The 55,475-nt window shown below is 73.0% G+C and carries 54 protein-coding genes and 1 riboswitch (2 of these 55 only partly in view); of the genes, 28 read left to right on the top strand and 26 right to left on the bottom strand.

Features of this window, described 5'->3' with window-relative positions:
* The 4 genes in view from AB0J46_RS29395 to AB0J46_RS29380 are tightly spaced (at most 50 nt apart) and all read right to left on the bottom strand, a layout consistent with a single transcriptional unit that may run on beyond the window.
* Positions 1–701 carry the start of a hypothetical protein gene (locus tag AB0J46_RS29395; protein ID WP_364337393.1) on the bottom strand. Its footprint begins 736 nt before the window's first position, so the window shows 701 of its 1,437 coding nt (coding positions 1–701); it begins with the start codon at positions 699–701; its stop codon lies off the left edge, out of view.
* A complete protein-coding gene (locus AB0J46_RS29390; RefSeq protein ID WP_358286457.1) occupies positions 689–1,819 on the bottom strand; it encodes a hypothetical protein in 1,131 nt (376 codons plus the stop codon). The genes AB0J46_RS29395 and AB0J46_RS29390 overlap by 13 nt, the downstream gene beginning before the upstream one ends.
* On the bottom strand, positions 1,816–2,586 hold the full coding sequence (locus tag AB0J46_RS29385; RefSeq protein ID WP_364337391.1) for a hypothetical protein: 771 nt from the start codon (positions 2,584–2,586) through the stop codon (positions 1,816–1,818). The genes AB0J46_RS29390 and AB0J46_RS29385 overlap by 4 nt, the downstream gene beginning before the upstream one ends.
* Before the next feature lie 50 nt (positions 2,587–2,636).
* Complete coding sequence (locus AB0J46_RS29380; RefSeq protein ID WP_364337389.1) at positions 2,637–3,317, bottom strand: class I SAM-dependent methyltransferase; 681 nt, start codon at positions 3,315–3,317, stop codon at positions 2,637–2,639.
* Positions 3,318–3,372: 55 nt separating this feature from the next.
* On the opposite strand from AB0J46_RS29380, the gene AB0J46_RS29375 reads away from it, so the two are divergent.
* A complete protein-coding gene (locus AB0J46_RS29375; protein WP_357975498.1) occupies positions 3,373–3,792 on the top strand; it encodes a hypothetical protein in 420 nt (139 codons plus the stop codon).
* Positions 3,789–4,364, top strand: a complete 576-nt coding sequence (locus AB0J46_RS29370) for a TetR/AcrR family transcriptional regulator (RefSeq protein ID WP_357975501.1) — start codon at positions 3,789–3,791, stop codon at positions 4,362–4,364. The genes AB0J46_RS29375 and AB0J46_RS29370 overlap by 4 nt, the downstream gene beginning before the upstream one ends.
* Before the next feature lie 26 nt (positions 4,365–4,390).
* Here AB0J46_RS29370 and AB0J46_RS29365 read toward each other — a convergent pair whose 3' ends face one another.
* From AB0J46_RS29365 to AB0J46_RS29345, 5 genes are all read right to left on the bottom strand, one after another.
* On the bottom strand, positions 4,391–5,368 hold the full coding sequence (locus tag AB0J46_RS29365) for a phosphotransferase family protein (RefSeq protein ID WP_364337388.1): 978 nt from the start codon (positions 5,366–5,368) through the stop codon (positions 4,391–4,393).
* Entirely contained in the window at positions 5,365–6,555 is a 1,191-nt protein-coding gene (locus tag AB0J46_RS29360) for an acyl-CoA dehydrogenase family protein (protein WP_364337386.1), read from the bottom strand. The genes AB0J46_RS29365 and AB0J46_RS29360 overlap by 4 nt, the downstream gene beginning before the upstream one ends.
* Positions 6,552–7,160, bottom strand: a complete 609-nt coding sequence (locus AB0J46_RS29355) for a hypothetical protein (RefSeq protein ID WP_364337384.1) — start codon at positions 7,158–7,160, stop codon at positions 6,552–6,554. Before AB0J46_RS29355 ends, AB0J46_RS29360 begins: the two co-directional genes overlap by 4 nt.
* 2 nt (positions 7,161–7,162) lie before the next feature.
* Complete coding sequence (locus tag AB0J46_RS29350; protein WP_364337382.1) at positions 7,163–7,996, bottom strand: hypothetical protein; 834 nt, start codon at positions 7,994–7,996, stop codon at positions 7,163–7,165.
* Positions 7,997–8,163: 167 nt separating this feature from the next.
* Positions 8,164–8,349, bottom strand: a complete 186-nt coding sequence (locus AB0J46_RS29345; RefSeq protein ID WP_352350903.1) for a hypothetical protein — start codon at positions 8,347–8,349, stop codon at positions 8,164–8,166.
* A 340-nt stretch (positions 8,350–8,689) separates the two neighbouring features.
* Here AB0J46_RS29345 and AB0J46_RS29340 point away from each other — a divergent pair, with 340 nt between their 5' ends.
* On the top strand, positions 8,690–9,034 hold the full coding sequence (locus AB0J46_RS29340; RefSeq protein ID WP_364337380.1) for a DUF6285 domain-containing protein: 345 nt from the start codon (positions 8,690–8,692) through the stop codon (positions 9,032–9,034).
* 3 nt (positions 9,035–9,037) lie between these two features.
* Here the strand turns inward: AB0J46_RS29340 and mctP are convergent, their stop codons facing one another.
* From mctP to AB0J46_RS29320, 4 genes are all read right to left on the bottom strand, one after another.
* A complete protein-coding gene (mctP, locus tag AB0J46_RS29335; RefSeq protein WP_364337378.1) occupies positions 9,038–10,633 on the bottom strand; it encodes a monocarboxylate uptake permease MctP in 1,596 nt (531 codons plus the stop codon).
* Positions 10,630–10,842 carry a DUF3311 domain-containing protein gene (locus AB0J46_RS29330; RefSeq protein ID WP_352329975.1) on the bottom strand — a complete coding sequence of 71 codons (213 nt, stop codon included), beginning with the start codon at positions 10,840–10,842 and terminating at the stop codon, positions 10,630–10,632. Before AB0J46_RS29330 ends, mctP begins: the two co-directional genes overlap by 4 nt.
* Before the next feature lie 229 nt (positions 10,843–11,071).
* Positions 11,072–11,701, bottom strand: a complete 630-nt coding sequence (locus AB0J46_RS29325) for a carboxymuconolactone decarboxylase family protein (protein WP_364337376.1) — start codon at positions 11,699–11,701, stop codon at positions 11,072–11,074.
* Positions 11,701–12,249, bottom strand: coding sequence for a VOC family protein (locus tag AB0J46_RS29320; protein WP_364337375.1), 549 nt, complete (start codon positions 12,247–12,249; stop codon positions 11,701–11,703). The genes AB0J46_RS29325 and AB0J46_RS29320 overlap by 1 nt, the downstream gene beginning before the upstream one ends.
* 78 nt (positions 12,250–12,327) lie before the next feature.
* Here AB0J46_RS29320 and AB0J46_RS29315 point away from each other — a divergent pair, with 78 nt between their 5' ends.
* Positions 12,328–13,218 carry an SDR family oxidoreductase gene (locus tag AB0J46_RS29315; RefSeq protein ID WP_364337373.1) on the top strand — a complete coding sequence of 297 codons (891 nt, stop codon included), beginning with the start codon at positions 12,328–12,330 and terminating at the stop codon, positions 13,216–13,218.
* Positions 13,219–13,252: 34 nt separating this feature from the next.
* On the opposite strand, the gene AB0J46_RS29310 is transcribed toward AB0J46_RS29315, so the two are convergent.
* A complete protein-coding gene (locus AB0J46_RS29310) occupies positions 13,253–14,197 on the bottom strand; it encodes a WYL domain-containing protein (RefSeq protein ID WP_352350891.1) in 945 nt (314 codons plus the stop codon).
* Positions 14,179–15,780, bottom strand: a complete 1,602-nt coding sequence (locus AB0J46_RS29305) for a CocE/NonD family hydrolase (protein WP_364337371.1) — start codon at positions 15,778–15,780, stop codon at positions 14,179–14,181. The genes AB0J46_RS29310 and AB0J46_RS29305 overlap by 19 nt, the downstream gene beginning before the upstream one ends.
* Before the next feature lie 89 nt (positions 15,781–15,869).
* Here AB0J46_RS29305 and AB0J46_RS29300 point away from each other — a divergent pair, with 89 nt between their 5' ends.
* Positions 15,870–16,655 carry an SGNH/GDSL hydrolase family protein gene (locus tag AB0J46_RS29300; protein WP_364337369.1) on the top strand — a complete coding sequence of 262 codons (786 nt, stop codon included), beginning with the start codon at positions 15,870–15,872 and terminating at the stop codon, positions 16,653–16,655.
* 100 nt (positions 16,656–16,755) lie between these two features.
* Here AB0J46_RS29300 and AB0J46_RS29295 read toward each other — a convergent pair whose 3' ends face one another.
* Both AB0J46_RS29295 and AB0J46_RS29290 read right to left on the bottom strand, forming a co-directional pair.
* A complete protein-coding gene (locus tag AB0J46_RS29295; protein ID WP_364337367.1) occupies positions 16,756–20,253 on the bottom strand; it encodes a S8 family serine peptidase in 3,498 nt (1,165 codons plus the stop codon).
* 138 nt (positions 20,254–20,391) lie between these two features.
* Complete coding sequence (locus tag AB0J46_RS29290; RefSeq protein ID WP_364337365.1) at positions 20,392–21,831, bottom strand: glycosyltransferase family 39 protein; 1,440 nt, start codon at positions 21,829–21,831, stop codon at positions 20,392–20,394.
* 239 nt (positions 21,832–22,070) lie between these two features.
* On the opposite strand from AB0J46_RS29290, the gene AB0J46_RS29285 reads away from it, so the two are divergent.
* From AB0J46_RS29285 to thyX, 4 genes are all read left to right on the top strand, one after another.
* Complete coding sequence (locus AB0J46_RS29285; RefSeq protein ID WP_364337363.1) at positions 22,071–24,197, top strand: anthranilate synthase component I; 2,127 nt, start codon at positions 22,071–22,073, stop codon at positions 24,195–24,197.
* Positions 24,198–24,289: 92 nt separating this feature from the next.
* Positions 24,290–25,435 carry an amidohydrolase family protein gene (locus AB0J46_RS29280; RefSeq protein ID WP_364337361.1) on the top strand — a complete coding sequence of 382 codons (1,146 nt, stop codon included), beginning with the start codon at positions 24,290–24,292 and terminating at the stop codon, positions 25,433–25,435.
* A gap of 254 nt (positions 25,436–25,689) precedes the next feature.
* The gene (locus AB0J46_RS29275) at positions 25,690–28,329 is read left to right on the top strand and encodes a M4 family metallopeptidase (protein WP_364337359.1); all 2,640 of its coding nucleotides are present in this window, start codon (positions 25,690–25,692) and stop codon (positions 28,327–28,329) included.
* A 133-nt stretch (positions 28,330–28,462) separates the two neighbouring features.
* On the top strand, positions 28,463–29,245 hold the full coding sequence (thyX, locus tag AB0J46_RS29270; RefSeq protein WP_352350875.1) for an FAD-dependent thymidylate synthase: 783 nt from the start codon (positions 28,463–28,465) through the stop codon (positions 29,243–29,245).
* A gap of 4 nt (positions 29,246–29,249) precedes the next feature.
* Here thyX and AB0J46_RS29265 read toward each other — a convergent pair whose 3' ends face one another.
* Positions 29,250–29,570, bottom strand: coding sequence for a hypothetical protein (locus tag AB0J46_RS29265; protein ID WP_352330107.1), 321 nt, complete (start codon positions 29,568–29,570; stop codon positions 29,250–29,252).
* A 3-nt stretch (positions 29,571–29,573) separates the two neighbouring features.
* The gene (locus AB0J46_RS29260) at positions 29,574–30,653 is read right to left on the bottom strand and encodes an exo-alpha-sialidase (RefSeq protein WP_364337357.1); all 1,080 of its coding nucleotides are present in this window, start codon (positions 30,651–30,653) and stop codon (positions 29,574–29,576) included.
* 174 nt (positions 30,654–30,827) lie between these two features.
* Here AB0J46_RS29260 and AB0J46_RS29255 point away from each other — a divergent pair, with 174 nt between their 5' ends.
* Positions 30,828–31,637 carry a helix-turn-helix transcriptional regulator gene (locus AB0J46_RS29255; protein ID WP_352350871.1) on the top strand — a complete coding sequence of 270 codons (810 nt, stop codon included), beginning with the start codon at positions 30,828–30,830 and terminating at the stop codon, positions 31,635–31,637.
* Between the two features lie 22 nt (positions 31,638–31,659).
* Here the strand turns inward: AB0J46_RS29255 and AB0J46_RS29250 are convergent, their stop codons facing one another.
* A complete protein-coding gene (locus AB0J46_RS29250) occupies positions 31,660–32,778 on the bottom strand; it encodes a globin domain-containing protein (protein WP_364337355.1) in 1,119 nt (372 codons plus the stop codon).
* Positions 32,779–33,127: 349 nt separating this feature from the next.
* On the opposite strand from AB0J46_RS29250, the gene AB0J46_RS29245 reads away from it, so the two are divergent.
* The 4 genes from AB0J46_RS29245 to AB0J46_RS29230 are packed head-to-tail and all read left to right on the top strand — an operon-like array spanning position 33,128 to position 36,110.
* Positions 33,128–33,814 (top strand): gamma-glutamyl-gamma-aminobutyrate hydrolase family protein, encoded by a 687-nt coding sequence (locus AB0J46_RS29245; protein ID WP_358286502.1) that lies wholly within the window; start codon positions 33,128–33,130, stop codon positions 33,812–33,814.
* Positions 33,815–33,823: 9 nt separating this feature from the next.
* Entirely contained in the window at positions 33,824–34,738 is a 915-nt protein-coding gene (locus AB0J46_RS29240; protein ID WP_364337353.1) for an alpha/beta hydrolase, read from the top strand.
* Positions 34,735–35,514 carry an enoyl-CoA hydratase/isomerase family protein gene (locus AB0J46_RS29235; RefSeq protein WP_352350863.1) on the top strand — a complete coding sequence of 260 codons (780 nt, stop codon included), beginning with the start codon at positions 34,735–34,737 and terminating at the stop codon, positions 35,512–35,514. The genes AB0J46_RS29240 and AB0J46_RS29235 overlap by 4 nt, the downstream gene beginning before the upstream one ends.
* Before the next feature lie 44 nt (positions 35,515–35,558).
* A complete protein-coding gene (locus tag AB0J46_RS29230) occupies positions 35,559–36,110 on the top strand; it encodes a hemerythrin domain-containing protein (RefSeq protein WP_364337351.1) in 552 nt (183 codons plus the stop codon).
* 6 nt (positions 36,111–36,116) lie between these two features.
* Here the strand turns inward: AB0J46_RS29230 and AB0J46_RS29225 are convergent, their stop codons facing one another.
* On the bottom strand, positions 36,117–37,298 hold the full coding sequence (locus tag AB0J46_RS29225; RefSeq protein ID WP_358286510.1) for an acyl-CoA dehydrogenase family protein: 1,182 nt from the start codon (positions 37,296–37,298) through the stop codon (positions 36,117–36,119).
* Between the two features lie 26 nt (positions 37,299–37,324).
* The gene (locus tag AB0J46_RS29220) at positions 37,325–37,915 is read right to left on the bottom strand and encodes an SAM-dependent methyltransferase (protein WP_358286512.1); all 591 of its coding nucleotides are present in this window, start codon (positions 37,913–37,915) and stop codon (positions 37,325–37,327) included.
* Between the two features lie 128 nt (positions 37,916–38,043).
* Between AB0J46_RS29220 and AB0J46_RS29215 the strand changes: the two genes are divergently transcribed.
* The 5 genes from AB0J46_RS29215 (at position 38,044) to AB0J46_RS29195 (ending at position 42,156) form a co-directional block, all read left to right on the top strand.
* Positions 38,044–39,636 carry a histidine kinase gene (locus tag AB0J46_RS29215; protein ID WP_364337348.1) on the top strand — a complete coding sequence of 531 codons (1,593 nt, stop codon included), beginning with the start codon at positions 38,044–38,046 and terminating at the stop codon, positions 39,634–39,636.
* The gene (locus AB0J46_RS29210) at positions 39,633–40,331 is read left to right on the top strand and encodes a response regulator transcription factor (RefSeq protein WP_352350853.1); all 699 of its coding nucleotides are present in this window, start codon (positions 39,633–39,635) and stop codon (positions 40,329–40,331) included. Before AB0J46_RS29215 ends, AB0J46_RS29210 begins: the two co-directional genes overlap by 4 nt.
* A 62-nt stretch (positions 40,332–40,393) precedes the next feature.
* Positions 40,394–40,813 carry a hypothetical protein gene (locus AB0J46_RS29205; RefSeq protein ID WP_364337346.1) on the top strand — a complete coding sequence of 140 codons (420 nt, stop codon included), beginning with the start codon at positions 40,394–40,396 and terminating at the stop codon, positions 40,811–40,813.
* Between the two features lie 10 nt (positions 40,814–40,823).
* Positions 40,824–41,414, top strand: a complete 591-nt coding sequence (locus AB0J46_RS29200) for a phosphoribosylanthranilate isomerase (RefSeq protein ID WP_352350849.1) — start codon at positions 40,824–40,826, stop codon at positions 41,412–41,414.
* Positions 41,407–42,156 carry a GNAT family N-acetyltransferase gene (locus tag AB0J46_RS29195; protein WP_364337344.1) on the top strand — a complete coding sequence of 250 codons (750 nt, stop codon included), beginning with the start codon at positions 41,407–41,409 and terminating at the stop codon, positions 42,154–42,156. Before AB0J46_RS29200 ends, AB0J46_RS29195 begins: the two co-directional genes overlap by 8 nt.
* A 22-nt stretch (positions 42,157–42,178) precedes the next feature.
* Here AB0J46_RS29195 and AB0J46_RS29190 read toward each other — a convergent pair whose 3' ends face one another.
* Complete coding sequence (locus AB0J46_RS29190; RefSeq protein WP_364337342.1) at positions 42,179–43,813, bottom strand: hypothetical protein; 1,635 nt, start codon at positions 43,811–43,813, stop codon at positions 42,179–42,181.
* Between the two features lie 179 nt (positions 43,814–43,992).
* On the opposite strand from AB0J46_RS29190, the gene AB0J46_RS29185 reads away from it, so the two are divergent.
* The 8 genes from AB0J46_RS29185 (at position 43,993) to AB0J46_RS29150 (ending at position 53,943) form a co-directional block, all read left to right on the top strand.
* Positions 43,993–44,574 carry a CDP-alcohol phosphatidyltransferase family protein gene (locus AB0J46_RS29185; protein WP_364337341.1) on the top strand — a complete coding sequence of 194 codons (582 nt, stop codon included), beginning with the start codon at positions 43,993–43,995 and terminating at the stop codon, positions 44,572–44,574.
* Positions 44,575–44,578: 4 nt separating this feature from the next.
* A complete protein-coding gene (locus AB0J46_RS29180) occupies positions 44,579–47,083 on the top strand; it encodes a mannose-1-phosphate guanyltransferase (RefSeq protein ID WP_364337339.1) in 2,505 nt (834 codons plus the stop codon).
* A 261-nt stretch (positions 47,084–47,344) separates the two neighbouring features.
* Complete coding sequence (locus tag AB0J46_RS29175; protein ID WP_352325615.1) at positions 47,345–47,857, top strand: FHA domain-containing protein; 513 nt, start codon at positions 47,345–47,347, stop codon at positions 47,855–47,857.
* A gap of 23 nt (positions 47,858–47,880) precedes the next feature.
* Positions 47,881–48,507 carry a MerR family transcriptional regulator gene (locus AB0J46_RS29170; RefSeq protein WP_364337337.1) on the top strand — a complete coding sequence of 209 codons (627 nt, stop codon included), beginning with the start codon at positions 47,881–47,883 and terminating at the stop codon, positions 48,505–48,507.
* 132 nt (positions 48,508–48,639) lie between these two features.
* The gene (locus AB0J46_RS29165; RefSeq protein WP_090771501.1) at positions 48,640–49,110 is read left to right on the top strand and encodes a bifunctional nuclease family protein; all 471 of its coding nucleotides are present in this window, start codon (positions 48,640–48,642) and stop codon (positions 49,108–49,110) included.
* Positions 49,111–49,257: 147 nt separating this feature from the next.
* Entirely contained in the window at positions 49,258–49,878 is a 621-nt protein-coding gene (locus AB0J46_RS29160) for a MerR family transcriptional regulator (RefSeq protein ID WP_352325612.1), read from the top strand.
* A 48-nt stretch (positions 49,879–49,926) separates the two neighbouring features.
* Positions 49,927–50,023, top strand: a riboswitch (glycine riboswitch).
* A 166-nt stretch (positions 50,024–50,189) separates the two neighbouring features.
* Positions 50,190–53,015 (top strand): aminomethyl-transferring glycine dehydrogenase, encoded by a 2,826-nt coding sequence (gene gcvP, locus AB0J46_RS29155; RefSeq protein WP_364337335.1) that lies wholly within the window; start codon positions 50,190–50,192, stop codon positions 53,013–53,015.
* Between the two features lie 127 nt (positions 53,016–53,142).
* Positions 53,143–53,943 (top strand): hypothetical protein, encoded by an 801-nt coding sequence (locus AB0J46_RS29150; protein WP_364337333.1) that lies wholly within the window; start codon positions 53,143–53,145, stop codon positions 53,941–53,943.
* Positions 53,944–53,958: 15 nt separating this feature from the next.
* On the opposite strand, the gene AB0J46_RS29145 is transcribed toward AB0J46_RS29150, so the two are convergent.
* A complete protein-coding gene (locus AB0J46_RS29145) occupies positions 53,959–54,315 on the bottom strand; it encodes a hypothetical protein (protein ID WP_352350833.1) in 357 nt (118 codons plus the stop codon).
* Positions 54,316–54,397: 82 nt separating this feature from the next.
* On the opposite strand from AB0J46_RS29145, the gene AB0J46_RS29140 reads away from it, so the two are divergent.
* The gene (locus AB0J46_RS29140) at positions 54,398–55,033 is read left to right on the top strand and encodes an alpha/beta family hydrolase (protein ID WP_364337331.1); all 636 of its coding nucleotides are present in this window, start codon (positions 54,398–54,400) and stop codon (positions 55,031–55,033) included.
* Here the strand turns inward: AB0J46_RS29140 and AB0J46_RS29135 are convergent.
* The gene (locus AB0J46_RS29135; protein ID WP_125637444.1) at positions 54,990–55,187 is read right to left on the bottom strand and encodes a DUF5999 family protein; all 198 of its coding nucleotides are present in this window, start codon (positions 55,185–55,187) and stop codon (positions 54,990–54,992) included. The genes AB0J46_RS29140 and AB0J46_RS29135 overlap by 44 nt on opposite strands.
* 198 nt (positions 55,188–55,385) lie before the next feature.
* On the bottom strand, positions 55,386–55,475 hold the 3' portion of the coding sequence (locus AB0J46_RS29130; protein ID WP_358286538.1) for a TetR/AcrR family transcriptional regulator C-terminal domain-containing protein. The gene runs 471 nt beyond the window's last position; the window shows 90 of its 561 coding nt (coding positions 472–561); its start codon lies off the right edge, out of view — the gene reads right to left on this strand; its stop codon occupies positions 55,386–55,388.

Genomic DNA, 55,475 nt, shown 5'->3' with positions numbered 1-55,475 from the left:
AGCACCTCGGCGTCGAAGCCCGGATCGGTCGCGGGCCCGGCGGGCGGCCAGATCAGCGGGTCCTCGGCGTCGTCGGAAGGCCCCTGGGTGATCCAGGACAGCAGCGCGGCCAGGTTGGCGTCCTCCAGCGCGCTCTGCCCGCTGGCCCAGTGGCGGCCCAGCTCCTCGGTGGCGGCCAGCGTCAGCGACGAGCCCGGGTAGGCCGCCCGCTCGGCGAAGTACGTCAGCCACCGCCCCAGCAGCGGCACCTCGGGCGGCACCGGGTAGGGCCCGTCGGGCCTGCGGAAGCGCGTCGAGCGGCCGAGCAGCCTGGTGAAGCCGACGCCCGCCTGGTTCGGCAGGACGAGCTGCGGCGCGTCGAGCGCCCGCTCGTAGGGGTCCGCGTTCTTGCGCTCCACCGTCTCGGTGTCGGCGGTGAACCCCTCGACGTACGGCAGCAGCACCCCGGCCAGCTCGGCGGCCCAGGCGAAGCGCAGGTCGCGGTTGCGCGGCTGGGTGACGACGAGCAGGCGCGGCCGGTCGCGGTCGGTGCCGAGCATGGCGGCCAGCGGCGCGGCGGCCTCGCCCGACAGCTTGAGCGGGATGAACACCATCGGCCGCGCGCCCACGTGGCAGTGGCGGACCGTGGCGACGGGCTGGGCGATGCCCTCCCGCAGGGCGCGCAGCCGGGCGAGCGAGGTGAGCAGGCTCAACTGAGGCACTCCCTGCGCAGGCGTTCGGCGTTGCGGAGCAGGCCGGCGATCTCCTCCTGGCCGTCGGCCGGGTCGCGCAGGCCGTCGGCCAGGCCCAGCGCCTCGGCCACCGAGGCCACCCCGCCCAGCTCGTCGCGCACCTGGCGGCCGAGCAGGTCGGAGGCGCCCTCCTGGCGGGCCTCGTCGCGGCAGAAGAAGCACAGGTCGCACGCGGACAGGCAGTCGGGCGCGTAGCGGGCGGTCGTCCTGCGCAGCGCGTCGGCCAGCTCGGCCGCCGGACGGGTGGGCCGGCCGTCCTCGCCCGGCCGCAGGTCGAAGCTGAGGTCCTCGGGCAGCGCGGCGAGCAGCCGGTCCAGGCCGGTCATCCGGGTGAGCTGACGGCGCAGCACGGCCAGCTGCCTGCGCACGTCGACCAGGGTCGCCACCGGCCGGTTGGCGAAGTTCTCGGGGCACACCAGCACCACGTCATGGGAGACGGTGAGCGGGTCGTGCCCCAGCTCCGCCAGCATCGTGCGCAGCGCCAGCACGTAGACGGCGGCCTGGCGGGCGGCGGCGGCCACCGCGGCCGGCTCGGCCTGCCCGTCGACCACCGCGAACGACTTGATCTCCACCACGTGGAAGCGCCCGCCGAGCTGGAAGGCCACCACGTCGGGTTCGAGGAACGCGGTGTGACCGGCGATCTCCAGGCTGAGCAGCGGGTGGTCGAACAGCGTGCCGGCGTCCTGGTCGCCGCGCGCCGCCCGGTCGAACAGCGCGCGGGTGTGGGTGTGGCGCAGGTGGGCGCCGACGTTCTCCACGTCGTGGTAGGCCACCTCGGCGACCGGCAGGTCCAGCACCTCGCGCAGCAGGCGCAGGAGCTCGGCGCAGCCGTCGGCCTTGACCAGCGCCTCGAACGCGTTCCCGCGGGTGATCGCGAACGGCGACTGGCCGAACGGTGCCGGGAAGCCCAGGTGGCGGGCGGCGGCGTCCTTGTCGACGCCGGCGCCGTCCATGAGGGCGCGGCGGGTGCAGCCGGGGTTGGCGGCCAGGGCCGCGATCGCTCTGGCGTCGTGCGGCTTGGGCGGCGTCGTGCCGCGCAGCGCGTCGAGCCGGTGGGCCGGGCCGTCCTCGCGTCTCAAGCCGCTCACGTCGCTGTCTCCTCCTTGATCGTGCCCAGCGTAGCGGCGCCGAAGAGCCTGGCCACGTCACCGAGCTGGGATGTGGCGCGTCGTGCCAGCTCGGCGCGGTCGCGCGTGTCGCGTTCTGCGTGCACCGCCAGCTCGGCCCTGGCCGCCTCGGCGATCCGCCGGCGGTCGGGCGGGCCGAGGTCGGTGGCCGTGGCGCCGGGCACGTTCCTGGCCATCCGCGCCAGTAAGCGCAGGGCCCGCTCGTCCTCGCCGTCGTGCGAGGCCACCGCGATGGCGCAGGTCAGAAAGTCGACGCGGGGGCTGAGCGGGCCGACCACCCGCCGCTCCAGCGGCCAGGTGCTGAGCGTCAGCAGGCCGCGGGCGGGGGAGAGGCGGTCGGTCAGCGCCGCGCACAGGTAGTACGGCCTGCCGTGCGGCGTGGACCGGAACGAGCGCTCCTCGTCGCGGCGCAGGCTGGTGAGCTGGGCGCTGCGGATGGTGCCGGCGAAGAACGCGCCGCTGACCGCCACCACCAGGCGCGGCTGCGCGGCGGCACCGAGCAGCGCGAGCGCCTGGTGCACCTGCTCGCGCACGGTGACCAGCCGGGGCCCTTCCGCCTTGGCGCGCGGCTGCTCGCCGCTCACCAGGGCGTCCCAGGCCCGCTCGGCGGCGCGCAGCTCGGCACGCAGGACGCGGGCCGTCGCGCCGTCCCTGACGCGCATGGCCTTGCGCACGCCGGCCCGGAGCCCGTCGATCCGCCGCTCCAGCTCGTCCAGCGGGTCACTCATGGCGCGAGGGTATCAACAGTTCCAGTATTTCCCAGTATTTACACTGAAATCTACGTTGTAAAGGGGCGGGCCAGGAACCACATACGGTCCTCGGTGACGAACCGCTCCAGCCGCAGCCCCTCGGCGGCCAGGGCGTCGGCCAGCTCGTCGTCGGTCATGCGGCGCGAGGTGAACGACTGGGTCCAGACCCGGTCGCCGTGCTCGTAGCGCATGGTCGCGGCGAACACGCCGGGGGAGATCTCCTCGACCTCCGCCAGGGTGATCGTCACGTCGCCGTCCTTCCTGCCCGAGCCGGCCCGCCAGCCGTCGTGCCGCTCGGCCGTCATCCACTGGACGAGCACCGCCCCGCCCGGCTTGACGTGCCGCGCGCACGCCGCCAGGAAGGATCGCCTGACCTCCACGTCGACGACGTTGACGAGCTGGGAGGCCAGCGTGACGGTGTCGAAGCGCCGGTCCAGCCGCAGGTCCTGGAGCCGCGCGTGCACGGTCTCGGCGCCGCGCACGTGCGCCAGCATCTCGGTGGACTCGTCCACGGCCACGACCTGTAACCCGGCCTCGACGAGCGCGTGGGTGACCCTGCCCACGCCGGCGCCGAGCTCCAGGACGGACCCGCCCGGCGGGGTCTCCTGGATGACGACGTCGGCGTCGCGGCCGGGCTGGAGGAGGGTGTAGAACTCGACAGGGGATCCGTCGGGGGTGATGGCGCCTGGGCCTGTGCCGGTGTTCTTCATGCCCAAAAACCTAAGCGCCGCGTGAGCCGTCCGTGAGCGGGGGACGATGGCCTCTGTGACCGGTGAGGTACGAGTTCTGATCGGCGTCGGCGTGGGCCTGGCCGCCGTTCCCCCCGTCTACTACCTGACCGAGGCGGGCGCCAGAGCGCTGCGGGCCGGGCAGGCGGCCTTCGCCCCGGCCCCGGCCGGGCTGGGCTTACTGGCGGCGGCCGCCCTGATCGTCGCGGTGCTGGCCGCCTGGCCCGCCGCGGCGCTGGCCTGCGGGCTGCCGCTGGCGGTGGCGGGCGTGCTGTTCGCCCTCGACCTGCGGGCCGCGATCGGCCTGGCGGGCGCGCTGCCCGGCCTGTGGGAGCCGCCGTGGGCCGAGCCGCCCGGCACCCTCGCCGGGGCGACCGGCCTGTACGCCTACACCGGCGCGTTACTGGTCTTCTCGGCGCTGCTGCCGCGTCGTCTGCGATCTATCCTGAGCAGATGAGCAGACGGGACCCCGACCGGCGCAGGGCGCTGCTCGACGCCGCCGACCGGGCCATCCTGGCCGAGGGGCCCGAGGTGTCGATGGCGGCCATCGCCGCCGAGGCCGGCATCACCAAACCCGTCCTCTACCGCCACTTCGGCGACAAGAGCGGCCTGTACCAGGCGCTGGCCGACCGCCACGTGCGCACGGTCATCGCCCAGCTCCGCCCGCAGTTCGCCGGGCCCGGCACCGACCTGCGGGCCCGTGCCCGCGCCGCCATCGGCGTCTATCTCGACCTGATCTCGGCCAACCTCGACCTCTACCGCTTCCTGTTCCACCGGGCCAGCGCCGAGGACACCCGCATCCGCTCCCACATGACCTCGCTCGTGCGCGGCCTGGGCGAGGAGCTGGGGCGGGTGCTGGCCGACGAGCGGGTGGTGGCCGACCCGGTGCGGGCGCAGGTGCTCGGCCACGCGTTCGTCGGCATGGTGCAGACGACGGGCGACTGGTGGCTGGAGCATCCGGAGGTCGACCGCTCGCAAGTGGTGGAGGGGCTGGTGGACGTGATCGCGGCGGCCGTCGCCGGGGGCTGAGGGCTCCGGCGGGCGGCCCGGTCAGTTCAGGTCAGCAGGCCGAGCAGGTCCCACTCGTTCTGGCAGGCGCGGCGGCCGAGGGCGGCCAGCTCGACCGAGGAGGCGCCGCCGCGCAGGTGCCGCATGGTCTGCATGACGCAGATGATCCCCCATTTCAGCACGCCGAACGTCTCCCACCAGCGCAGCGCGTCCAGGTCGACGGGCCGGCCGCCGGCCTCCTCGTAGGCGGCGGTCAGCTCGGCGTAGCCGCCGAACCCGCCCACGGGCAGCGGCGAGCCGAACCGCCACGCCTTGACGCACAGCCAGCCCAGGTCCTCCAGCGGGTCGCCGGCGTGGGCCAGCTCCCAGTCGAGCACGGCCCTGACGCCCTCGGGGCCGACGATCAGGTTGCCGTTGCGGAAGTCGCCGTGCACGACGCTCGGCGGGACGGCGGGCGGCCGATCGGCCTCCAGCCTGCGCAGGGCCAGCTCGAACACCGGGTGCGGCTGGCCGGTCAGGTCGAGCACGTCACGCCAGAAGCGCAGCGGGTCGGCGGACACGGCCTGCGGCGCGGTCGCGGGTTCGGGTTCGTTCGCGGGTCCGGTCTCGGGCAGGCCGGACAGCGGCATGCGGTGGATGGCCGCCAGCGCCCGCCCGCACTGGGCGGCCAGCTTCGGCCTGGCCTCCCGGTACGCCTCGTCCCGCAGGATCCGGCGCGGGATCGTCTCGCCGGGGATCCGGCTCATCAGGACGTACGGCCCGCCAGCGGCCACGACGTGCGGGACGGGGACCCCGGCGACGGCCGCCGCCCGCATCAGCCGCGCCTCCTCGGCCAGCCCCGTCCCCGCCTCCAGGCCGCCCCCCGGCCCGTCCAGCCGGAGCACCAGCTCGTGCCGGTCGCCGCCCGGGACGACCACGTCCAGGGCCCAGGTCTCCCTGGAGGCCCCGCCGGGCAGCCTGACCGCGTACGGGAGGGCCGCGTCCGGGCCGTACACCTCGCGGACGATCGTCTCGACGCGGTTCATCGCGGGCCGAACTCCCAGGCGCCGCCGGCCGCGTACGCGCCCAGGAGACGGCGGCCGACCGCGTCGATGTGCACCTCGTCGGGGCCGTCGTAGACGCGCGCCGCGCGGGCGTGCCGGTACATGCGATCCAGCGGCGTGTCAGGGGTCAGACCTGCCGCGCCGTACACCTGGACGGCCCGATCGATGACGTTGTGCAGCATGCGCGCCCCCACCACCTTGATCGCGCCGATCTCGACGCGGGCCTGCGAGCCGGCGTCCACGGCCTCGGCGGCCTGGAGGGTGAGCAGGCGGGCGGCCTGGATCTCGGTGTAGGAGTCGAACACGTGCTGCCGCATGAGCTGCTTGGCCGCCAGCGGCTCGCCGAAGGCGGTGCGCGCGTGCAGCCGCCGGCACATCAGGTCGAAGGCCCGCTGCGCCTGCCCGAGCCAGCGCATGCAGTGGAAGATCCGGCCGGGCCCGAGACGCCGCTGGGCGATGACGAAGCCGTGCCCGCGTTCGCCCAGCAGGTTCGCGGCCGGCACCCGCACGTCCTCGTAGCGCACCTCGCAGTGCGCGCCGCCGAGGCCGAGCACCGGGGTCTCGCGCACGATCGTGTAGCCGGGCGTGTCCGTCGGTACGAGGATCATGGAGAAGGCCCGGTGGGGCGGCGCGTCCGGCTCGGTCCGGCACATCACGGTCGTGTACGCCGCCACCGACGCGCCCGTCGTGAACCACTTGTGCCCGTTGATCACCCATTCGTCGCCGTCGAGCACGGCGGAGGTGGTGAGCCGGGTGGGGTCGCTGCTGGAGACCTCCGGCTCGGTCATCGCGAAGCTGGGCGAGATGTCGCCGCGCACCAGCGGCTCCAGGTAGCGCTCGCGCTGCTCGGGGGAGGCGTGCTCGTGCAGCATGAGCGAGTCCTGCAGGGTGAACGTGCCGAGGGCGAGCTGCCCGTACTCGCTGCGGCCCTGGACCTCGTTGACGTGGACGTAGTCGAGGAACGGCAGCCCGCCGCCGCCCAGCTCGCGCGGGTGGCCGAGGGCCCACAGGCCCTCCTTCCTGGCCTCGTCCCGCAGCCCGGCCATGGTGGCGGCGGCCTGCGGGCCGCCCTCGTGCAGGACCTCCTCGGCCGGTTCGACGCGCTCGGTCATGAACGCGCGCACGGCGTCGCGGATCGGCCGGACGTGCTCGGGTACGGCGAAGCTCATGGGGTGATCTCAACCGAAATCCGTTGCGCGGTCAACGGTCGGCGCGCCCGCGCAGCAGCAGCGATCAAACCCAGCACCTGGAAGGCCCGCTCGTCCGAGCGCCGCCGCGCGAGGTTCTCGGCCGCCTGCGCCGACCCGGCCATCAGCACGGGACGGTGCAGCCCGCGCAGGTCGCCCACCATGTCAACGATCCGCGGCATCGGGCCGAAGACCTCGATGGGCCGGTCGAGCCGGGTGCCGGGCAGCGTGGTGACCATCGTGAAGGGGCCGCCGGCCAGCCGGGTCAGGCAGGCGGAGTGGGCCCGGTGGAAACGCGCCACGGTGGCGGCCAGGAAGGGCACCCGCCGCACGCTGCCCGGCGGGTCCCTGCGGCGGGTCACGATCGCGTGCAGCTGGGCGCCGTCGCCGTCGCGCACGCACAACGAGACCGGCACGACGTGCTCGGTGTGGCGGTACAGGCCCTGGGTGGTGACGCCGCAGGTGACGCAGAGCCCGGACGGCCCGCCGGCGCCGGTGTGGCAGATCCGGCAGACGCCGGGGCCGGCGGCCGGGACGTTGCGGAAGATCTGCAGGTACGCCTCGGTCACCGCGCGGGCGTCGCCCATGGTCAGAAGACGGTCGTCAGCCGGGTCACATCTACAAGATTGACCGCCTGGCGCGCCAGCTCGTCAATGCCCGCTACGACAGTGACTCCTCCCCGGTAGGCCAGCCGGGGCGTCCAGGGCAGGCCGGGCGGGGCGAAGACGTGCTTGCCCTGGGACAGCGCCATCGCCGCCCGCTCGCCGTCGCCGTCGCCGGTGGCGTAGAGCGCGGCGGCCAGCCCGCTGGTCACCAGCCCGGTCACCGCCCGCGTCCGGGCCGTCCCGGCCGTGCCCGGCCAGAACGGCGACACCGTCACGACGGCCGCGGCCCCGCCGACCCCCGGACCGCCCACGACGGTCACCGGCTGACCGTCGTCCGGGCCGACCACGATCGCGCGGCCGCCGGACGCCGCCGCCGCGCCGGCGGTGCGCGGCCCGTCGCACACGACGGTCAGGCCGGCCGCGGCCAGCGCGCGGGCCGCGGCGTGGGCGCCGGGGGCGTCGCCGGTGACCGCCACCGACCGGTGGTCGCCGGCCCCCAGCCGACCGCGCACCCACAGGAACGGCTGGAGGTTGTGGGCGCAGGCCAGGTTGCCCGGATAGTCGTCGTCGAGCACGGTCACCAGCGCGGCGGGGCAGGAGGCGATGAGCGCCTCGGCCCGGCCGAGGTCGCCCGGCCGCAGCCGCGCGACGACCCGCGCGGCGTGCGCCCTGTCGTGCCCGCCGAGCTCGCCGAGGTCGCCGCGGACCAGCCGCAGCGCGCTGCCCCGGGCCTCCACGACCCGCGCGGTGTGGTGCCACGGCCCGGCGGTGGCCCTGGTCAGGGCGAGCACCGCGGCCTGCTCCTCGGTCACCGACATCTCACCCACCGTCCGGTTGGAACGACCGTACGCGTGCCCACCGACAGAACCGGCTCCCCATCGTGCCGCCCGCGGCCGACCGGACCGCGCGGACGCGCCGCGGCACGGGAAAGGGCCCGGCGGCCGCAGGACGTCCGCGACCGCCGGGCCCTTCGGAGGGGACGGGGTCAGGCCGCGTTCTCCTCGGCCTTGCGGGGCAGGACCTCCAGCTCGAACGCGCCCGACCTGACCGCCTCCAGGAAGTGCTGCCAGTCGCGGCGCGGGATCTCCAGGACGACGTCCGGGGAGGAGTCGTGGATGAGCTCCACGTGGTCGTTGATGCGGCAGGCCTTGACGCGTACGTCGTCGTTCATGCTGCGCTCCCTCGGGTTGACTGCGGCTGAGCGGCCCGGGAAGCCGGGGGCCGGGAGCTGCGCCGGGCGACTTTCCCAGCCGTCCGGGCCGTCCGCGTGACCCCGGAGGGCCGGGCCGCTCGGGAAGCGTGCCATCGTCGCGCGGGGGCCCGCCAGCGCCGGTACGGGCGGCTCGGTAGAGACACGCCGATCGTGGGCGGAGGTCTGTCGTCCCGGGGGTGGAGAAAGGTCATCCACGGCCGGGAGCCTTGACGGGAAGGGCGGTGATCCTTATGTCTGGGCTCAGACAGGCCGTGCGCGGGCGTACGGCTCCGGAGCCGAGGTGACGGGAGTGCCGCCGATGGCGCAGCCCCATGACGTGCCCACCGCCGCGCAGCTCGTCGCGGCCGTCCGCGGGTTCCTGCGGGACGACGTGCTGCCCGCGGTCGAGGGGCGGGTGCGCTTCCACACGCGGGTGGCGATCAACGTGCTCGCCATGGTCGAGCGGGAGATGGAGCTGGGCCAGGACCAGGCCGCCGAGCACGCCGCGCGGCTGGCGGCGCTGGGCGTGGCCGACGACGCCGAGCTGGCCGCCGCCGTCCGCGCGGGCCGCTTCGACGGCGACGACGCGCTCACCGCCGCCCTGGTCCAGGCCGTCCGGGCCAAGCTGGAGGTGGCCGATCCCGGCTACCTCCAGCGGCCGTGAGCGTCAGTGGGAGCCGGCCAGGTCCAGGTCCTTGACGTCCGGGTCGCCCTCGTCGGCGAAGTAGTCGCCGCGCCGGGTGGCGTCCGCGCCGTCGGCCACCTTGGCCGCCCGGAAGATCAGCGTGGCGACCGCGGCCACGACCAGGTTGACGGTCAGCGCGAGGAAGCCCGCGTAGATGGTCATCTTGGTGTCCAGGCCCAGGTTCTCCAGGCTGAAGGCCGAGCCGCCGAAGTGCTCCTTGCCCTTGGCCGGGTTGGGGATGAGGTAGAGCATCCACATGCCCGCCGCCAGGCCCGCGGCCCAGCCGGCCATCAGGCCGCCCTTGTGGAACCAGCGGGTGTACAGGCCGAGCGCGACCGACGGCAGCGTCTGCAGGATGATCACGCCGCCGATGAGCTGCAGGTCGATCGAGAACTGCGGGTCGAGCAGCAGGATGCACAGCACCGCGCCCACCTTGACCACCAGCGAGACGACCTTGGAGACGTTGGCCTCCTGGGCGTCGGTGGCCTGCTTGTTGATGTACTCGCGGTAGATGTTGCGGGTGAACAGGTTCGCCGCCGCGATCGACATGATCGCCGCAGGCACCAGCGCGCCGATGCCGATGGCCGCGAACGCCACGCCGGCGAACCAGTCGGGGAAGAGCTGGTCGAACAGGTTCGGCACGATCGTGTTCGGGTCGCCGCCGACCGGCTTGGTGCCGGCCGCGATGGCCATGAAGCCCAGCAGCGCGATCAGGCCGAGCACGAAGCTGTAGGCGGGCAGCGCCGACATGTTGCGCTTGATGACGTTGCGGTTCTTTGAGGCCAGCACGCCGGTGAGGCTGTGCGGGTAGAGGAACAGCGCCAGGGCCGAGCCGAAGGCCAGCGTGACGTACTGGAGCTGGTTGGCGCCGTTGAGCAGGATGCCGTCGCCCGGCGCGGGGGTCTTGTCGAACTTGGCCTGCGCCATGTCGAAGATGTTGCCCCAGCCGCCCAGCTTGGCCGGGATGTAGATGACCGCGGCCAGGATCACGATGTAGATCAGCGCGTCCTTGACGAAGGCGATCAGGGCGGGCGCGCGCAGGCCCGACTGGTAGGTGTAGGCCGCCAGGATCGCGAAGGCGATGATGATCGGCAGGTGCCCGGTGATGCCCATCGACTTCAGCACGGCCTCGATGCCGACGAGCTGCAGCGCGATGTACGGCATCGTGGCCACCAGCCCGGTGATGGCGATCAGCAGCGCCAGCGTCGGCGACCCGAACCGGGCCCGGACGAAGTCGGCGGGCGTGACGAACCCGTGCACGTGCGAGACCGACCACATCCGCGCCAGCACCAGGAACACCAGCGGGTAGACCACCACGGTGTAGGGCAGCGCGTAGAAGCCGAGCGCGCCGGAGCTGAACACCAGCGCGGGCACGGCCACGAACGTGTAGGCGGTGTAGAGGTCGCCGCCGACCAGGAACCAGGTGACCCAGGAGCCGAAGCTGCGGCCGCCGAGGCCCCACTCGTTGAGGCTGGCCAGGTCGGTGGGCCGCCGCCAGCGGGCCGCCACGAAGCCCATGCCGCTGACCAGGATGAACAGCAGCCCGAAGACGACCAGCTCGGTCACGTGCCCGCTCATTTGGTCATCCTGTAGACGATCGTGGTGCAGCCGACGCCGACCACGATGAAGGCGAGCTGCAGCCAGTAGAACAGCGGGAAGCCGAGCAGGCGCGGCTCGTCGGAGTTGAACAGGAACGTCAGCAGCGGCAGCACGATCGGCACGACCAGCAGCCAGTTCCACGGGCTGCGGTCGGTACGCGGCGGCTGCCCGGATTCCCCGGTAGTCATCGGCCCTCCGATTGGGGGATCAGGAGCGGCGTGTTGACCGGCTCCTGACAATGTCGTCAATGGAGGGAGATTAGCTTTCCGGTGGTATTAAACCCAATGTCCGGAACATTACGGTTTGGCCTAAATGTCGAGATGAAATCTCAATATGTGAGACCAAAGCCACCCCTCGCCAACGGCACGTTAAGTCGCTCCCGCGCCTCGCGGAACCGGGCGATCGGCGAATGGTCGGCTACTCGCGACGAACGGTCACTTCGTCGGCGATGTCGCGCGTCCCGTACCCCTCGGGGGCGGGCACCTCGGTGATCGGGTCGGGGCGGTCGTCGAACTCCAGCCGCAGCGCCCGGGCCATGGTGGCGTGCATCTCGTACAGGCAGACGATGTAGGTCAGCTCCAGGATCTGCTCGTCGGGCAGGTGGGCGCGCAGCACGTCGAACACCTCGTCGTGCACCCGGCCGCCGTCGAGCACCAGGCCGTCGGTGTAGGCCAGCACCGCCCGCTCCAGCTCGCCGAACCGGTCGCTGACCTGCCAGGAGGCCACCGCCCGCACCTTCTCCTCGGACACGCCGAGCGCCCTGAGCTGCTTGCAGTGCTGGGAGTAGACGAACTGGCTCTGCCGCGCCCAGCCTGCCCTGGTCTGCCCCAGCTCGCGCAGCACCGGGTCCAGCCGTGACTCCCGGTAGATCTGGAAGCCCTTGACGCAGTGGCGGAAGATCTTGGGGTCGAGGGCGAAGACCGTCCACCAGTCGCCCGGCGAGCCGGTCGCGGTCCCCGTGCCGTCGGGGGACAGCAGCCGGTCGTGGAAGAACCGGACGACCGGGTCGGTCACCTCCTCCGGCGGCACCCGCCGCAGGCGCGGCATCAGACGGTCCGGTCGGCGGCCGTCTTGGGCTCGTGCCGGACGTCGCCCGGCTGCCCGACCGGCCGCGTCCAGGCGGCGAACTCCACCAGGATCCCGTCGGGGTCCTTGAAGTAGATGGACCGGACGAAGACGCCCTCGTGCATCGCGGGCGCCACGCCGAACTCGCTGTCGTCGTGGTTGAGCAGCACGCCCACGTCGATGCCCCTGGCCACCAGCCGGTCGCGGTACTCCTCGATGCGCTCTGGCGGCACGTCGAAGGCGATGTGGTTCATCGAGCCGACCGCCGACAGCAGCTCGCCCCGGTCCGGCAGGTTCTTCGGCGCCGAGACCCCCGGCACGCCCTCGGGCGCGTCGGGGAACCAGAAGAAGGCCAGCGCGTTGCCGCCGCCGCAGTCGAAGAAGAAGTGCTGGCCCCAGCCCAGGGGCAGCTCGATCGTCTTGATCAGCGGCATGCCCAGCACGCCGGAGTAGAAGTCGACGGTCTGCTTCATGTCCGAGCAGACCAGCGCGATGTGGTTGACCCCGCGGAGCTCGAATTCGCTGTTCATGGTAATCAACTACTTATCACAGCGTTCCTGCGGAAAACATGACAGGAGGTGGCGGGTATCCGGGCCACGATCGTGCCCGTGATTGTTGTGGTGGCGGGCGCGACCCGCGGTACGGGACGAGGAATGGCGGTCGCCCTGGGGGCGGCCGGAGCGACGGTCTACTGCGCCGGACGGAGCACGCGCGAGCGCCGTTCGGAGATGAACCGTCCGGAGACGATCGAGGAGACCGCCGAGCTGGTGAGCGCGGCGGGCGGGACGGGCATCGCGGTCCCCGTCGACTTCCTGGACCCGGCGGCGGTGGCCGGGCTGGCCGCCCGCGTCGAACGGGAACAGGGCCGCCTGGACGTGCTGGTCAACGACGTGTGGGGCGGCGACCACCTGTGGAAGTGGGAGACCCCCGTCTGGGAGCAGGACCTGGACGACGGGCTGCGCCTGCTCAGGCTGGCCGTCGACACCCACCTCATCAGCGCCCGCCACCTGCTGCCGCTGCTGATCCGGCACGAGGGCGGCCTGGTCGTGGAGGTCACCGACGGCACCTGGGAGTTCCACCGGACCCGCTACCGCGAGAACGTCTACTTCGACCTGGCCAAGCTGTCGGTCAACCGGCTGGCCTTCGCCTGGTCCCACGAGCTGCGCCCGTACGGCGGGACGGCGGTGGCCGTCACGCCCGGATTCCTGCGCTCGGAGGCGATGCTGGACGGTTTCGGCGTCACCGAGGAGAACTGGCGCGAGGCGAAGGCGGACAGCGCGTGGATGGTCTCCGAGACCCCCGCCTACGCCGGTCGCGGCGTGGCCGCCCTCGCCCGGGATCCCGACCGGCGCAGGTGGTCGGGGTCGTCGGTGACCAGCGGCGAGCTGGCCGAGGCGTACGGCGTCACCGACGTGGACGGCAGCCGGCCGCAGGTGTGGCGCTACATCGCCGAGGTCATGGAGAAGGGCGGCGACGGCGGCTGGGAGGACTACCGCTGAGACCCGTGGTGGTGCCCGGCCACGCGGGCGTCCTCTAGCGCCGGTAGAGCTCGGCCATGCGGGCGGCGGCGTCGGCGACCTGGGCGCGCAGCTCCTCCGGCGCCAGGACCTCGGCCTCCGGGCCGAACCGCAGCACCTGGGTGAAGGCCACCCGCGTCGACTCCACGGCCAGCCGCACGGTCCCGTCCGGCTGGAGCGAGGCCAGCGCGTCGTCCAGGGCGGCCGGGTCGGCGACGTACCGCAGCATGCGCCGGCCGGCCGGGGTCAGCCGCAACGTGATCACGTCCCTGAGCAGGGAGCGGCTGAACTCGGCCGCCTGCCCGGCCCAGAACGCGGCCAGGTCGAAGTCGGCGTCCCGCTCGAAACGCGGCTCGCGCGCGCGGACGTCCCCCATGCGGTCCACCCGGAAGATCAGGAACCGTTCGCGCAGGCGGGCCACCAGGTACCAGGCACCCGCCTTCAGCACCAGCCCGTACGGCTCCAGCTCCCGCGTGCGCTCCTTGTAGACCACCGTGACCGGCAGGTCGTTCCACACGGCCCTGGCCAGCGGGGCCAGCGCCGGGGGCGGCGGCGTGTCGGCGGCGTACCAGCCGGGCGCGTCCAGGTGGAAACGCTGCGCGGCCGTGGCGGGCGCGTCGCGCAGCGAGGGCGACAGCGCCGCGGCGGCCTTGAGCCGGGCCGTCGCGGCCACCTCCTGCAACCCCATCTCGCGCAGCGCCGCGGGCACCCCCGACAGGAACAGCGCCTCGGCCTCGGCCCGGTCCAGCCCGGTCAGCCGGGTGCGGTAGCCGTCCAGCAGCCGGTAGCCGCCGCCGCGCCCGCGGTCGGCGTAGACCGGCACGCCCGCCTCCGACAGCGCCAGCACGTCGCGGTGCACCGTGCGCTCGGAGACCTCCAGCTCCCTGGCCAGCTCGGCCGCCGTCATCCCGCCCCTGGCCTGCAACAGCAGGACCAGCGACATCAGCCGCGCGGCGCGCACAGCGGCAGCACCACGGCCGAGGGGCGGGCGGGGGAGTGGAACACCTCGACGTCGGCGGGCACCATCGGGCCGCCGGGCGCGCCCACCGGCTCGCCGGTGCCCGGGTTGCGGGCGATCGTCGGGTACGCGCCGGCCGCCACGTGCACCCGGATCCGGTGGTCGCGCCGGAACCGGTGGCCGATCGGCCACAACTCCACCCGGACCCGGCGCACGCCGTCGCCGTTCCCTTCACCGGCGGTGTGCGGGCCCAGCCTGCGCACCCCCTCGCACAGGTTGAGCGAGCGCCCGTCGGGGTGCACGTCGCAGACCCGGACCACGACGTCCACGTACGGCGTGCTGGACCGGACATAGACGTCGGCGTGCACCGGGCCGATCATCTCCACATCGGCCTCCAGCGCCGCGGAGCTGTAGACCAGCACGTCGCGCCGGGCCTCCAGGCGCCGCTGGTCACGCGGCCTGGAGTCGGCCAGCAGCACCGGGCCGCCGATCGCCGGCGTGGGGTGGGCGGGGTGGTAGCGGAACCGGTCGGACCCGGCCTCCTCGGGCTCGCGCGGGTCCAGGCCGCCGCCCGGCCGCAGGTGCCAGCGCTGCTCCCGCACGCCCGGCACCGGCCAGTCGGGGTAGTCGCGCCACTCGCCGGCCCCGGTGACGTAGAGCCGCACCGGGTCCGTCCGCAGGCCGGACGGGTCGTCCATGAGGTGGGCGCGGAACCAGGCCAGCGCCTCGGCCTTCGAGGGCCGCCCGTGCCGGGAGTCGACGTGGTACCAGGGCCCGATCGTCAGGTACGGCCGCCGCCCGGCCGCCCGCATCGCCGCGTAGTCCTTGAGCTGCCAGGGCAAAAAGACGTCGTACCAGCCGCCGAGCATGGTGACCGCCGCCTCCACCTGGCCGACCTTGAGCGAGAAGTCGCGCTTGTGCCAGTACGGCACGGCCGGGTCGGCGTGGTGGGCCAGCAGGTCGCGGAAGAACCGCAGCGGCCGGCCCGCCGAGGCCACGTCCAGCTCGGCCACCGGCCGTCCCGACAACACGGCCCGGCGGGTCACCCTGGGGGCGGTCAGCATCGCGGCCCCGCCGACGAAGCGGCGCGTCATGGTGTCGGTCAGCGTGGTCCAGCTCAGCGTCGACTCCAGCGCGAACGCGCCGCCCACGTAGGCGGCGTCCCTGAACTGGGAGGCGGTGATCTGCGTGGCCATGGCCTTGAGCTCGGGCCCGGCCTCGGCGGCGACGGCCCACTGGGCGTAGCCGAGGTAGGAGGGGCCGAACATGGCGAACGAGCCGCCGTACCAGGGCTGTTCGCGCAGCCAGGCGATGGTGGCCAGGCCGTCGTCGTGCTCGTCGCCGAGCGGGTCGAGGCTGCCGCCGGAGCCGAAGCCGCCCCGGCAGCTCTGGATCAGCACGTGGAAGCCGTTCCTGGCGAAGCCGCGGCCGTACATCCAGCCGAACAGGCCGCGCCGGCCGTACGGCGAACGGATCAGCACCGCCGGGCCCGGCCGCCCATGAGCCGGGGCGTAGTGGTCGGCCAGCAGCGTCACACCGTCGGGCATGGGGACGGGGATGTCCCGCCGGAGCCGCACGCGTCTCATGTCCTAACCAGTAACAGATGTGACGGGACGGGTGGTAGCCGGGGGTTACGGTCGCGTAGGGAGAAAGGTCCTTGGCAAACTATCCGGTCATGGGACGAATCACTTCGTATGTCGCCCTAGGGGACAGTTTCACCGAAGGACTTGAGGACCCGGCCGACCACGGGTTCCGCGGCTGGGCCGATCGGCTGGCCGAGCACATCGAGGCCGACCGCCGCCAGGCCGGGGAGCCCGGACTGCGGTACGCCAACCTCGCCGTCCGCGGCCGGCTGATCGACCGGATCGTGTCGGAGCAGGTGCCGAAGGCGGTCGAGCTCGGCGCCGACCTGGTCTCGCTGTGCGCCGGGGGCAACGACATCCTGCGGCCGGGCAGCGGACCGGCGTCCGTGGCCAGGCGGCTGGAGGAGGGCGTCAGGACGCTCACCGAGGCGGGCAGCCGGGTGCTCATGTTCACCGGCTTCGACCTGCGGCACGTGCCGGTGATGCGGCTGGCCCACTCCAAGATCGAGGTCTACAACCTGCACATCCACGACATCGCCCGCCGCTACGACGCGCTGCTGGTGGACCTGTGGCCGATGCCGGTCCTGCGCGACCCGCGCGCCTGGAACGCCGACCGCCTGCACCTCAGCCCCGACGGCCACCGCCGGGTGGCGTTGCGGGCCGCCGAGGTGCTCGGCGTGCCGGTGGCGGAGGACTGGCGCGAGGCGTACCCGGCCAGGCGGCCGCCGCTCTGGACGGCCGCCCGCCGCGAGGACCTGCGCTGGGCCAGGACCTACCTCGGCCCGTGGATCGGCAGGCGCATCAACCGGCGCTCCTCGGGCGACGGCGTCGTCCCCAAGCGCCCCGACCTCGCCCCGCTGCCGTCCGCCGGCCGCTGACCACGGCCCGGCCCGCTTCCCGGCCCGCCGCCGATCCCGGCCGCCGATCCCGGCCCGGCCCGGGGTCCCGCCGCACCAGGAACGGCGGGACCCCGGACGGTCAGGGCAGCGCCTTGTCCGGGCGCTCGGAGACGCGCACGCCGTTGACCAGCGTGGCCCCCTGCCGGGCGGCGAAGCGCACGTTGAGCTGACCGTCGGTCACCTTCACCGTGTACTGCCTGGCCACCGCCGTGTACGTGCCCGCCTCCAGCGCCAGGTCCAGCGCCGGGATCGCGAGCTGGCCCTCGACGAGCACGTCGAAGACCCGTTTGCCCATCTGCGTGCTCTTCACCTCGGCGAAGTCCAGCTCCACCGTGTACGTCCCGGCGGGCACGCCGTCGAACCGGTACTCCAGCATGCCCTCTCTGGCCGTCCGGAACAGCGCCTGGTCGGCGGTGCCCGCGATGGTCCTGGACGTGCTCGCCGTCTTGGTCGAGGTCGCCACGTAGCCGTACCCGCCCTGGGTCCAGCGGCGGTCGGGCGTCCAGGCGTCGCCGTCGGCGTCGGTCAGCGCCTTCGACCCGCCGGCGTCGACGGCCACCTGGAACTTGGGCACCACCACGGTCACCTTGATCTCGATGGCCGGCTGCCGCCCGCTGGCCGACTTGACGACCAGCTTGCCGGTGCGCATCCCGCCGGGCGTCACCCCGGCGGCGGAGAGCGTCACCCGCAGCGTCGCCTTCTGGCCCTTGGCCAGCTCGCCCGCCTGCGGCGTGACCGACGCCCAGTCGGCGTCACCCGTCACCGTGTAGGCGGTGGGGGAGCCCAGGTTCGTCAGCTCCAGCGTGCGCGTCCTGGTCGCCCCGGCGGGCATGACCGCGGTCAGCTCCGCGGCCGAGGCACTCACCCGGCCGGTGACCAGGGCGGTGTCGATCCTGGTCAGCGCGCCGGGCACGACCGTGACCGGCTTGGTGAAGGTGCCGTAGTTCTCCTTGGCCACCACCACGTCGTGGTCGCCCGCCGGGACCTGCCCGAAGAACGACCCGTCCGCGCCGGTCGTGAACGAGGCCACGTCGCCCAGCTTCACCGACGCCCCGGCCAGCGGCTCGCCGTCGTTGGCGTCGGTGACCACGCCGGTCACCAGGCCGTGCCGGCTCGCGGTGAACGTCACGCCGCGGCCGGTGGCCAGCGCGGCCTCCTCGTAGGAGTAGAGCAGCGCGTCCGTGCCGGCCGCGTTCTCGATGCCGACGGTGGCGCTGGAGCCCTGGTCGCGCTCGCTCTCGATGTCCTTGTAGCGGAAGGAGACCGAGCCGTCCTCGCCCAGCAGCGCCGCGAACGACACCCGCTCGCCGGTCCCGCTGTAGAAGGTGACGTTGCGCCACTCCACGACGTACTGGCGGTGCGGGGCCGTGCCTGCCACGCCGGTGTAGACGCCCGCCTCGGCGTCCACCTTCAGGTCGTCCCAGTACGGGTAGACCGCGTTGTTCGGCGTGCCCGTGCCCGGCAGGCGGGTGTTGCTGCCCGTGGTGACCCGGTCGGCGGCGAAGGTGACGAGCCCGTTCGTGCTGATCCACGCCCTGGACTGCCCCGTGCCGTAGAACGGGACCGCGAACGGCAGCGTCACCTGCACGGCCTCGTCGTCGCCGGTCAGCGCCAGCTTCTCGGTCCCGGCGACGTACGGCTGCGCCGCCGCCCGGCAGGTGTAGCCGAAGCCGTCGCCGCGCAGCGGCAGCTCCACGTCCCTGAGCGTGTCCCCGTCCACGGCGACCTGCGCGCTCGCGCCGCTGGAGCAGCGCGAGACCGGGGTGACCGTCAGCGTGTACGTCCCGCGCGGCAGCGTCATCGTGTACCGGCCGGAGGCGTCGGTGACCGCGCTCACCGGCGTGCCGCCGGCGGCCACGGTCGCGCCCGGCTCGGGCACGCCGGCCGTGCTGACCGTGCCCGACAGCGTGCCGGACGGCTGCCGGACGAGCGTGACGTCGCCGGTCGTGACCTGCTCGGCGGTCACCGTGGCCGTGGCGCTGCCGCGGTCGTAGCCGAACTTCTCCGCCGTCAACGCGTACTCGCCGGGCAGCAGGCGCGGGATCGTGTACGTGCCGTCCTGCCCGGTGACGACCGCGCGCGCCAGCGGACCGGTCACCTTGACCGTCACACCCGGCACCGGCTCGCCCGCCGCCGTGACCGTGCCGCGCAGCTCGCCCAGCCCCTCGTCCGGCGCGGCCTGGACGGCGGCGTAGGCGTCCAGGCGGCCCTCGCCCCAGACGTTGTTGTCGGCCGCGGTGCCGCCGCAGCTCGTGTCGGCCACGTCGATCGCCGTGCCGTCCAGCAGCGGCCGGGTCGCGGCCACGTCGCCCTGCAGCCGGGGCGCGGCCGACCAGATCAGCGCCACCGTGGCGGCCACGTGCGGCGAGGCCATCGAGGTGCCGGTGTAGGAGTCGTAGTCGTCGTCCGGGACCGAGGAGCGCACGTTCACCGCGGGGGCCGCGATGTTCGGCTTGATCTCGCCGTCCTGGCCCTCGCCCTTGCTCGACCTGTTGTACAGCACGTTGTTGACGTCGAAGCCGCCCGCGCTGTAGCTGATCGCGTACTGGCCGGGCGAGCCGCTGGTGCGGCAGGCCGGTCCCTCGTTGCCGTTGGCGAAGGCGGGGAAGATGCCCGCCGCCACCCACGCCTGGACGGTCTCGACGTACCAGGGGTCGAACCCGTTGCCGCCCCAGGAGTTGTTGACGATGTCCGGCGCCAGGTCGGGACGCGGGTTGCGGCCGTTCAGGTCGGTCGGGGCCAGCACCCACTGGCCGGCGGCCAGCAGCGAGGCGTCCGTGCAGGTGTTGACCTCGCAGCCCTTGGCGGCGATCCAGCGCACGCCGGGCGCCACGCCGATGCCGTTCGCGCCCGCCATCGTGCCCATGACGTGCGTGCCGTGGCCGTTGTTGTCGCACGGCGCCGCCGACGGGCAGATGCGCGCCGGGTCGAACCAGTTGTAGTCGTGGGTGTAGGAGCCGTCGGGGTTCCTGCCCCGGTAGCTCGCGGCCAGGTCCGGGTGGTCGTACTGGACGCCGGAGTCGATCGAGGCGACCACGATGCCCTCGCCCCGGTCGCCCAGCTCGCTCCACACCCGCGGGGCGCCGATCCGGTCGACGTTCCACTCGACCGCGCCGGCCCTGGGCTCGGCCCGGCCGGTCACGGGCTCGGGCAGCGCGACGACGGTGACCGGGTCGATCCGGTCCACCTCGGGCAGCTCGCTGATCGCCGACGCCAGCTTGGCGTCCGCGGTCACCCGTACGGCGTCGACGATCCAGTACGAGGTGTAGTCGGCCTTCTGGGCGTCCAGCAGCTTGACCAGCCCGGCCTGCGAGGTCTTGGCCCGCTCGGTCTTGGCCTGGTAGACCAGCTGCGTCCTGGCCCGTTTGGTGGCGGCCCGGCGGGCGGCGCCGAGGTCGGCGGTGCCCTTCATCCGGACCCAGAAGGTGGCCTTGCCGTCCTTGTCCAGCTCGGCCTGGACGGTCTGGGAGATCTTGCCGGGATCGGGCGCCGCGTGCGCCGGGGCCTGGGGGGCGGCCAGGGCGGCGGCGGTGACGATCCCGGTCAGGATCGCACGCCATTTGAGGGTGTTGCGCACGTGCTCTCCTTCACGACGTTCACGACGGTGAGGAAGAGGTGATCTTTCAGCCTCTGTCGAGAAGGGTGAAGAGATCCTGTCGGGAAAGCAAGGGCGCTGATCCTAACAAGCTCGGATAAGTCCCGAAATGTAATGTGGTCAGCTGAAATGTCGCCACATCGGCCAGGTGGCGGACCACGGGCGCACGGGATCCCGGCAGAGCCACACCGGCAGGCCCTGCTCCTCGTTGTCGACGTCCACGCCGTTGTCCACGAGGGCCTTCTGCTCGCAGGAGCCGAACAGCGCGCGGGCCCGGCCGCCCGCGTTCACCAGGATCGCCACGGTCGCGTCGTCCGGCGGCGGGCCGTACGCCCAGAGCTGGTTGTGGCCGGAGTACACCCGGGTCAGGCCCGCCCGGTCGAGAGCGCCGTACTCGCCGTAGTTGCCCGTCACGACCACCGCGCGGGCCCGCTCGTCCGGCGGCAGCGCCCGCAGCACGCCCCCGACGGCCGCGGCGAAGCGCGGCCAGCCGACCGACTCGCGGGCCACCTCGTTGATCGCCGGCACCGGCGTGGCGGCCAGCGCGCCGACCGGCACGAGCGGCAGCGCGAGCACCGCGCAGGCCGCCGCGTTGACCGCGAGGAACGCCCACGCCGCGCGCACCCGCCCGGCCCGCGCCCGCGACACGCTCACGCACCCGGCCGCGAACAGCGCCACGATCAGCCCCGCGGTGTAGTCGAAGCGCCCGCCGCTGACCAGCGTCAGCACCGCCGTCACCGGATAGGCCACCGCCACCGCCCGCACCCGCCGGTCGCGCCACAGCCGGACGAACCCCAGCGCCGCGACCACCGAGACCACCGGTCCGAACAGCGTGAGCTGCATCGGCACGAACATCATCCGCATCTCGGCGCCCTTGTCCGCGCTGAGCGCGGCGGCCATCGACAGCTGCGGCCAGCCGTGCGTGGCCTGGTAGATCAGGTTCGGCGCGGCCAGCACGGCGGCCAGCAGCGCGCCGCCCCACAACCACGGGCTGCCCAGCGCCCGCCGCGGCCCGGCGATCAGCAGGCCCGCCGCCAGACCCAGCACCAGCAGCGCGATGAGGTGCTTGTTGTAGGTGGCCAGCCCGATCACCGCGCCCGCCGCCAGCCACCAGCGCGGCTGCTCGCGCAGCAGCGCCCGGAGCGCGAACAGGATCGCCGCCGTCCACAGCGGCAGGTCGAAGCTGACCGTCAGCAGCGTGTGCGCCGCGATCAGCGTGTACGCCCCGGTCGCCGCGCCCACGGCGGCCATCGTCTGGGCGAGCCGGTCGCCGCCCAGCTCCCGCGCCACCAGCGCCACCAGCACGACCACGGCCGCCGCGGCCAGCGCGGGGAACACCCGCAGCGCCGTCACCGTGTCGCCGAACAGCCCGAGCGCCGCCTTGCCCAGCATCGGCGTCAGCGGGGGCTGGTCGACGTACCCCCAGGCCGGGTGGCCGGCCAGGACCCGGAAGTACAGCTCGTCGCGGTGGTAGCCGTACCAGGGGCTCAGTGCGAGGGCCACGCCGGCGGTCAGAACCGCGGTCACCGTCACCGGACGCCACGCCCAGGGCCGTTCCATGGACGTCGAGGCTAGATCCATTGCCCACCCTTTGTCACTGCCTGAGCGGGTGTCGCGTTGCGCGATCTTGGTCCGGCGGTTAACCTGGGGGGCATGCGAAATCGCCCTCAGATCCAGTGGTGGCGCCGCTCCTAGGCGGCGCGTTTTCGCATTCCTCTCAAAGGACGGCCGCCCCGGATGGCGGCCTTTCTCGTGTCCGCCCCCGGGGCCTCATGATGTGACGTGGTAAGGGGCAGCAAGTGGAGAGCAGCGGATATACCACCGCCGGGGGCGTCGGCGTCGAGCGCGAGGCACGCGACGTGTCGGAAGAGGCGCTCGAAGAGATCGTGACCGCGCTCGGCGAGCGGCGCGGCGGCGCCTTCTCGTCGGGCATGGACTACCCGGGCCGCTACAGCCGATGGGCCTTCGGCTACGTCGACCCCTGCCTGGAGCTGGTCGCCAAGGGGCGGGTCATCTCGGCGACCGCGCTCAACGAGCGCGGCAGGGTCGTGCTGCCCGCCGTGGCCTCCTGCCTGCTCGCCGCGGGCAAGCCGGTCAGCGAGCCGACGCCCGACCGCGTCGAGGTGCACGTCCCGGAGTCGGAGGACCTGCTGCCGGAGGAGATGCGCAGCCGCCGGCCCACCGTGTTCACCGCGATTCGCGAGGTCATCGCCGCCTTCGCCGGCGACGACCCCCACCTCGGCCTCTACGGCTCCTTCGGCTACGACCTGGCCTTCCAGTTCGAGCCCATCCGGCAGGAACTGGCGCGTCCCGACGACCAGCGCGACCTGGTGCTCCACCTGCCCGACCGGATCGTCGTCATCGACCGCCAGCGCGAGACCAGCGTCGAATACCGTTACGAGTTCACCGTCGACGGCGCCACCACCCGCGGCCTGGAGCGCACCGGCAGCTCCGTCCCGCAGGTCGTCCCCGGCGAACTGCCGAAGGACCCGGTGCGCGGCGAGTACGCCAAGGTCGTGGCCGCCGCCAAGGAGCGGTTCAAGCGCGGCGACCTGTTCGAGGTCGTGCCCGGCCAGGTCTTCCACGCCGTCTGCACCGACCCGTCGGCCTTCTACCGCGGCCTGCGGCACAGCAACCCGGCGCCGTACGAGTTCATCATCAGCCTCGGCGACGGCGAGCACCTCGTGGGCGCCTCGCCCGAGATGTACGTCCGGGTCAACGGCGACCGCGTCGAGACCTGCCCCATCTCCGGCACCATCGCCCGCGGCAGCAACCCGGTCGAGGACGCCGAGGCCATCCGCACCCTCCTGAGCAGCGTCAAGGAGGAGTCGGAGCTGACCATGTGCACCGACGTCGACCGCAACGACAAGTCGCGCATCTGCGTCCCCGGCACGGTCAAGGTCATCGGCCGCCGCCAGATCGAGCTCTACTCGCGCCTGATCCACACCGTCGACCACATCGAGGGCCGCCTGCGTCCCGAGTTCGACGCCCTCGACGCCTTCCTCACCCACATGTGGGCCGTCACCGTCACCGGCGCCCCCAAGACGTGGGCCATGCAGTTCATCGAGGACCACGAGGCCACCACCCGCCGCTGGTACGGCGGCGCCATCGGCTTCATCGGCTTCGACGGCTCCATGAACACCGGCCTGACCCTGCGCACCGCCCAGATCAAGAACGGCGTGGCCACCGTCCGGGCCGGGGCGACCCTGCTGTTCGACTCCGACCCCGAGGCCGAGGAGCGCGAGACCGAGCTCAAGGCCAGCGCCCTGCTCGGCGCCCTGGCCTCAGTCAACCAGCCCGACGCCGTCCCGCCCGCCGTGGTCAGGGAGCAGCCGGGGGCCGGCATGAAGGTGCTGCTCGTCGACCACGAGGACTCCTTCGTCAACACGCTGGCCGACTACTTCCGCCAGGAGGGGGCCGACGTGGTGACGCTGCGCCACGGCTTCCCGGCCCACACCATCGACGACGTCGCGCCCGACCTGGTCGTGCTCTCGCCCGGCCCCGGCTGGCCGTCCGACTTCGGCATGGCGGCGCTCATCGACGAGATCTACGCCCGCGACCTGCCCGTCTTCGGCGTGTGCCTGGGCCTGCAGGCCATGGTCGAGCACGCCGGCGGCTCGCTGGAGCTGCTCGACTACCCCGAGCACGGCAAGCGCGGCCAGGTCAGCCGCCTGGGCGACAGCGCGCTGCTGGAGGGGCTGCCCGAGGAGTTCACCGCGGCCCGCTACCACTCGCTGCACGCCAAGCGGCCCGGCGTGGTCGGCTTCACCCCGACCGCGCTCACGCCCGACGGCAACGTCATGGCCATCGAGGACGTCGAGCGGCGGCGCTTCGCCGTGCAGTTCCACCCCGAGTCGATCCTCACCCAGGAGGGCGGCGCGGGCGCGAAGATCATCGCGAACGTGCTGCGCCTCACCCGGCGCTGACCCGGGCCGGTTTCGTCTGGGAAGGGGCAGGGTGTTCCTGTCGTAGGGCAAAACGTCCGCGGGGGCGTGCGGGGCTCCCCTAGAGTCTCCGCATGCTCCCCGTAGCCCTGCCCGACACGGTGCGTGACGCGCTGCTCGCCCCGCTCGTCGACCACCACTGTCACGGGGTTCGCCGGGACGACCTGACCCGGGCCCAGTTCGAGCCGCTGATCAACGCCGGCGGCGCCCCGGCCCCGCCCGGCACCACGCATTTCGACTCGCCGTTCGGCATGAGCCTGCGCCGCTGGTGCGCCCCGCTGCTCGACCTGGAGCCGCACGCGCCCCCGGCCGTCTACCTCGCCCGGCGGGCCGAGCTGGGCGCCGGCGAGGTCAACCGGCGCCTGCTGGCCGGGGCGGGGGTGGTGGCGTTCCTGGTGGACACCGGGGACGAGGACATCGACCTGCTGTCGGCGGCCGAGATGGGCCGCCACGGCGGAGCCGCCGCCGACGAGATCGTCCGGATCGAGCAGATCGAGCAGGACGTCGCCGAGTCGGCGCAGCTCGCCGTCGACTACCTCGACGGCCTGGCCGACGAGCTGTCGGCCAGGGCCGCCAGGGCGGTCGGCCTCAAGACGGTCATCGCGGGCCGCTGCGGGCTCGACTTCGACCCGGCCAGGCCGAGCACCGGCTCGGTCATCGCCGGCGCCAACCGCCGCCTGGCCGACCCCAAACGGCCGCTCACCGACCCGGTGCTGCTGCGCCACCTGCTGTGGAGCGCGATCGACGTGGCCCGCGAGCGGGGGCTGCCGGTGCAGTTCCAGGCCGGGTTCGGCGGGCGCGGCCCCGACCTGCACCGTACGGACCCGGCCAGGCTCAGCGCCCTCATGGACGCGCTGCAGCCCCTCGGCGTGCCGGTCATCCTGCTCCACTGCTACCCCTACCACCGCACCGCCGCCTACCTGGCGGGCGTCTACCCGCACGTCTACGTCGACGTCGGCCCGGCCCTGCCGCACACCGCCGCCGCCTCGGCCCGCGTCATGGACGAGCTGCTGGAGCTGGCGCCGTTCCACAAGCAGCTGTTCAGCTCCGGCTGCCGGGGCGTGGCCGAGACCGGTTACCTCGGCGCCCTGTACCACCGGCAGGCGCTGGGCGCGGCCCTGCTGGCCAGGCTGGAGGCGGGGGAGTGGAGCCCGTCCGACGCGGCCAGGATCGCCCACATGATCGGCTCGGGCAACGCCCGCCGCGTGTACCGCCTCTGACGCCCGCCCGCCGCCGATGGCGGCTGGAGGCGGCGCCTGCCGGGCCGCCCCTTGGCGGCGGCGGTGCGCGGCGGCGGTGCGCGCCGGTGGCGGCGGTGCGCGTTGTTGCCGTAACGGAATGCCATTAATTTATGACATTTCCTTCACTAATCGGAAATTTACATTTCCGGTAATCAAATTGTGATTTGTCTATTTGTCAATATTGCTGTGATGATCGTGGACGCCAGAACCCCTACGCCACACCTGGAGGTGTCGTGTCCTGGCGTCCCTTCGTCCTCACGGCCGCAGCCCTGTCACTCGCGCTGGCCGTTCCCGGTGTCGCGGCGGCCGACGACCCGCCGCAGCCGCAGGTGGAGTCCCGGGCCGGCACCCGGGCCCCCGCCGAGGTGAGCGGGCTGGCCGAGCCCGCCGCCGCAGCGGACCCCGTCGCCGCGGCCAAGACCCACCTGGCCGACCCGCGCTACCACCTCGACCCCGCCGACCTGGTGCCGCTGCGCACGGTCGTGAACGGCCAGGACGAGACCGTCAGGTTCGCCCAGCGGTACCGGAACCTGCCCGTCTTCGGCGCCCAGTACCTGGTCCGCTTCCGCAAGGACGGCGCGAAGCGCGAGGTCACCGGCGCCGGCGGCCGCTTCCTCACCGAGCTCGACGTGAACACCACGCCCACGGTCACCCCCGCGCTGGCGGCCCGGCTGGCCCGCGCCCGGCTCGTCCGGGACGACCAGGTCCGCGCCACGGTCAAGGCCACGCCCGGTGAGCTGGTCGTGCTGCCGCGCGGCAAGGGCGTGCTGGCCTGGCACGTCACCCTGACCGGCGCCGACGCGGCCAGGAAGCGGCCCGTCCTGCTGGACGCCTACGTGGACGCCCACTCCGGCCGGCCGCTGTTCGCCCTGGACCGGCTGCGCATGGAGGGCCCGGCGACCGGCAGCGGGCAGACCGCGCACGGCAAGACCGTCCCGCTCAACGTCTACCAGCGGGCCGACGGCGCGTACGAGCTGCGCGACCGCGCCCGCCCGATGTGGAACGGCACCACCGGCGAGATCCTCACCTACGACGCCGCCGGCGCCGACGTGCAGCAGTTCCTCGAACCCGGCGTGCCGGCCGGCACCGAGCTCGCCAAGTCGCCCACGCCCGCCTTCGGCCCCGAGCACACCGAGAGCGGCGCCGTGGACGCCCAGTGGGGCGCGGGCAAGGTCTACGAGTACTACAAGGGGCTCGGCCGCGACGGGCTCGACGGCAAGGGCGGCACGATGTACTCGGTCGTCAACGTCACCTACTACGGCAGCCCGTTCGAGAACGCCTTCTGGGACGGCACCAAGATGGTCTACGGCGGCGGCGGCGCCGACCTGCACTCCTTCGCCGCCAGCCTCGACGTCGTCGGCCACGAGATGACCCACGGCGTCATCACCCACAGCGCCGACCTGGTCTACCAGGGCCAGTCGGGCGCGATGAACGAGGGCCTGGCCGACTACTTCGGCAACGCCATCCAGACCGGCGCGCTCGGCATCCCGATGAGCGACCCCGACGCCAGCCTGCTCGGCGAGGACCTGTGCAAGAGCCTGCCGCCCGCCCAGTGCGCCACCCGCGACCTCGACGACGACCGCAACGCCGCCAAGGACTACCTCGGCGTCACCACCGCGATCGACGCCGGCGGAGTGCACCTCAACTCCACGATCTTCTCCGGCGCCCTGTGGGACGTCAGGGAGCAGCTCGGCGCCGGCTTCGACAAGGTCGTCTACAAGGCGCTGACCGAGTACATGACCCCGCTCGACGACTTCGCCGACGGCCGCCGCGCCGTCGAGTCGGCCGCCCGCGCCGCCGGGCTGTCGGGGCGCGACCGGCTGGCGATCGCGGCGGCCTTCGAGCGGCACGGCATCAGGCCCGGCTGGGAGCGGCTGATCCGCACCGACAGCCGCGTCGTCCTGGACGGCCTCACCGACTCCCTCGACCCGCCCGCCCTGGCCGGTGACCGGTACGCCGTCACCGACAGCACCCCCGACGCGAACGGCCCCACCGTCATCCGGACCGGACGCGTGAGCGGCGGCCCCGCGACCACCGTGTCCGACGACGGCCGCTGGGACTGGACGCCGGCCACCGACGGCAGGCGCGCGGTGTGGGTCGCCCTCGACGCCGAGTCGGGCCGCTTCCAGGTCCGCTCCCGGCCGCTCGACGCCTCGGCGCCGTCCACCGTCCTGCACGAGACCACCGGCTACGTCTACGCCGCCGCGGTCTCGGGCGACGTCGTGGCCTGGTCCGGCGAGGACCCCGCGACCGGCGAGGTCGAGCTGTGGCTCAAGCGCGGGAACGCCGCCCCGGTCAACCTCACCGCCGACAAGGGCGTGGCCGGGTACATGCCCTCGGTCACCGGCGGCCGGCTCGTCTACGCGCGGGTGAGCTTCGTCTCCGGCGGCAGTCACAGCACGCCCGTCGTGCACGACCTGGCGACCGGCAAGGAGGTCGTGGTGCCCGAGGTGCCGCCGACCGGCGCGATCCCGTCGCTGTCGATCCGCCCGGCGCTGACCGCCGGGCACGTCGTCTGGCTCTACGACGCCGACCGCGACGGCCGGATGGGCGTCATGCGGGCCGCCCTGGACGGCACCGGCCAGACGCCGGTCGTGCCGGACGGGCCGCAGGCGCCGTACGCCACCTGGCTCGACGCGAGCGAGTCGCGGGTGACCGTCGGCGTGCAGCCGGACGGGACCACGCTCGAGAACGCGAACCTGACCAAGATCTACCAGGTTCCGGTCACCGGCGGGGCCCTTGAGCGCTACTCCTGCAACCGCGGGGAGCAGGCGCTGTTCGCCGCCGGCGCGGCGGGTCGCGTCCTGTGGCTGGACGGGACCGCGGGCGACACCGACCTGGTGACCCGCGACAGGCCCGCGCACCGCTGCTGACCTGGCAAGGGCGTCCGCCCGGCGCCCGCCGTGCCTCCGGAGGGGGACGGCGGGCGCCGAGTCGCGCGCAGCCCCGCGAGCTGGTTTGCTTGAGCCCGTCACAAACCACAGATCCCGAGCGGGGGGCTCCCTTATGCGCAGTGTCGAACCCGAGGTCTTCATCGTCGCCCGTCCTGAGCTTGACTACGACGAGCTCGCCCGATACCTGGGCGAGGTCGGCGGCGAGAGCTGGCTGGAGCGGCTCGACCGCGGCGACCTCGACGCCCAGAACCTCGCCGAGTTCGCCGGCCGCCTCTGCTACCGCTCCTTCGAGCCGGGCCTCAACCCCAACGTGGTGCGCATCAGGGAGAACCAGGACGACTACCTGCGCAACATCCTGGCCAGCGCGCACGGCTCGGTCCTCGAACACGTCAGCTTCAGCTTCGTGCTGCACAACGTCAGCCGCGTCCTGACGCACGAGCTGGTGCGCCACCGGCCCGGCGTGGCCATCTCCCAGGAGTCGCTGCGCTTCGTCCGGCTCGACGAGCTGCCGTTCTGGTTCCCCGAGTGGGCCCAGCAGGACCCCGAGCTGATGAAGCGGGCCACGGCCGTGCTGGAGCAGCTGGAGCAGTTCCAGCTCTGGATGGCCGGGCACTTCGGGCTCGACGAGGAGGGGGTGCCGTTCTCGGAGAAGAAGCACCGCACGTCGTTCATGCGCCGCTTCGCCCCCGAGGGCCTGGCCACCGGCCTGGTCTGGACGGCCAACGTGCGCACGCTGCGGCACACGATCGAGGCCCGTACCGCCGTCGGCGCGGAGGAGGAGATCCGCCTGCTCTTCCAGCGCATCGGCGAGCTCATGCGCAAGGAGGCGCCCGCCCTGTTCGGCGACTACGTCGTCGAGGACGGGGCCTGGGTGCCGGGCTGGCGCAAGGTCTGAGGCGTCAGGCGAGCGCGGGCAGCACGTAGACCTCGGCGCCCGGCGGCAGGGCGCAGTCCAGGCCGCCGAGCCCGCGGGCGTTCTCCCCGCACACGATCATGCTGATGTGCCGGCGGATGCGGCCGTAGTCGTCGCGCAGCCGCTCCTCCAGCAGCGGATGGGTGCGCCGCAGCATGTCGAGCGCCGAGCCGAGCGTGGGCGGGGAGTCGCGGTCGGCGCCGACCGCGAACACCTTCACCTCGGTGCGCCCGCTCACCCACCGCCGCAGCGAGCTGGGCAGCACGAACACGACCATCGTCACGGGCTTGGTGAATGACCTGGCCATCGGTCAGAGCACCGCCGCGCGCACGCTCAGCACGTCGGGCAGATGGCGGGCGACCTGCGACCAGCTCTCGCCGTCGTCGCGCGAGCAGTAGACCTCGCCGTCGCGGGTGCCGAAGAACAGCCCGGCGGGGGAGGCGGTCATCGCGTCGCGCAGCACGGTGGCGTGCACGGGACCCTCGGGCAGGCCCTCGCCCAGCTCCTGCCAGGTGGCGCCGGCGTCCTGGCTGCGGCAGACCCGGTAGCGGTGGCCGACCGGGGTGCGGTCGACGTCGGCCGTCAGCGGCAGCACGAAGATCGTGTCGGGGCGGGTGGGGTGGACCACGATGGGGAAGCCGAAGTCGGAGGGCAGCGCGGAGCCGATGTCGTGCCAGCTGCCGCCGAAGTCGTCGCTGCGGTAGACGCCGAAGTGGTGCTGGAGATAGAGCCGGTCGGGCCGGGCGGGGTCGATGCAGACCTTGTGCACGCACTGCCCGAACTCGGGATACTGCTGCCCTTCGGGCAGGAACGGCGCCCGGATGCCCTGGTTGGCGGCCTCCCACGACATGCCGCCGTCGCGGGTGCGGTAGAAGCCGGCCGCCGAGACCGCGATGCCCATGACCTCGGGGTCGGTGGGGTGGGGGACGATCGTGTGCAGGCACAGCCCGCCGCCGCCCGGCTGCCATCGCGGCCGGTGGGGATGGTCCCACAGGCCCTCGACCAGCCGGTAGGTCACGCCGTTGTCCTCCGAGCGGAACAGCGCGGCCGGCTCCACGCCGGCCCACACCACGCCCGGCTCCGACGGCGAGGGCGTGAGCTGCCACACCCGGGCCAGCGTCGCGTCGGTCTTGTCGGGGAAGGCGATGGGCGGCTGGGGCGCCTCGCCCCAGGACTCGCCGAGATCATCGGAGTGCATCACGGACGGGCCGAAATGGCCGTACTCGATGCCGGCCAGCAACCGGGGGGTGCCTCCCCGGGTGTCGACGGCCACCGACGGCACCGCGACCGTGGAGAACCGGATCGGCTCGATCTCGAACGGGCCGCCGCCCGCCGAACGGGCGAGGAACAGGCCCTTGCGGGTGCCGATCGCGAGGACTGCGTCACTCATAGCATCGCTCCCATGTTCGCTTCCCGCCATCGTGCCACGCGCGCGGCGGCGGTGCCGAGGACTGGGAGATTTGCCGCACGCCTGCCGCCCGGCCACCCGCGGACGGCCGGGACGGCACGGGCATTACCCGACAGGTAATCGTGATACTTCCCTCTCACCGCTAGATTTCCTGACATGGGAGCACTAGCGATACAAGAAGAGACTTTTGGTGATTTGTTGCGGTCGTGGCGGCAGCGGCGCCGGGTGAGCCAGCTCGACCTGGCCATCGAGGCCGATGTCTCCTCCCGGCACGTCAGCTTCCTGGAGACCGGCCGCGCCCGGCCCAGCCGCGAGATGGTGATGCGGCTGGCCGAGGAGCTCGACGTGCCGCTGCGCCACCGCAACCGGCTGCTGGTCGCCGCCGGGTTCGCGCCGGTCTTCCCCGAGCGCGAGGTGCGCGCCCCGGAGATGGCCGTCGTCCGCCAGGCGCTGGACAAGATCCTGGCCGGGCACGAGCCGTACCCGGCGCTGGTCGTGGACGCGGCGTGGAACCTGGTGGCGGCCAACTCGGCGGCCGCCATGTTCATGGCCGGCGTGCCCGCCGAGCTGCTGGCCGAGCCGGTCAACGTGATGCGGCTGTCGCTGCACCCCGACGCGATGGGCGGCAGGCTGCTGAACCTGGCCGAGGTCCGCGCGTACCTGCTGCACCAGCTCCGCAGGCAGGCCGAGGCGTCGGCCGACGGCCGCCTGGCCGAGCTGCACGACGAGCTGGCCGCCTACACCTACCCCGGCGTCAACCTCAACGTGGCCCACGTGCCCGGACCGGGCGACATCCTGCTGCCGCTGCGCATCGCCGACGGCGACCGCGTGTTGTCGATGTTCACCACCATCGCCACCTTCGGCACGCCGATGGACGTGACCGTCTCGGAGCTGGCCATCGAGACGTTCTGGCCGGCCGACGAGGAGACCGCCGCCGCCTTCCGCCGCGACCCGGCGGCCTCCTGACGACCACCAGGGACGTTCAGTCCTAGCGTTCACCGGGCACGACGTCGCGGTGGATGCGCGCCGGCGGCACGCCGTCGGCCTGCAGGCGGCGCACGGTGCCGTCCACCATGCCGCCCGGGCCGCAGACGTACACGTCGTGCTCGCGCCAGGAGTGGAAGCGCCCGGTCACCTCGGGCAGGTGGCCGCGCATCCCGGCGTAGGACGGGTCGCCGGAGACCACCGGCAGCACCTGCAGCCACGGGAAGGACGCCTGCATCGCCAGCAGGTCGGGCAGGTCGTACAGCTCGTCGGCGGTGCGCACGCCGTGCAGCAGGTGGATCCGCGGCCGGCGGCCCGAGGCGATGACGTGCTCGACGATCGCCTTCAGCGGGGCCAGCCCCGTGCCGCCGGCCACGCACAGCAGGTCGCGGGCGCTGTGCTCGCACGGCGTCATCGTGCCCATCGGCGGCCCGAGCATGACCGTGTCGCCGATCCTGGTGTGCCTGGTCAGCGCCGTGGACACCCAGCCGCCCGGCACCGAGCGCACGTGCAGCGTGACCGTGTCGTCCGGGCGCGGCGCGTTGGCGATGGAGAACGTGCGCCACACCCGCGGCCAGCGCGCGGTCTGGACGGTGACGTACTGGCCCGCCGTGTACGGCAGCCGCTGCGCGGGCCGCAGCGTGATCACCGCGATGTCGGGACGGCGCAGCTCGTGGTCGACGACCTCGGCCGGCCACCAGGCCGGCGAGACGCCCGCCTGCGACTCGGCCGACTCGATCATCAGGTTCGCCGCCGCCGTGTACGCCGACACCCACGCCGCCTCGATCTCGTCGTTCCACACCTCGGCGGCGAAGCGCCGGATCGTGGCCAGCAGGGCGTTGCCGACGGCCGTGTAGTGCTCGGCGAGCACCCCGTACTTGCGATGGTCCCTGCCGAGCTGGCCGAGGTAGGCGGCCAGGCCGTCCGGGCTGTCCAGGCTCCACACGATCCGCGTCAGCGCGCCGAACAGCCGGTCGCGCTGGACGTCCATCGCGGGCGGGAACATCCCCCGCAGGTGCGGGCTCGCGGCGAACAGCCGCCCGTAGAAGTACGCGGTCGCCTTGTCGGCCACGGGCTCGACGAGTGAGAAGCTCTCCTTCACCAGTCGCGGATTCAACGACATGCACTCAACCCCACCCCATCGGACCGGAAAATCGATTCCGGCCGCGTCGGCCACCTCCTGACGGCTCCGGGTCGTGAACGCGCTGCGTGCCCCGGCACATCCGGCGCGCTCGGAAATGAGTCTTACACCACCTCTGATGCGTCACAACCGATTCACCCCAATTGCGATATGGGCTTTTCCGACGGAGAAAACGAATAAAAGTGATTTTCGTCTTTCGCTTTCCGGTGTTTCCCGCCGCGCGGCGGAGGCGTAGCATCCCGCCATGGCGGTCCTGCACCCCGGCCCGGCGAGGCCCGGCTGACCGTCGGGACGGCCTCCCGCCTGCCCTGACCCGCCCCTGGAGATCCGCATGTCCCGACCGCTCATCGGCATCACCGCCTACCTGGAGGCCGCCCGCTGGGGCGACTGGGTGCGCGAGGCCGTGCTGTCACCGCCGTCCTACGCCAAGGCGGTCGAGCGGGCCGGCGGCGCGCCGGTGCTGCTGCCGCCGCTCGACCCCCATGTCGCCGGCGACCACGTCGGCGGACTGTCCGGCGTCCTGCTGGCCGGCGGCGCCGGCCTCGGCGCCGCGGCCTACGGCGGCGAGCACGACGAGCGCGCGCCCGAGCCGCAGCCCCACCGCGACCGGTACGAGCTGGCCCTGGCCGGGGCCGCCGTCCGCGCCGGACTGCCGATCCTGGCGATCGCCCGCGGCCTGCACGTCCTCAACGTCGCCCAGGGTGGCACGCTGATCCCGTGGCTGCCCGAGGTGCTCGGCCACGAGCGGCACGGCGAGCCCGGCGCGGTGCACGACATCCAGGTGAGCGTGTCGAGCAGGCTCGGCAAGGCCGTCGGCGACCACGTCGAGGCGGTCGCGCCGCACCACCAGTCCGTGCGCCGCCTGGGCAGCGGCCTGCTCGCGGTGGCCTGGGCCGACGACCAGATCGTCGAGGGCGTCGAGCTCCAGGGCCACCGGTTCTGCGTCGGCGTCCAGTGGCATCCCGAACGCGGCGGGGACAATCGGCTCTTCGATGCGTTCGTCGAGGCGGCCCGCTAGGCTGCGCTCATGCCGCTGCACCCCCAGGCGCGGGACTACGTCGCCCTCTACCCGTCGGACCTCAACACCGACCTGGCCACGCTCGACCTGGCCACGATCCAGGAGATGCGCGCGCACGACGGCTTCGCGGCCCAGCGGGGGCCGCTGACCAAACTCCCGTTCGTCCGCGACGAGCTCGCCGGCGACGTGCCGATCCGCATCTACCGCGCCGACCCCGGCGACGGCCTGCTGCCCGTCGTGGTCTACTTCCACGGCGGCGGCTGGGTCTTCGGCAGCGTCAGGCGCAACGACGCGCTCGGCCGCGACCTGGCCCTGCGCACCGGCGCCGTGGTCGTCTCGGCCGACTACCGGCTGGCCCCCGAACACCCCTTCCCGGCCGCCGCCGACGACGCCTGGACCGTCGTGCGCGACGTCTTCGCCAGGCCCGCCTTCTACCAGAGCAACGGCAGCGTGGCCGTCGTCGGCGACAGCGCGGGCGGCAACCTGGCCGCCGTCGCCGCCTGGCGGGCCGCCGGGTCCGGCATCCGGCTGGCCCACCAGGCGCTGGTCTACCCGGTGCTCGACACGGCCATGGACACCCCGAGCTACCGCGCCTACGCCAAGGGCTTCGGGCTCGACGCCGCCGAGATGGCCTGGTTCGCCGAGCGCTACGCGCCCGGCGCCGACCCCGCCGACCCGCTGCTGAGCCCGCTGCGCATCGACGACCTGACCGGCCTGCCGCCGGCCACCGTCCTCACCGCCGAGTGCGACGTGCTCAGGGACGAGGGCGAACACTACGCCCGCCGCCTGGCCGACGCCGGCGTGCCGGTGGAGGCGCGCAGGTTCGACGGCGCGATCCACGGCTTCTTCGGCCTGCCCGGCCTGTTCGACCAGGCGGCCGAGGCCAGGCAGTACATCGCCGACCGCCTGCGGGAGCACCTGTGACCTACACCAAGCTCAAGCTCGACACCCCGGCCGAGGGCGTGCTGCGCGTCACGATCAGCGAGCCCGGCCGGCTCAACGCCGTCGACATGACCGGCCACCGCGAGCTGAGCGAGATCTGGCGCGAGGCCGACCGCGACGACTCCGTCCGGGCGATCGTGGTCAGGGGCGAGGGCACGGCGTTCTCGGCCGGCGGCGACCTGTCGATGATCGAGGAGATGACCCGCGACCACGCCACCCGGATGCGCGTGTTCGCCGAGGCCCGCGACATCGTCTACAACGTGCTCAACTGCTCCAAGCCCATCGTCTCGGCCGTCCAGGGCCCGGCCGTGGGCGCCGGGCTCGCGGTGGCGCTGCTGGCCGACATCTCGGTCGCCGGCCGCACCGCGCGCATCATCGACGGCCACACCCGGCTCGGCGTCGCCGCCGGCGACCACGCCGCGATCATCTGGCCGCTGCTGTGCGGCATGGCCAAGGCCAAGTACCACCTGCTGCTGTGCGAGCCCGTCACCGGCGAGCAGGCCGAGCGCATGGGCCTGGTCAGCCTGTGCGTCGACGACGACCAGGTGCACGACAAGGCCATGGAGATCGCGGTCCGGCTCGCCCAGGGTTCCCAGGAGGCGATCCGGCTGACCAAATACTCGCTCAACAACTGGCTGCGCCTGGCCGGCCCGACCTTCGACGCCTCGCTGGCGATGGAGTTCCTCGGCTTCACCGGCCCCGACGTGGTCGAGGGCGTGCGCGCGGTGCGCGAGAAGCGGCCGCCCGCCTTCGGCTGAGCCGGGCGCGTGTGCTTGTCCGGGCCCGGGGTAGGCGCACCCTCATGACGGACAACGATGTGGTCGACCTGCTGGTGCGCCAGCACGAGCAGATCAAGAGCCAGTTCACGGAGGTCGAGAACGCTGCCCCCGAGGACAAAGCAGCGGCTTTCCAGAGGCTGGTGCGCCTGCTGGCCGTCCACGAGACAGCAGAGGAGGAGATCGTCCACCCGTACGCGCGCCGCCACGTCGACGACGGCGACGACCTGGTGGACGAGCGCCTGGCCGAGGAGAACGCGGCCAAGGACATGCTCACCCTGATGGAGCGGGCGGGCGTCGACGACCCGCAGTTCGCGGCCAACCTGGCCACGCTGCGCAAGGCCGTCGTCGAGCACGCCGAGGCCGAGGAACGCGAGGAGTTCCCCCGGCTGAGGCAGGCCGCCGGTGAGAAGGAGCTGCACGCGATGGCGATCGGCGTCAAGGCCGCCGAGGCGCTCGCGCCCACGCATCCGCACGCCGGCGTCGAGACCGCGCCGAAGAACCTGCTGGCGGGCCCGCCCGCCGCGATCATGGACAGGGCCCGTGACGTGATCCGCAAGGCGACGAGCAGGGCCTGAGAGCCGTCAGAAACTCCGGGGCAACCCGAGCACCTGTGTCGCGAGGTAGTTGAGCAGAAGCTCCTCCGTCACGGGTGCCACCCTTCCGATACGGGCGTCGGCCAGCAGTCTGGCCACCGGGTACTCCAGCGAGTAAGCCATGCCGCCGTGCGTCTGGAACGCGGCGTCGGCCGCCTCCCACGCGGCCTGGGAGGCGGTCAGCTTGGCGACGTTGGCCTCGGTGCCGCACGGCAGCCGCCGGTCGAAGGACCAGGCCGCCTTGTAGAGCATCAGCCGCGCCAGCTCGATCTTGGCCTTGACCTGCGCCAGCGGGAACGCGATGGCCTGGTTGGCGCCGATCGGACGGCCGAACACCTCGCGCTCCTTGGCGTAGCCGACCGCCACCCGCAGCGCCACCTCGGCGCCGCCCAGCGCGGAGGCGGCCAGCAGCACCCGCTCGGGGTTGAGGATGTCCCACAGCACGGCGGCGCCGCCGTCCACCTCGCCGACCACGCTCGTGGCGGGCACCCGCAGGTCGTCGACGAACACCATGTTGGACGGCGTGGTGTTCGCGCCCATCTTGGGGATCGGCCGGAAGGACAGCTGCCCGGCGGCGACCGCCTCGGGCACGTTCACCAGGAACACGGTCAGCCCGTGGGTGCGCGGCCTGGCCTCGGCCGCCGGGACCGTCCTGGTCACCAGCAGCATCCAGGTGGCGCGCTGCACGCCGGTGATCCAGATCTTCTGGCCGTTGAGCACGTAGTCGCCGCCGTCGCGGCGGGCCGAGGTGGTGATCGCCAGCGAGTTCGAGCCGGCGTCCGGCTCGGTCAGGGCGAAGCACGTCTCGACCTCGCCCGTGGCCAGCCGGGGCAGCAGCTCCGCCCGCTGCTCGGCGGTGCCGTGCCGGGCCAGGGTGAGCGCGCCGAAGCCGGGGGTGAGCACGTACGTGAAGGCCGAGCCGCCCGCCGCGCCCGAACTCGCCAGCGTCTCGGTGGCCACCGCCAGCTCCAGCAGCCCCTGCCCGCCCCCGCCGTACTCCTCCGGCACGGCCAGCCCCAGCCAGCCGCCCTTGGCCAGGTCGGCCCAGACCTCCTCCGGCCAGCGCTTGTCGCTCTCGCACCGCTGCCAGTAGTCGAGGTCGTAGCGGGCGCAGATCTCGGCGACGCCGCGCTGGACGGCCTGGGCGCTCTCGGGAAGGGTGAAATCCATCACGCCATCGTAGAAGTTCGTTCTGTTCAGGGTCGAGGTCTGCGGGCGTGGAAGACGAAGGCCGGCGGCGTGTTGCGCCACACCGTGCGTCCGGGCACGACCTCCTCGAACCGCTCGGCCAGCAGCGCCCGGAACCGCCGGGCCGAGCTGAGCGGGATGGCGTGGATGTAGGAGAAGGTGGTGAAGGCCGCGCCGGGGCTCATCACCGACGTCACCGCGTCCAGCAGCTCGTGCTGCAGCCCCGTGGGGAAGGCCGCCCACGGCAGGCCGCTCACCACGACGTCGGCGTGGCTCAGCCCGCGCCCGGCCAGCAGCTCGCCCAGGCGCGCCGCGTCCGCGTGGGCCACGTCCACGGCGGGGAAGCGCGCCGCGAGCAGCACCGCGAGCCGCTCGTTCACCTCGACGGCCAGGTGGTGGCCGCGCCCGGCCAGCCGCTGCTGGATCTCCGCCGTGAACGGGCCCGTGCCCGGCCCGAGCTCCACCACGGTCGGCTCGCCGCGCTCCGGGACCGGCGCGCAGACGGCGGCGGCCAGCCGGCGCGAACTCGGGGCGACGGCGCCGATCACGGCGGGGGCGCGCAGGAACTGGCCGAGGAACATTGCGGTGTCGTTGGACATGACCTCGAACGTATCGGGAAGATCACCCTCTGCGCTCCCCCCTCTGGACGAACCTGCGGCCACTAGGAGGAGACGGGGTCCTCCGCGCGGAGGATCAGGTATCGGCCGAGGGTGGATAGCGTGAGGCCATGCGTTGGCGTGGTGTGCCGCTCGATGTCCTGCTCGCGGCATCAGGCGTGGGGCTGGATCTGTTGACGACGGCCCACGCGGGCGACACCGCGTACCTGCCGGCGGCGATGAACATCCCCATGGCCCTCCTGGTGGGCCTGCCCATGGGGCTCGTACGGCGGTGGCCGCTGGCCGTCACCCTCTACCTGGCCGTCTTCCTCGTGCTCAGCGACCAGCTCGGCTCCTACACCTCCAACACCGCGCAGATCCTCATCTGCGTCGCGCTCGGCGTGGTCGGCTTCCGCGTCCCGTGGCGGCCCGCCATGGCCGGCGTGGGCGCCACCGTCCTGGCCACGGCGGTCAACATCGCCGACCCCGGCATCGCGATGACCGGCAACACCTGGATGTACTCGGTGCTGCTGCCCGTCTTCCCCACCGTGCTCGGGGCCTACCTGCGCAGCTCGGCCGAGCGGCTGGAGGAGCGCGACGTCACGCCCGACGCGCTGCTGGCCGCCGGCGGCGTGGCCATCACCGTGCTCAGCACCTGGACCTCCTGGCACAGCGGCGCCCTGCCCGTGTGGGTGATCGGCCTGCTGGCCGTGGTCGGCGGGCTGTCGCTCGGCGTCGCCCGGCGCCTGCCCGGCCTGGTCCTGCTGCTGCAGGGCGTGCTGCTGATCGCCGCCGACACCTATCTCAACGACGCCGTCAACACCTGCCTGATCCTCACGCTCATCGCGATCGGCGTGTTCTCCATGCGCGCCGCCTCCTGGGCCTGGACGGGGGCCGCGTACCTCACCGGCTGCCTGCTGACCGCCATCGCCGTCGTCGGCGACGGCACCGAGATCACCCCGCTCCGCGTCGGCGTGCTGATGACCCTGGTGGCCACGCCCATCGCGATCGGCCGCTACCTCGGCATGCGGCAGGCCGCCGCCGCCGCCGAACGCCTGCGCGCCGAGGAGTCGGCCCGGCTCGCGGTCGCCCAGGTGCGCGCCGACCAGCTCGCCGAGCGCGAGCGCATCGCCCGCGACGTGCACGACATCGTGGCCCACCACGTCGGCGCCATGGTGCTGCGCGCCAGCGCCGCCCGCTACACCGCGCCCGACGGGCCGGTCGCCGACGCGCTGTCCGACATCCGCGAGACCGGCCACCAGGTGCTGCAGGACCTGCGCGACCTGCTCGACCTGCTGCGCGACCCCGACCGCGGCCCCGACCTGCTGGCCAACCCGGCCGACGTGGTCCGCGAGTCCGCCGAACGCATGGCCGCCGCCGGCCTCGTCGTCCACCTCGACCTCGATCCGGCCAGCGACCGCGCCCCGCTCATCGCCCGCGCCTCCGCCGCGCGCATCGTCCAGGAAGGTCTCACCAACGTGCTCAAACACGCCGGACCCGGCACCCGGGTCCGCGTCACCGTGGCCCCCGCGCAGGAAGGGTTGTCCATCGAGATCCGCAACGGCCGCCCGCCCACCGTCATCGAGCGGCTGCCCTCCTCCGGCCGCGGCCTGGCCGGCATGCGCGAGCGGGTGCGCGCCCTCGGGGGCACCCTCAGCGCCGGCCCCGACGGCGACGGCGGCTGGCTGCTGCTGGCCAGCCTGCCCGCCAGGAGCGCCGCGTGATCCGCGTCCTGGTGGCCGACGACCAGGCGCTGGTCCGCGCGGGCGTGCGCATGTTGCTGCAGGCCGCGGGGGACATGGAGGTCGTCGGCGAGGCCGAGGACGGCGCCGAGGCCGTCCGCCTGGCCGAACGCCACGTGCCCGACGTCATCCTGATGGACCTGCGCATGCCCCGCGTCGACGGCCTGGAGGCGACCAGGCGGGTGCTGGCGGCCCGCCCGGGGGCCCGCGTGGTCGTGCTCACCACCTTCGCCGAGGACGCCGACGTGCACGCCGCCCTGCGCGCCGGCGCCGTCGGCTTCCTGGTCAAGGACGACGAGCCGGAACGCATGGTCGACGCCGTGCGCAGGGCCGCCGCGGGGGAGCAGCTGCTGGCCCCCTCGGTGCTGCGCCGGGTCGTGGAACGGTTCCTGGCCGCCGAGGAGCAGGCCGCCGTGCCGCCGCCGTCCGGGCTGACCGAGCGGGAGCTGGAGGTGCTCGCCCTGGTCGGCACCGGCCTGTCCAACGCCGAGATCGCCGAGGAGCTGCACGTCGGCGTCACCACCGTCAAGACGCACATCGCCGCCGCCATGGACAAGCTCGGCCTGCGCAACCGCATCCAGGCCGCCGTGGTCGCCCACCGCTCCGGTCTCGTGGACGCCGCCTTCCGCCCGGTCCGTCCGCCACGTGGGGGATCGGGGGGTCATCCCGCAGGCTGACGACCGTGTGCGGCCGCCCTCGGCACGATATGGGTCCTTCGTTCGCAGAAAGGATCCACATCATGGGGGAGACACAGGTCATGCCGCGTCCCGGCACGACCCGGCAGGTGTCGGCCGGCCTGCTCCACAGCCTGCGCGTCGCCATCATCGCCCAGGCGGCCGCGCTGCTGGTGGCCGCCTCGTTCGCCGGGCAGGCCGTCTCGGCGGGCGGCGGCCCGGTGGCCGAGACGCACGTCATGGCGGGCATGGTCGTCCACCTGGTGGCGCTCGTGCAGATCGTGCTGGCGATCCTGGTCTGGCGGCCCGGCCGCGGCGCCGGCTGGCCGGTGTGGGCCAGTGTCGCGCTGTTCGTGGTCGGCGGCCTCCAGCACGTCACCTGGCTCTGGCTGGGCGCCCACCTGCCCAACGGGGTGCTGCTGTTCGGCCTCATCGGCGCGCTGCTGATCTGGTCGTGGTCGCCGTCGGCGTCGCGGCGCCGCTAAGGTCTGAGGTGTGTATGTGAAGATCTGCGGGTTGAGCGAGCCCGAGCACGTCGAGGCCGCCGTCGAGGCGGGCGCCGACGCCATCGGGTTCGTGCTCACCCGGAGCCCGCGCAGGGTCACGCCGGAGCGGGCGGCCGAGCTGGCCGCGCCGATCCCGGCCCACGTGCTCACCGTGGGCGTCTTCCGGGGCGAGACCCCCGAGGAGGTCCGGGCCGCCGCGCTGGCCTCGGGCGTGCGCGCCGTGCAGCTGCACGGCCACCACCCCCACGCCGACTTCACCGCGCTGAAAGACCTCGGCCGGCCGCTCGTGCGGGCCGTCGACGCCGCCGCCGACCTGCGGTGCGGCGCCTTCGACGAAGACCTGCTCATCGTCGACGCCCCGCGTCCCGGCTCGGGGGAGCCCTGGGACTGGGCGGCGGTGCGCGGCCGCCCGTCCGGCCGGTGGATGCTGGCCGGCGGGCTCGACCCGGCCAACGTGGCCGAGGCCGCCGAGGCCGCCGGCGCGTGGGGGGTCGACGTCTCCAGCGGCGTCGAGACCGCGCCGGGCGTCAAGGACTCCGCCCTGATCAGGGCCTTCCTGCGGGCCGCGCGCGGTGGCTGACGAGCTGGCGCGGGCCCTTTCCTTCCTGCACGGCTTCGCCCGGCGCAAGGCGCCCGTCGTCGCGCCGGTCCCCGGCGGGTTCGCGGTGCTCGACGAGCGCTACCCGATGTCGCACGACGACAACAAGCTCGTGGTCTGGAACGGCCGCCCGGAGCCGGTGCTCGCGGCCGCCGAGGAGCGGCTCGCCGGGCTCGGCCACCGGCTGGTGTGCGTCGACGACGACCGGCTGGGCCGGGAGTTCCGGCCCGCCTTCGCCGCCGCCGGCTACGGCCACGAGACGAACGTCGTCATGGCCTTCCACGGCCCCCGCCCCGCCGCGTCCGCCGCCACCACCGAGCCGCTCGCACTGGCGGAGCTGCTGCCCGTGCTGCGCGAGGAGTGGCGCGAGTCGCTGCCGCAGGCGCCGCAGGCCGTGGTCGACGGGCTCGCCGCCCGCGCCGCGGTCCGCGCGTCCGGCGCGGACCGGGTCGAGTTCCACGCCGTACGCGCCCCCGACGGGCAGATCGCCGCCCACGCCGACCTCTACGTGCACGAAGGCGTCGTCCAGATCGAGAACGTCTACACCCTGGCGCGCCACCGCGGCCAGGGCTTCGCCCACGCCCTGCTGACCGCGCTGCTGGCCGCCACGGCCGGCGCCGAGCTGACGTTCCTGGTCGCCGACGCCGCCGACTGGCCGCGCGAGTTCTACGCCCGCCTCGGCTTCGAGCCGGTGGGCCACACCCACGCCTTCCTGCGCACCTGACCCCCCGAAGAGCCGGTGGCGCTCAGGCGCCCACCCAGCGGGCCAGGGCCACCGCGGCGGGGCCCAGCAGGGCCAGCACGGCTCCCGACAACGCGTGCACCACCGTGTACGCCAGCAGCGGCGTCCCGTTCCCCGACATCGCGCGCACCCCGCCCAGGACGGTCGTCAGGCCGTGCTGCCCGGTCACCGCGCCCAGCACCAGCGGCGGCGGCGACATCATCAGCTTGGCCCCCACGGCCAGCGAGATCACCACCGGCACGGCGGCCGTGGCGACCGCGCCCAGGGCCACCTGCCAGGCGTGCCGCGCCACCAGTTCCACCGCCGCGGGCCCGGCCGACAGCCCGAGCGCCGCCACGAAGACGCCGAGCGCCACCTCGCCCACCACCCGGGCGGCGCCGGCGTCGTACTGCCCGAAGCCGGCCCGTCCCGCCCGTGCCCGGCCGAACACCAGCCCGGCCGCCAGGCAGCCGAGCGACGCCGTCAGGCCGCCCGCCAGCCCCGCCACCAGCCCCGCCACGAGCCCGGCGGCCAGGTAGACGACGTCGGCCCGCCGCCCGGCGTCCGCCCGCGCCCCGAGCCAGGACGCCGCCCGGTCCACGTCCCGCTTCAGCCCGGTCACCCGCACCACGTCACCGGCGCACAGCCGCGTGCCGGGCCGGACCGGCAACCGGCACCCCACCCGCCGCACCTCGCACACGTGCAGGTCCTGCACCCCCTGGCCGGACAGCCCGGCGCGCAGGTCGCGCACGGTCGCCGGCGGCCGGCCCTCGAGCATGACGTCGGCCACCTCCAGGTCCAGGTCGAGCTCCCGCCCGCCCGGCACCTCGGGCCCGACCACCGCCCCGGCGTTGACGACGTCCTGCCGCACGCCGACCACCACGACCTCGTCGTCCCGCTGCAGCAGCGTGTCGGGGCCGAACGGGATCGGGCGGCCGTTCCTGCGCAGCCGCTCCACCGAGACCCGGGTGCCCATGGCGATCTCCGCCTGCCCGACCGTCCTGCCCTCGCCGGTGGTGACCTGGTGGGCCCGGCCCAGCACCGCCGGCGGTGGCGTCTCCTCCGCGCCGTCCAGCCGCCGCCACAGCGCCGCGGCCTCCTCCCGGGGGTCGAACCGGAGCGCCGCGGGCGCGGCCCTGATGGTCAGCAGCGCGACGGTGACCAGGGCGAGGAGGTAGGACAGGACGTACGCGGGCCCGAGCGCCTGGTGCGCGATCCCGGCGGCCTGCAGGGCGTCGGCCGCCGTGCCCAGCGCCACCGGCCCGGCCGCCGCCCCGGCGACCAGCCCGGCCGTGGTGCCCGGGTCGAGCCCGAGCGCGTCCGCGACCAGCGCCGCGACCGCCAGCGCCCCGACGACCTCGACGACCGTGAACCACAGGTACCGCAGGTTGGGCCCGGAGAACGCGGCGAAGAAGGCGGGTCCGAGGGTGTAGCCGAGGGTGAAGGCGAAGATCGAGAAGGCGATCACCCGCACCTGCTGGTGGACCTCGACGCCGCCGGTCAGCAGCCCGACGGCGAGGGCGGCGGCCAGCGTCCCGGCCGCGCCGCCGAGTGCCACCCCGCGGAACCTGATCCTGCCCAGGGCGAACCCGAGGGCCAGGCAGAGGAACAAGGCGATCTCCGGCGCGTCCCGCAGCACACCGGACTCCCAGGGCCACATCCGATCCCCCCAAGGCAGGCCGGCAGCGCGGGGGGATCGATCACCCAGCCTTTTCCCGCCCTCACATGCCGCGAAACGCCATCAACCTCCATCGGCCCCGCGTCCGCGCGGGGGCGTGCGAGCGGGAATGGTCGCTGGTGGGGCGTCTGTGCCGGAGTTCCACGCAGTAGGGTCTCTGCGTGAGCGAAACTTCCGCCGAGGACCGGATCTGGACGGTTCCCAACCTGCTGAGCTTCCTGCGCCTGCTCGGCGTGCCCGTGTTCCTCTGGTTGGTTCTGGGGCCCAGGGCGGACGGGTGGGCCATCGGCATCCTCATCGTGGCCGGGTTCACCGACTGGCTCGACGGCAAGATCGCTCGTGCGTTCAACCAGACCAGCAAGCTCGGCCGGGTGATCGACCCGGCCGCCGACAAGCTGTACGTCTTCGCCACGATCCTGGCGCTGCTGCTGCGCGAGGTCATCCCGTGGTGGCTGGTGGCCGTCATCGTGGCGCGGGAGCTCTTCGTCGCCTGTTCGTTCCCCGTACTTCGCAAACACGGATATAAGGCACTTCAGGTGCATTTCCTGGGCAAGGCCGCCATGTTCAACCTCATGTACGCCTTCCCGCTGCTCTTCCTCGCCTCCCACACCGGGTGGTATGCCGATATAGCGCGAATTGCCGGGTGGGCCTTCGCGATCTGGGGCACCGGCCTGTATTGGTGGGCAGGGATCCTGTATGTGGTGCAGGTGCGCCAACTCGTAACCGCGACCACGAAGGAGTGATCGGGTGAAGGCGGTCGTCATGGCGGGCGGGGAGGGGACTCGGCTGCGTCCGATGACCGCCAACCAGCCCAAACCTCTGCTCCCGGTGGCCAACCGCCCGATCATGGAACACGTCCTGCGCCTGCTCAAACGGCACGGCATCACCGAGACGGTCGTCACCCTGCAGTTCCTGGCCGCCCTCGTGCGCAACTACTTCGGCGACGGCGACGAGCTGGGCATGAACCTCCAGTACGCCACCGAGGACCTGCCGCTCGGCACCGCGGGCAGCGTCAAGAACGCCGCCGCCCGCCTGCGTGACGACCGCTTCCTGGTCATCTCCGGCGACGCCCTCACAGATATCGACTTATCCGACATGATCCGTTTTCATCGCGAAAATTCGGCTCTTGTCACCATCGGCCTGAAACGCGTTCCCAACCCGCTCGAATTCGGGATCATCATCCTCGACGAGAACGGACGCGTTCAGCGCTTCCTGGAGAAGCCCACCTGGGGCCAGGTCTTCTCCGACACCGTCAACACCGGCATCTACGTCATGGAACCCGAGATCCTCGACGCCGTGGCCGACGGCGAACCGGTCGACTGGTCCTCGGACGTCTTCCCCGCCCTCCTGGAACGCGGCGCCCCCATCTACGGCTACGTCGCGGGCGGCTACTGGGAGGACGTCGGCACCCACGCCAGCTACCTCAAGGCCCAGGCCGACGCGCTGTCCGGCCGGGTCCGCCTCGACATCGGCGGCTTCGAGCTCTCCCCGGGCGTCTGGGTGGCCGACTCGGCCACGGTCGACCCCGACGCCGTCCTGAAGGGCCCGCTGCTGATCGGCGACTACGCCAAGGTGGAGGCGGGCGCCGAACTGCGCGAGTACACCGTCCTCGGCAACAACGCGGTCGTGCGCGAGGGCGCCTTCCTGCACCGCGCGGTCGTCCACGACAACGTCTACCTCGGTCCCGGCGCCCACCTGCGCGGCTGCGTCATCGGCAAGAGCACCGACGTCATGGGTGGCGCCCGCGTCGAGGAGAACGCCGTCATCGGCGACGAGTGCGTCATCGAGGCCGAGGCGTACGTCTCCAGCGGCGTCAAGGTCTACCCGTTCAAGACCATCGAGGCCGGCGCGGTCGTCAACACCAGCGTCATCTGGGAGTCGCGCGGCCAGCGCAACCTGTTCGGCCCGCGCGGGGTCAGCGGCCTGGTCAACGTCGAGATCACCGCAGAGCTGTGCGTCCGCCTGGCCGGCGCGTACGCCACCACCCTGCGCAAGGGCGCCTACGTCGTCACCTCCCGCGACTGCTCCCTGGCCGCCAGGGCGCTCAAGCGGGCCGTCATCGGCGCCCTGACCGCCGCCGCGATCAACGTCCTGGACCTGGAGGCCGCGCCGCTGCCCGTGGCCCGCTTCCACACCGCCCGTGAGTCGGCCGCCGGCGGCATCGCCCTGCGCACCACGCCGGGCGACCCGCAGAGCGTCGACATCGTCATCATGGACGACCGCGGCGCCGACCTGCCCCCGGCCGCCCAGCGCAAGCTGGAGCGGGTCTTCTCCCGCCAGGAGTACCGGCGGGCCTTCCCCGGCGAGATCGCCGAGCTGCACTACCCGGCCAGGGCCGTCGAGGGCTACACGCACGAGCTCATGCGGGCCATCGGCGTCACCGGCGTCAAGGACATGAAGGTCGTGGTCGACTGCGCCGGCGGCACCTCGTCCCTGGTGATGCCCACGCTGCTCAGTCGCGCCGGCGTCGAGGTGCTCACCGTCAACGCCCGGCTGGACGACGTCTCGCCCACCGAGACGCTGGCCGAGCGCCGCCGCGACCTGCAACGCCTGTCGGAGCTGGTCAGCTCTTCGCGGGCGGCCTTCGGCGTGCGCTTCGACCCGGTCGGCGAACGCATCGCGCTGGTGGACGAGACCGGCCAGCTCATCAGCGAGGAACGCGCCCTGCTGGTCGTGCTGGACCTGGTGGCGGCCGAGCGCCGGGGCGGCCGGGTGGCCCTGCCGGTCACCACCACGCGGGTCGCCGAGCAGGTCTGCCGCTTCCACGGCGTGCAGGTGCAGTGGACCTCGACCGCGCTCGACGCCCTGACCTCCGCCGCCCAGGGCCCCGACATGATCTTCGCGGCGGACGGGCGCGGCGGGTTCGTCGTGCCGGAGTTCAGCCCGGCCATCGACGGCCTGGCCGCGTTCATGCGCCTGCTGGGGCTGGTGGCCCGCACCCGGCTGTCGCTCAGCCAGATCGACGCCAGGATCCCCGAGGTCAAGCTGCTGCGGCGGAGTATCCCCACCCAGTGGGCGGCCAAGGGCGCGGTCATGCGCTCGGTCATCGAGGCCGCCGAGGCCGAGCCCGACGGCTGGCGCGTGGACACCACCGACGGCGTGCGGGTCGCCCGCGACGACGGGTCGTGGGTGCTGATCCTGCCCGCCGCCGCCGAGCCGGTCACCGACCTGTGGGCCGAGGCCCCCGACATGGACGGCGCGCAGGCACTGCTCGAACGGTGGGCCCGCGTGGTCGAGCAGGCGGCCGTCTGATCACGTAGAGTAGCGGAAAAGCCTTCGCCCGAGATGTGCGCGCGGAGTGCCGCAAGATCGTAATGTAGAAACGCGCGGCGGCATGGACCACGGGGTGGGGGCGGCGGTAACTTTGTCAGCGTCCGAACCGCAGTCCAGCGCCCCGCCTTGACCTTTGCCGCTGATCAGCGTAAGTTGCGGCATTCGCAAACTTGAAGAGCGAAGGCAGGCGCGTCCCCAGCACCGTCGCCGCGTCTTCGCGGTAGGAGGCCGAGCCGATCGATGCCGAGCGTCTACTGCACGCAGTGCGGGCACGCCAACCCCGAGGATGCCCGTTTCTGTTCCCGCTGTGGGTCACCGCTGACCAGACCCGAGGTCTCCGGGGACACCACGTCGACGATCTCGGTCGCGGGAATCGAGGCGTACGAGGCTGAGACAGGCGACATGCTCCTGGCCGAACGGGCGCTGGTCGAACAGCTCCCGCCCGGCACGGCGTTGCTCACGGTGACCAGAGGGCCCAACCAGGGCAGCCGGTTCCGGCTGGACAAAGACCTCACCACGACCGGGCGCCACCCGGAGAGCGACATCTTCCTCGACGACATCACCGTCTCCCGTCGCCACGTCGAGTTCTACCGCCACCGCGGCGGCCAGTTCTCCGTACGCGACGTGGGCAGCCTCAACGGCACCTACGTCAACCGGGAGCGCATCGAGGAGGTTCCCCTGCACTCCGGAGACGAGGTGCAGATCGGCAAGTTCCGCCTCGTCTTCCTGATGAGGGTCAACGCCGGCGCATGAGCTCACAGGCGGCACGCTCGCACATGAGCATCGGGGAGGTGCTCGCCCTGCTGCAGGGCGAGTTCCCCGACGTCACCGTGTCCAAGATCCGCTTCTTGGAGGGTGAGGGGCTGATCGAGCCCGAGCGCAGCCCCTCGGGCTACCGCAAGTTCACCCATCTCCACGTCGAGCAGTTGCGTTTCATCCTGACCGAGCAGCGCGACCACTACCTGCCGCTGCGGGTGATCAAGGACAAGATGGCCGAGAGCTTCGGCCGTCCGCGCGCGGTGCAGCAGACCCAGGAGGTCCGCTACGACCGGGCCCAGCTGCTGGAGGCGGCCGGCATCGACGAGGAGACCCTCGCCGAGCTGGAGGACTACGGCCTGCTGGCCCCCGTGGCCAGGCGCTACGACGAGGAGGCGCTGAAGATCGCGCGCAGCGTCGGCGCCCTGGCCCGCTTCGGCCTGCACGCCCGCCACCTGCGCGCGGTCAAGGCCGCCGCCGAGCGGGAGTGCGGGCTGGTCGAGCAGACCGTCGCGCCCATACTCAAGCGGCGCGCGCCCGGCGCCATCGGCGAGGCCGACGAGGCCGCCAGGGAGTTGTCCACGCTCCTGCTCGATCTGCACGCCTCTCTGGTGCGCCTCGGCGTCAGGTCTGTCCTGGGCCGCTGAGGGCACAGAGCTGGAAGGCCGGGGCACATTCCAGGCCTGCCGGGTGTTACGTTGAAATGCACAAGCGTGTAGCAGAAACGACCCAGTCAACAGCTGTGCCGGGCGACCGGCCGGCCGAATACGGAGCAGCCCGTGTTGCAGATGGAGGTCGTGGGCGTTCGAGTTGAGATGCCCACAAATCAGCCGATCGTCTTGCTCAAGGAGGCACACGGGGAACGGTTCCTTCCGATCTGGATCGGCATGACCGAGGCGACCGCGATCGCCCTGGCGCAGGCCGAGGAGCCGCCGCCCCGGCCGCTCACCCACGACCTGTTCAGGGACGTGCTGAGCGCGCTCGGCGTCGGGCTGCGCGCGGTCAACATCGTGGCCCTGCGTGACGGCATCTTCTTCGCCGACCTGGTGTTCTCCAACGGCGTGGAGGTCAGCGCCCGCCCCTCCGACTCGATCGCCCTGGCGTTGCGCACCGGCGCGCGCATCTTCGCCAGCGAAGAGGTGGTCCAGGAGGCCGGTGTGATCATCCCTGACGACCAGGAGGACGAGGTGGAGAAGTTCAGGGAGTTCCTTGACACGATCACTCCCGAGGACTTCGGCAGGGCGGGGTAGGTATTTCAGTGCATTTACGCTTCACGACGCGCCGAGCCGGATCGTTGACTGAGCATGGTCACGGTCCTACGGTGCAAGTGAAACCCGTGGTCGCCCTTTACGAACCCCCAGATCAGGCCATGGGATGAGAGAAAGCCGGAGGTCCGCGTGGCGGTCAGCAGCGGCGAGGGAAAGACGGCCGGCCAGGAAGATCCGGTGCGGCGCGAGAGCGCGCGGCAGCGTGCCGGAGAGCAGGGACTGCTCTTCGACGAGCAGCCCGCGACGGTGCCCGACGACATCGGATACCGCGGGCCCACAGCCTGCTCGGCGGCCGGCATCACCTACAGGCAGCTCGACTACTGGGCACGCACGGGCCTGGTCGAGCCCACGATAAGAGCCGCGCACGGCTCGGGCTCGCAGCGGCTCTACAGCTTCCGCGACATCCTGGTGCTCAAGGTCGTCAAGCGGCTGCTCGACACCGGGGTGTCGTTGCAGCAGATCCGCACCGCGGTGCAGCATCTGCGTGACCGCGGGGTCGCCGACCTCGCGCAGATCACGCTCATGAGCGACGGTGTCAGCGTCTACGAGTGCACCTCGGCCGACGAGGTGATCGATCTCCTCCAGGGCGGCCAGGGCGTGTTCGGCATCGCGCTCGGCCGGGTCTGGCGAGAGGTCGAGGGCTCCCTCGCGGAGCTGCCGGGGGAACGGGCGGCGGTCGAGGACACCGTCCCGGCCGACCATCCCGCTGACGAGCTCGCCAAGCGGCGTCGCGCACGCCGCACGGGGTGAGCTGAACCGCTGAACACACCGTAGTAATCTAGGACAGAGTAAGGCTGACGACCCCGTGCGGGAGAGTCCCTGGGCTTCGGTCCTGGGGCGCCGAAGGAGCAACCCTCCCCGGAATCTCTCAGGCATCCCGTACCGCTCGGGTGAGGCAACTCTGGAAAGCAGGTGCGCCCGCCAGGCGCACCTCACCGACGGTGCAAGCCCCACGGTGGGGTGAAGCTCTCAGGTCGCGATGACGTCGCGATGACAGAGGGGGAGATCCGGCACTCGCCCGCGCCCTGGCGCCGGTCTCCAAGCCTCGGGAGGCAACCTCCATGACCGACCTGTCCGCTCCGCCGTTCTCGTCCAGGCACATCGGCCCATCCGAGTCCGAGCAGCAGCGCATGCTCGAGGCCGTGGGCTTCGAGTCCGTCGGCGATCTGGTGGCCGTGGCCGTGCCCGAGGCCATCAGGGTCAAGGACCGGCTCAAGCTGCCGGCCGCCGCGAGCGAGACCGAGGCCATCGCCGAGCTGCGCGAGCTGGCCTCCCGCAACCGGGTGCTGACCTCCATGATCGGCCTGGGCTACTACGACACCGTCACGCCCGCCGTCATCCGGCGCAACCTGCTGGAGAACCCGGGCTGGTACACCGCCTACACGCCGTACCAGCCGGAGATCTCGCAGGGCCGCCTGGAGGCGCTGCTGAACTTCCAGACGGTCGTCTCCGACCTGACCGGCCTCGACGTCGCCGGCGCCTCCCTGCTGGACGAGGCCACCGCCGCGGCCGAGGCCATGACGCTGGCCCGCCGGGCCGGCAAGTCCAAGAGCGACGTGTTCGTGGTCGACGCCGACACGCTGCCCCAGACCAAGGCCGTGCTGGCCACCCGCGCCGAGCCGCTCGGCATCACGCTGGTCGAGCACGACCTCGACGGCGAGCTGCCCGAGTGCTTCGGCGTGCTCGTCCAGTACCCGGGCGCCTCGGGCCGCCTGCGCGACTTCCGCGACGTGGCCGCCAGGGCGCACGAGGCGGGCGCGCTCGTCGTGGCCGCCGCCGACCTGCTGGCCCTCACGCTGGTGGCCGCCCCCGGCGAGCTGGGCGCCGACATCGCCGTCGGCTCCTCCCAGCGCTTCGGCGTCTCCTTCGGGTTCGGCGGGCCGCACGCGGCCTACATGTCCGTACGCGAGGGCCTGCAGCGGCAGATGCCCGGCCGCCTGGTCGGCGTGTCGGTCGACGTCGACGGCGACCCCGCCTACCGGCTGGCCCTGCAGACCCGCGAGCAGCACATCCGCCGCGAGAAGGCCACCAGCAACATCTGCACCGCCCAGGTCCTGCTGGCCGTGATCGCCGGCATGTACGCCGTCTACCACGGCCCCGAGGGCCTGCGCCGGATCGCGCACCGCGTGCACCGGCACGCCGTCGCGCTGGCCGGCGGGCTGCGCGAGGCCGGCCTGGAGGTCGTGCACGGCGAGTTCTTCGACACCGTGCTCGTCCGCGTGCCCGGCAGGGCCGCCGAGGTGGTGGCCGCCGCCGCCGAGCGCGGCGTCAACCTGTGGCAGGCCGGCGAGGACCACGTCTCGATCGCCTGCGACGAGAAGACCGGCGCTGCCGAGCTGGTCAAGGTCTGGGCCGCCTTCGGCGTCGAGCGCGAGGAGGTGGCGCTGGAGGCCGACGCGCTGCCGGCCGAGCTGCTGCGCGAGTCGGACTACCTGACCCACCCGGTCTTCCACAGCCACCGCTCCGAGACCGCGATGCTGCGCTACCTGCGCAGGCTGCAGGACAAGGACATCGCGCTCGACCGTTCGATGATCCCGCTCGGCTCGTGCACGATGAAGCTGAACGCGACCACCGAGATGGAGCCGATCACCTGGCCGGAGTTCGCCGGCGTGCACCCGTACGCGCCGGAGGCCCAGACCGAGGGCTACCGGGAGCTCATCGGCACCCTGGAGGGCTGGCTGGCCGAGGTGACCGGCTACGACGCGGTCTCCATCCAGCCGAACGCCGGCTCCCAGGGCGAGTTCGCCGGCCTGCTGGCCATCCGCGCCTACCACCAGGCCAACGGCGACACCGAGCGGGACGTGTGCCTGATCCCGTCCTCGGCCCACGGCACGAACGCGGCCAGCGCCGTCATGGCGGGCATGCGGGTCGTCGTCGTGGCCTGCGACAGCGACGGGAACATCGACCTGGCCGACCTCGACGCCAAGATCGCCAAGCACCGCGACAGGCTCGCCGCGATCATGGTGACGTACCCGTCCACGCACGGCGTGTACGAGGAGTCGATCACCGAGGTCTGCGCCAAGGTGCACGAGGCCGGCGGCCAGGTCTACGTCGACGGCGCCAACCTCAACGCCCTGGTGGGCCTGGCCAAGCCGGGCGAGTTCGGCGCCGACGTGTCCCACCTCAACCTGCACAAGACGTTCTGCATCCCGCACGGCGGCGGCGGCCCCGGCGTCGGCCCGGTCGCGGTCCGCGGCCACCTGGCGGCCTACCTGCCCGGCCACCCGCTGCGCGACGGCGGCCCGGTCGGCCCGGTATCGGCCGCCCCGTACGGCTCGGCGGGCATCCTGCCGATCTCGTGGGCGTACGTGCGGATGATGGGCTCCGAGGGCCTCACGGCGGCCACCGAGCAGGCCATCCTGTCGGCCAACTACCTGGCTCGGCGGCTGGCCCCGCACTACCCGGTGCTCTACACCGGCCGCGGCGGCCTGGTGGCCCACGAGTGCATCGTGGACCTGCGCCAGATCACCAAGGAGACCGGCGTCACCGTCGACGACGTGGCCAAGCGCCTGATCGACTACGGCTTCCACGCGCCGACCATGTCGTTCCCGGTGGCCGGGACGCTGATGATCGAGCCGACCGAGAGCGAGGACCTGGACGAGCTCGACCGGTTCGTGGACGCCATGATCGCCATCCGCGGCGAGATCGCCAAGGTGGCCTCCGGCGACTACGACAAGACCGACAACCCGCTGCGCAACGCGCCGCACACGGCCGAGTCGGTCACCGCCGACGAGTGGGCCCACCCGTACTCGCGGACCGAGGCGGCCTACCCGGTGGCCTCGCTGCGCGAGGGCAAGTACTGGGTGCCGGTGCGCCGCATCGACCAGGCGTACGGCGACCGCAACCTGGTGTGCTCCTGCCCGCCGCTGGAGGCGTACGAGGACTGATCCGCCCGCGCGGGTCCCCGCCCGGGGGCCCGCGCCGGATCTGGCCCAGTCCTGCACCGTCAAGTGAGCAGACATGATCGCGACGAGCCGTTAGGCTCGGTGCGATCCGTCGCCTGAAGGAGCTCTCTTGACGTTCTCAGAGCTGGAGACCCCGCCTCTCGACACCGCCCGCCGCCTGGCCGAGGGCGGCGACCTGGAGGGTGCGGCGGCGATCCTGACCGAGCTGGTCGCCGACCCCGACAGCCCCGACCGGGCCCAGGCGGCCGTGGGGCTGGCCGTGGTGCTCGACGAGCGCGGCGACACCGAGGCCGCCCGCGCCGCGGCCCGCACCGCGCTGGCCACCGGCCATCCCGAGTACGCCGCCCAGGCCGCCTGCCACCTGGCCCAGGGTTTCGAGCGCGAGGGCCGCGACGACCAGGCCAGGGCCGCCTGGCAGGCGGTGCTCGGCGTCGGCACGCCGGCCTACGTCCCGCTGGCGCACCTCGCGCTGGCCCGGCTGGCCGGCAGCCCGCAGGAGGCCGGCAAGGAGCTGCGCTCCGCCCTCGACGCGAGCCTTGACTCAGGCGACGCCGAGGCCGCCGCGCACGCGGCCCGCCAGCTCGCCGAGACGCTGCTGGAGTACGGCGACCCGGGGGAGGCCGCCGGGCTGCTGCTGGACGCGCTGGAGTTCGCCCCGGCGCGGGAGCTGCCGGGGCTGCGGGTGCTGCTCGGCATCGCGCACCTGGAACTGGCCTGCGCCGAGTTCGCCGAGGCCGTCGAGAGCGGGGCCGACCCCCAGACGGGCGCGCTGGCCATCGAGCTGCTGGCGCGCACGCTGCCGCTGCGCGGCCGCACCGAGGACGCCGGCCAGGTGTGGACCTACGGCCTCGAACACGAGGACCAGACCATGGCCGCCGAGGTCCGGCTGCGTTTCCACCGCGACACCTGAGTGCCGTGAGGGGGCTCAGCCGCGGCGCATGATGGCCACGGCGGCGGCCACGTTGATGGCGACGATCGCCAGCCACGTGATCGTCAGGCCGACCAGCCCCGAGTTGCCGGACGCGATGGCGGTCAGCGGGATGCCGAGACCCATCGAGCCCAGCGCGACGGGGATCATCGCCGCGCCGTTGTTCTGCCGCTGCTTCGGCTTGGCCGGAGGAAGGCCGTGGCCGCTCAGCTCGGCCTGGACGCGGGCGGCGATGGTGGCGTCGAGCCGTTCGACGAAGGACTCGACGAGCGCGGCCTCGTAGTCGGGGCCGAGGTCGCGGCGGGCGTCGAGGGTGGCCTGCAGGTCATCCCGGATGGGGCGCATCTCTGGCATGCAAGCCATCATCCCGGTTGTCCGGCGCGCCGTCATCAGACCTGGGAGCCAACGGCGGATCCTCCCCAGGTACGGTGCTGCCATGGAGATCATGACTCCGCGGGGGCCGGCGCTGGTGCAGGTCGACGAGGCGGCCGAGCCCCGGCTGCTGCTGGTGCTGACCCACGGCTCGGCCGGGGGAGTGGACGCGCCCGACCTGCTGGCCGTCCGTGATGCCGCGCTGGGGGTGGGGGCGACCGTGGCCAGGGTGTCGCAGGCGTTCCGGGTCGCGGGGGCGCGGGCGCCGGGCTCGGCCGCCCGGCAGGACGAGGCCTGGGAGGTGGTGCTGGGCGAGCTGCGCGGCGGGTGGCCGGGGTTGCCGCTGGTGCAGGGCGGCCGGAGCAACGGCGCCCGGGTGGCCTGCCGTACGGCCTCGGCGGTGGGCGCGGCGGCGGTGGTGGCGCTGGCCTTCCCGCTGCACCCGCCCGGCAGGCCGGAGCGTTCCAGGGCCGAGGAGCTGCGCGGGGCCGGGGTCGACGTGCTGGTGGTCAACGGGGACCGGGATCCGTTCGGAGTGCCGGATCCCGCGGACTGCGCCCGGCTGGTGGTGCTGCCGGGCGAGGGCCACGACCTGAAGCGGGACCCCGCCCAGGTGGGCGAGGTCGTGGCCCGGTGGATCGGTGATTACGCCGCCGTCAGGCGGCGCCCACCAGGGGGTCGGGCCGGTGCGGCGCGATGACGGTGCCGCTGGGCAGCAGCTCCCCGGTGTCCTCGAACAGGACGACGCCGTTGCAGAGAAGGCTCCACCCCTGCTCGGGGTGGCATGCGAGGGTGCGTGCTGCCTCGCGGTCCGGCGCCTCGGCAGACGGACAGGCCGGGTCGTGCGGGCACATCGGCGTGCCTCCGATATCTCGTGGGTGCTCCCGGGAGAGGGACGGGAGCGGCTCGGGTTTGTTGTTCTGGCAAGTGTGCGACGTGTGTCACACGGTCCGACATAGCCCGTTCGGACTGTTACAGGAGGATCCCCCGGTCGTGTGACCTTCGACACAGCGTGCCTTATGCAGGATAACGGGCCAAGCGCGACACGCGCACTACGTTTGCAACCCCTTGAGCAAAGCGTCGAGCCCTCTTTCGAAGTCCACATCCGCCCTTTCGTCCCGCCTGACCCATTCATCGACTTC

Origin of the sequence: Nonomuraea sp. NPDC049758, from assembly GCF_040674635.1 — a bacterium.
Classification (GTDB): domain Bacteria; phylum Actinomycetota; class Actinomycetes; order Streptosporangiales; family Streptosporangiaceae; genus Nonomuraea.
Note: the sequence above shows the minus strand (reverse complement) of the source record. Positions and strands in the feature narration are given on the sequence as shown.

Bases quoted from the DNA above. Each gene is read 5' to 3' on its own strand.
- AB0J46_RS29385 (WP_364337391.1), bottom strand. From the start codon at position 2,586: ATGAGTGACCCGCTGGACGAGCTGGAGCGGCGGATCGACGGGCTCCGG.
- AB0J46_RS29380 (WP_364337389.1), bottom strand. From the start codon at position 3,317: ATGAAGAACACCGGCACAGGCCCAGGCGCCATCACCCCCGACGGATCC.
- AB0J46_RS29370 (WP_357975501.1), top strand. From the start codon at position 3,789: ATGAGCAGACGGGACCCCGACCGGCGCAGGGCGCTGCTCGACGCCGCC.
- AB0J46_RS29365 (WP_364337388.1), bottom strand. From the start codon at position 5,368: ATGAACCGCGTCGAGACGATCGTCCGCGAGGTGTACGGCCCGGACGCG.
- AB0J46_RS29360 (WP_364337386.1), bottom strand. From the start codon at position 6,555: ATGAGCTTCGCCGTACCCGAGCACGTCCGGCCGATCCGCGACGCCGTG.
- AB0J46_RS29355 (WP_364337384.1), bottom strand. From the start codon at position 7,160: ATGGGCGACGCCCGCGCGGTGACCGAGGCGTACCTGCAGATCTTCCGC.
- AB0J46_RS29350 (WP_364337382.1), bottom strand. From the start codon at position 7,996: ATGTCGGTGACCGAGGAGCAGGCCGCGGTGCTCGCCCTGACCAGGGCC.
- AB0J46_RS29345 (WP_352350903.1), bottom strand. From the start codon at position 8,349: ATGAACGACGACGTACGCGTCAAGGCCTGCCGCATCAACGACCACGTG.
- AB0J46_RS29340 (WP_364337380.1), top strand. From the start codon at position 8,690: ATGGCGCAGCCCCATGACGTGCCCACCGCCGCGCAGCTCGTCGCGGCC.
- mctP (WP_364337378.1), bottom strand. From the start codon at position 10,633: ATGAGCGGGCACGTGACCGAGCTGGTCGTCTTCGGGCTGCTGTTCATC.
- AB0J46_RS29330 (WP_352329975.1), bottom strand. From the start codon at position 10,842: ATGACTACCGGGGAATCCGGGCAGCCGCCGCGTACCGACCGCAGCCCG.
- AB0J46_RS29325 (WP_364337376.1), bottom strand. From the start codon at position 11,701: ATGCCGCGCCTGCGGCGGGTGCCGCCGGAGGAGGTGACCGACCCGGTC.
- AB0J46_RS29320 (WP_364337375.1), bottom strand. From the start codon at position 12,249: ATGAACAGCGAATTCGAGCTCCGCGGGGTCAACCACATCGCGCTGGTC.
- AB0J46_RS29305 (WP_364337371.1), bottom strand. From the start codon at position 15,780: ATGAGACGCGTGCGGCTCCGGCGGGACATCCCCGTCCCCATGCCCGAC.
- AB0J46_RS29300 (WP_364337369.1), top strand. From the start codon at position 15,870: ATGGGACGAATCACTTCGTATGTCGCCCTAGGGGACAGTTTCACCGAA.
- AB0J46_RS29290 (WP_364337365.1), bottom strand. From the start codon at position 21,831: ATGGAACGGCCCTGGGCGTGGCGTCCGGTGACGGTGACCGCGGTTCTG.
- AB0J46_RS29280 (WP_364337361.1), top strand. From the start codon at position 24,290: ATGCTCCCCGTAGCCCTGCCCGACACGGTGCGTGACGCGCTGCTCGCC.
- thyX (WP_352350875.1), top strand. From the start codon at position 28,463: ATGCGCAGTGTCGAACCCGAGGTCTTCATCGTCGCCCGTCCTGAGCTT.
- AB0J46_RS29265 (WP_352330107.1), bottom strand. From the start codon at position 29,570: ATGGCCAGGTCATTCACCAAGCCCGTGACGATGGTCGTGTTCGTGCTG.
- AB0J46_RS29260 (WP_364337357.1), bottom strand. From the start codon at position 30,653: ATGAGTGACGCAGTCCTCGCGATCGGCACCCGCAAGGGCCTGTTCCTC.
- AB0J46_RS29255 (WP_352350871.1), top strand. From the start codon at position 30,828: ATGGGAGCACTAGCGATACAAGAAGAGACTTTTGGTGATTTGTTGCGG.
- AB0J46_RS29250 (WP_364337355.1), bottom strand. From the start codon at position 32,778: ATGTCGTTGAATCCGCGACTGGTGAAGGAGAGCTTCTCACTCGTCGAG.
- AB0J46_RS29245 (WP_358286502.1), top strand. From the start codon at position 33,128: ATGTCCCGACCGCTCATCGGCATCACCGCCTACCTGGAGGCCGCCCGC.
- AB0J46_RS29240 (WP_364337353.1), top strand. From the start codon at position 33,824: ATGCCGCTGCACCCCCAGGCGCGGGACTACGTCGCCCTCTACCCGTCG.
- AB0J46_RS29230 (WP_364337351.1), top strand. From the start codon at position 35,559: ATGACGGACAACGATGTGGTCGACCTGCTGGTGCGCCAGCACGAGCAG.
- AB0J46_RS29225 (WP_358286510.1), bottom strand. From the start codon at position 37,298: ATGGATTTCACCCTTCCCGAGAGCGCCCAGGCCGTCCAGCGCGGCGTC.
- AB0J46_RS29220 (WP_358286512.1), bottom strand. From the start codon at position 37,915: ATGTCCAACGACACCGCAATGTTCCTCGGCCAGTTCCTGCGCGCCCCC.
- AB0J46_RS29215 (WP_364337348.1), top strand. From the start codon at position 38,044: ATGCGTTGGCGTGGTGTGCCGCTCGATGTCCTGCTCGCGGCATCAGGC.
- AB0J46_RS29205 (WP_364337346.1), top strand. From the start codon at position 40,394: ATGGGGGAGACACAGGTCATGCCGCGTCCCGGCACGACCCGGCAGGTG.
- AB0J46_RS29190 (WP_364337342.1), bottom strand. From the start codon at position 43,813: ATGTGGCCCTGGGAGTCCGGTGTGCTGCGGGACGCGCCGGAGATCGCC.
- AB0J46_RS29175 (WP_352325615.1), top strand. From the start codon at position 47,345: ATGCCGAGCGTCTACTGCACGCAGTGCGGGCACGCCAACCCCGAGGAT.
- AB0J46_RS29170 (WP_364337337.1), top strand. From the start codon at position 47,881: ATGAGCATCGGGGAGGTGCTCGCCCTGCTGCAGGGCGAGTTCCCCGAC.
- gcvP (WP_364337335.1), top strand. From the start codon at position 50,190: ATGACCGACCTGTCCGCTCCGCCGTTCTCGTCCAGGCACATCGGCCCA.
- AB0J46_RS29145 (WP_352350833.1), bottom strand. From the start codon at position 54,315: ATGCCAGAGATGCGCCCCATCCGGGATGACCTGCAGGCCACCCTCGAC.
- AB0J46_RS29140 (WP_364337331.1), top strand. From the start codon at position 54,398: ATGGAGATCATGACTCCGCGGGGGCCGGCGCTGGTGCAGGTCGACGAG.
- AB0J46_RS29135 (WP_125637444.1), bottom strand. From the start codon at position 55,187: ATGTGCCCGCACGACCCGGCCTGTCCGTCTGCCGAGGCGCCGGACCGC.